The organism is Streptomyces sp. NPDC050416 (assembly GCF_044458845.1).
Taxonomy (GTDB): domain Bacteria; phylum Actinomycetota; class Actinomycetes; order Streptomycetales; family Streptomycetaceae; genus Streptomyces.
Window position 1 is genome coordinate 301,334 of sequence record NZ_JBITII010000008.1, and the last position, 55,956, is coordinate 357,289.

General features: G+C 69.1%; 51 protein-coding genes, 1 tRNA gene and 6 pseudogenes (2 of these 58 only partly in view). 38 read left to right on the forward strand and 20 right to left on the reverse strand.

The window, feature by feature from the left end; translation table 11 throughout:
* Window positions 1–536: the 5' end (the start) of an amidohydrolase gene (locus ACIBL4_RS25985; RefSeq protein ID WP_399414017.1), read on the reverse strand. 670 nt of this gene lie to the left of the window's left edge; the window shows 536 of its 1,206 coding nt (coding positions 1–536); the start codon lies at window positions 534–536; its stop codon lies beyond the left edge, outside the window.
* Between the two features lie 114 nt (window positions 537–650).
* On the opposite strand from ACIBL4_RS25985, the gene ACIBL4_RS25990 reads away from it, so the two are divergent.
* The 3 genes from ACIBL4_RS25990 (at window position 651) to gap (ending at window position 3,882) form a co-directional block, all read left to right on the forward strand.
* Window positions 651–1,781 carry a DUF5937 family protein gene (locus ACIBL4_RS25990; RefSeq protein WP_399414019.1) on the forward strand — a complete coding sequence of 377 codons (1,131 nt, stop codon included), beginning with the start codon at window positions 651–653 and terminating at the stop codon, window positions 1,779–1,781.
* Window positions 1,782–1,820: 39 nt separating this feature from the next.
* Window positions 1,821–2,777, forward strand: coding sequence for a GlxA family transcriptional regulator (locus tag ACIBL4_RS25995; protein WP_399414021.1), 957 nt, complete (start codon window positions 1,821–1,823; stop codon window positions 2,775–2,777).
* Window positions 2,778–2,883: 106 nt separating this feature from the next.
* Window positions 2,884–3,882, forward strand: a complete 999-nt coding sequence (gene gap / locus ACIBL4_RS26000; RefSeq protein ID WP_399414023.1) for a type I glyceraldehyde-3-phosphate dehydrogenase — start codon at window positions 2,884–2,886, stop codon at window positions 3,880–3,882.
* 43 nt (window positions 3,883–3,925) lie between these two features.
* Here the strand turns inward: gap and ACIBL4_RS26005 are convergent, their stop codons facing one another.
* From ACIBL4_RS26005 to ACIBL4_RS26020, 4 genes are read right to left on the reverse strand one after another with little or no spacing between them, the layout of a single operon-like run.
* Window positions 3,926–4,792: a sugar phosphate isomerase/epimerase family protein gene (locus ACIBL4_RS26005; RefSeq protein WP_399414025.1), complete on the reverse strand. Its 867-nt coding sequence runs from the start codon at window positions 4,790–4,792 to the stop codon at window positions 3,926–3,928.
* Window positions 4,789–5,625, reverse strand: coding sequence for an alpha/beta fold hydrolase (locus tag ACIBL4_RS26010; protein WP_399414027.1), 837 nt, complete (start codon window positions 5,623–5,625; stop codon window positions 4,789–4,791). The genes ACIBL4_RS26005 and ACIBL4_RS26010 overlap by 4 nt, the downstream gene beginning before the upstream one ends.
* Window positions 5,626–5,657: 32 nt before the next feature.
* Window positions 5,658–6,734, reverse strand: coding sequence for a class I mannose-6-phosphate isomerase (locus ACIBL4_RS26015; protein WP_399414029.1), 1,077 nt, complete (start codon window positions 6,732–6,734; stop codon window positions 5,658–5,660).
* A gap of 42 nt (window positions 6,735–6,776) precedes the next feature.
* Window positions 6,777–7,619: an SDR family oxidoreductase gene (locus tag ACIBL4_RS26020; RefSeq protein ID WP_399414031.1), complete on the reverse strand. Its 843-nt coding sequence runs from the start codon at window positions 7,617–7,619 to the stop codon at window positions 6,777–6,779.
* A gap of 198 nt (window positions 7,620–7,817) precedes the next feature.
* Between ACIBL4_RS26020 and ACIBL4_RS26025 the strand changes: the two genes are divergently transcribed.
* Window positions 7,818–9,548 (forward strand): NAD-dependent malic enzyme, encoded by a 1,731-nt coding sequence (locus tag ACIBL4_RS26025; protein WP_399414033.1) that lies wholly within the window; start codon window positions 7,818–7,820, stop codon window positions 9,546–9,548.
* Window positions 9,549–10,184: 636 nt separating this feature from the next.
* Here the strand turns inward: ACIBL4_RS26025 and ACIBL4_RS26030 are convergent.
* The 6 genes and pseudogenes from ACIBL4_RS26030 to ACIBL4_RS26055 all read right to left on the reverse strand — a co-directional run bounded on the left by ACIBL4_RS26030 (window position 10,185) and on the right by ACIBL4_RS26055 (window position 13,732).
* Window positions 10,185–10,670, reverse strand: coding sequence for a hypothetical protein (locus ACIBL4_RS26030; RefSeq protein WP_399414035.1), 486 nt, complete (start codon window positions 10,668–10,670; stop codon window positions 10,185–10,187).
* Window positions 10,671–10,747: 77 nt separating this feature from the next.
* Window positions 10,748–11,317: a TetR/AcrR family transcriptional regulator gene (locus tag ACIBL4_RS26035; RefSeq protein ID WP_399414037.1), complete on the reverse strand. Its 570-nt coding sequence runs from the start codon at window positions 11,315–11,317 to the stop codon at window positions 10,748–10,750.
* An 80-nt stretch (window positions 11,318–11,397) separates the two neighbouring features.
* Entirely contained in the window at window positions 11,398–12,033 is a 636-nt protein-coding gene (locus tag ACIBL4_RS26040; RefSeq protein WP_399414039.1) for a DUF3533 domain-containing protein, read from the reverse strand.
* Between the two features lie 74 nt (window positions 12,034–12,107).
* Window positions 12,108–12,398: pseudogene (locus tag ACIBL4_RS26045) on the reverse strand (ABC transporter); the annotation flags it as partial.
* Window positions 12,399–12,437: 39 nt separating this feature from the next.
* Window positions 12,438–12,611, reverse strand: coding sequence for a hypothetical protein (locus ACIBL4_RS26050; RefSeq protein WP_399414041.1), 174 nt, complete (start codon window positions 12,609–12,611; stop codon window positions 12,438–12,440).
* Complete coding sequence (locus tag ACIBL4_RS26055; RefSeq protein WP_399414043.1) at window positions 12,608–13,732, reverse strand: (4Fe-4S)-binding protein; 1,125 nt, start codon at window positions 13,730–13,732, stop codon at window positions 12,608–12,610. The genes ACIBL4_RS26050 and ACIBL4_RS26055 overlap by 4 nt, the downstream gene beginning before the upstream one ends.
* A gap of 273 nt (window positions 13,733–14,005) precedes the next feature.
* Here ACIBL4_RS26055 and ACIBL4_RS26060 point away from each other — a divergent pair.
* The 19 genes and pseudogenes from ACIBL4_RS26060 to ACIBL4_RS26150 all read left to right on the forward strand — a co-directional run.
* A pseudogene (locus tag ACIBL4_RS26060) lies at window positions 14,006–14,415 on the forward strand (alpha/beta fold hydrolase); the annotation flags it as partial.
* 41 nt (window positions 14,416–14,456) lie between these two features.
* Window positions 14,457–14,840, forward strand: a complete 384-nt coding sequence (locus tag ACIBL4_RS26065; RefSeq protein ID WP_399414176.1) for a hypothetical protein — start codon at window positions 14,457–14,459, stop codon at window positions 14,838–14,840.
* A 210-nt stretch (window positions 14,841–15,050) separates the two neighbouring features.
* The gene (locus ACIBL4_RS26070; RefSeq protein WP_399414045.1) at window positions 15,051–15,752 is read left to right on the forward strand and encodes an SDR family oxidoreductase; all 702 of its coding nucleotides are present in this window, start codon (window positions 15,051–15,053) and stop codon (window positions 15,750–15,752) included.
* Window positions 15,753–15,780: 28 nt separating this feature from the next.
* Window positions 15,781–16,659, forward strand: a complete 879-nt coding sequence (locus ACIBL4_RS26075; protein ID WP_399414047.1) for an alpha/beta fold hydrolase — start codon at window positions 15,781–15,783, stop codon at window positions 16,657–16,659.
* A gap of 353 nt (window positions 16,660–17,012) precedes the next feature.
* The gene (locus tag ACIBL4_RS26080) at window positions 17,013–17,609 is read left to right on the forward strand and encodes a TetR/AcrR family transcriptional regulator (RefSeq protein WP_399414052.1); all 597 of its coding nucleotides are present in this window, start codon (window positions 17,013–17,015) and stop codon (window positions 17,607–17,609) included.
* A gap of 86 nt (window positions 17,610–17,695) precedes the next feature.
* A complete protein-coding gene (locus ACIBL4_RS26085; protein ID WP_399414054.1) occupies window positions 17,696–18,430 on the forward strand; it encodes an NADPH-dependent F420 reductase in 735 nt (244 codons plus the stop codon).
* 332 nt (window positions 18,431–18,762) lie between these two features.
* Window positions 18,763–19,506, forward strand: coding sequence for a nitroreductase (locus ACIBL4_RS26090; RefSeq protein WP_399414056.1), 744 nt, complete (start codon window positions 18,763–18,765; stop codon window positions 19,504–19,506).
* A 354-nt stretch (window positions 19,507–19,860) separates the two neighbouring features.
* Window positions 19,861–20,595, forward strand: a complete 735-nt coding sequence (locus ACIBL4_RS26095) for a TetR/AcrR family transcriptional regulator (RefSeq protein WP_399414058.1) — start codon at window positions 19,861–19,863, stop codon at window positions 20,593–20,595.
* A gap of 345 nt (window positions 20,596–20,940) precedes the next feature.
* The gene (locus ACIBL4_RS26100; protein WP_399414060.1) at window positions 20,941–21,582 is read left to right on the forward strand and encodes a thermostable hemolysin; all 642 of its coding nucleotides are present in this window, start codon (window positions 20,941–20,943) and stop codon (window positions 21,580–21,582) included.
* A complete protein-coding gene (locus tag ACIBL4_RS26105) occupies window positions 21,579–23,120 on the forward strand; it encodes an AMP-binding protein (RefSeq protein ID WP_399414062.1) in 1,542 nt (513 codons plus the stop codon). Before ACIBL4_RS26100 ends, ACIBL4_RS26105 begins: the two co-directional genes overlap by 4 nt.
* A 67-nt stretch (window positions 23,121–23,187) precedes the next feature.
* Window positions 23,188–24,108: a TauD/TfdA family dioxygenase gene (locus ACIBL4_RS26110; protein ID WP_399414064.1), complete on the forward strand. Its 921-nt coding sequence runs from the start codon at window positions 23,188–23,190 to the stop codon at window positions 24,106–24,108.
* A 2-nt stretch (window positions 24,109–24,110) separates the two neighbouring features.
* Window positions 24,111–24,461, forward strand: a complete 351-nt coding sequence (locus ACIBL4_RS26115; RefSeq protein WP_399414066.1) for a darcynin family protein — start codon at window positions 24,111–24,113, stop codon at window positions 24,459–24,461.
* On the forward strand, window positions 24,445–25,380 hold the full coding sequence (locus ACIBL4_RS26120; protein WP_399414069.1) for a hypothetical protein: 936 nt from the start codon (window positions 24,445–24,447) through the stop codon (window positions 25,378–25,380). Before ACIBL4_RS26115 ends, ACIBL4_RS26120 begins: the two co-directional genes overlap by 17 nt.
* 33 nt (window positions 25,381–25,413) lie before the next feature.
* On the forward strand, window positions 25,414–26,625 hold the full coding sequence (locus tag ACIBL4_RS26125) for an aminotransferase class III-fold pyridoxal phosphate-dependent enzyme (RefSeq protein WP_399414072.1): 1,212 nt from the start codon (window positions 25,414–25,416) through the stop codon (window positions 26,623–26,625).
* Complete coding sequence (locus ACIBL4_RS26130; RefSeq protein ID WP_399414074.1) at window positions 26,622–28,007, forward strand: aspartate aminotransferase family protein; 1,386 nt, start codon at window positions 26,622–26,624, stop codon at window positions 28,005–28,007. Before ACIBL4_RS26125 ends, ACIBL4_RS26130 begins: the two co-directional genes overlap by 4 nt.
* A 289-nt stretch (window positions 28,008–28,296) precedes the next feature.
* Window positions 28,297–29,718, forward strand: coding sequence for an MFS transporter (locus ACIBL4_RS26135; RefSeq protein ID WP_399414076.1), 1,422 nt, complete (start codon window positions 28,297–28,299; stop codon window positions 29,716–29,718).
* Window positions 29,719–29,721: 3 nt separating this feature from the next.
* Window positions 29,722–31,011, forward strand: coding sequence for a metallophosphoesterase (locus ACIBL4_RS26140; RefSeq protein ID WP_399414078.1), 1,290 nt, complete (start codon window positions 29,722–29,724; stop codon window positions 31,009–31,011).
* Between the two features lie 191 nt (window positions 31,012–31,202).
* A complete protein-coding gene (locus ACIBL4_RS26145) occupies window positions 31,203–31,733 on the forward strand; it encodes a MarR family winged helix-turn-helix transcriptional regulator (protein WP_399414081.1) in 531 nt (176 codons plus the stop codon).
* A 46-nt stretch (window positions 31,734–31,779) separates the two neighbouring features.
* Window positions 31,780–32,239 (forward strand): annotated as a pseudogene (locus ACIBL4_RS26150) (hypothetical protein); the annotation flags it as partial.
* 144 nt (window positions 32,240–32,383) lie between these two features.
* Here the strand turns inward: ACIBL4_RS26150 and ACIBL4_RS26155 are convergent.
* Both ACIBL4_RS26155 and ACIBL4_RS26160 read right to left on the reverse strand, forming a co-directional pair.
* Window positions 32,384–32,878, reverse strand: a complete 495-nt coding sequence (locus tag ACIBL4_RS26155) for a hypothetical protein (protein ID WP_399414083.1) — start codon at window positions 32,876–32,878, stop codon at window positions 32,384–32,386.
* 214 nt (window positions 32,879–33,092) lie between these two features.
* Window positions 33,093–33,590: a lactococcin 972 family bacteriocin gene (locus tag ACIBL4_RS26160; protein WP_399414085.1), complete on the reverse strand. Its 498-nt coding sequence runs from the start codon at window positions 33,588–33,590 to the stop codon at window positions 33,093–33,095.
* 600 nt (window positions 33,591–34,190) lie between these two features.
* On the opposite strand from ACIBL4_RS26160, the pseudogene ACIBL4_RS26165 reads away from it, so the two are divergent.
* Window positions 34,191–34,349: pseudogene (locus ACIBL4_RS26165) on the forward strand (site-specific integrase); the annotation flags it as partial.
* Window positions 34,350–34,613: 264 nt separating this feature from the next.
* On the opposite strand, the gene ACIBL4_RS26170 reads toward ACIBL4_RS26165, so the two are convergent.
* Both ACIBL4_RS26170 and ACIBL4_RS26175 read right to left on the reverse strand, forming a co-directional pair.
* Window positions 34,614–34,865 (reverse strand): hypothetical protein, encoded by a 252-nt coding sequence (locus ACIBL4_RS26170; RefSeq protein WP_399414087.1) that lies wholly within the window; start codon window positions 34,863–34,865, stop codon window positions 34,614–34,616.
* 21 nt (window positions 34,866–34,886) lie between these two features.
* Window positions 34,887–35,918, reverse strand: a complete 1,032-nt coding sequence (locus ACIBL4_RS26175) for a LacI family DNA-binding transcriptional regulator (RefSeq protein WP_399414089.1) — start codon at window positions 35,916–35,918, stop codon at window positions 34,887–34,889.
* 594 nt (window positions 35,919–36,512) lie between these two features.
* Between ACIBL4_RS26175 and ACIBL4_RS26180 the strand changes: the two genes are divergently transcribed.
* From ACIBL4_RS26180 to ACIBL4_RS26235, 12 genes and pseudogenes are all read left to right on the forward strand, one after another.
* Window positions 36,513–37,865 carry an ABC transporter substrate-binding protein gene (locus ACIBL4_RS26180; RefSeq protein WP_399414091.1) on the forward strand — a complete coding sequence of 451 codons (1,353 nt, stop codon included), beginning with the start codon at window positions 36,513–36,515 and terminating at the stop codon, window positions 37,863–37,865.
* A gap of 96 nt (window positions 37,866–37,961) precedes the next feature.
* On the forward strand, window positions 37,962–38,945 hold the full coding sequence (locus ACIBL4_RS26185; RefSeq protein WP_399414093.1) for a carbohydrate ABC transporter permease: 984 nt from the start codon (window positions 37,962–37,964) through the stop codon (window positions 38,943–38,945).
* The gene (locus ACIBL4_RS26190) at window positions 38,942–39,844 is read left to right on the forward strand and encodes a carbohydrate ABC transporter permease (RefSeq protein WP_399414095.1); all 903 of its coding nucleotides are present in this window, start codon (window positions 38,942–38,944) and stop codon (window positions 39,842–39,844) included. The genes ACIBL4_RS26185 and ACIBL4_RS26190 overlap by 4 nt, the downstream gene beginning before the upstream one ends.
* 46 nt (window positions 39,845–39,890) lie before the next feature.
* Window positions 39,891–41,411 carry an alpha-N-arabinofuranosidase gene (locus ACIBL4_RS26195; RefSeq protein WP_399414097.1) on the forward strand — a complete coding sequence of 507 codons (1,521 nt, stop codon included), beginning with the start codon at window positions 39,891–39,893 and terminating at the stop codon, window positions 41,409–41,411.
* A gap of 105 nt (window positions 41,412–41,516) precedes the next feature.
* A complete protein-coding gene (locus tag ACIBL4_RS26200) occupies window positions 41,517–43,562 on the forward strand; it encodes an RICIN domain-containing protein (RefSeq protein ID WP_399414099.1) in 2,046 nt (681 codons plus the stop codon).
* 95 nt (window positions 43,563–43,657) lie between these two features.
* The gene (araB, locus tag ACIBL4_RS26205) at window positions 43,658–45,313 is read left to right on the forward strand and encodes a ribulokinase (protein ID WP_399414101.1); all 1,656 of its coding nucleotides are present in this window, start codon (window positions 43,658–43,660) and stop codon (window positions 45,311–45,313) included.
* A gap of 26 nt (window positions 45,314–45,339) precedes the next feature.
* Window positions 45,340–46,857, forward strand: a complete 1,518-nt coding sequence (gene araA, locus ACIBL4_RS26210; protein WP_399414103.1) for an L-arabinose isomerase — start codon at window positions 45,340–45,342, stop codon at window positions 46,855–46,857.
* Window positions 46,858–46,871: 14 nt separating this feature from the next.
* Window positions 46,872–47,597 carry an L-ribulose-5-phosphate 4-epimerase AraD gene (gene araD / locus ACIBL4_RS26215; RefSeq protein WP_399414105.1) on the forward strand — a complete coding sequence of 242 codons (726 nt, stop codon included), beginning with the start codon at window positions 46,872–46,874 and terminating at the stop codon, window positions 47,595–47,597.
* 2 nt (window positions 47,598–47,599) lie between these two features.
* Window positions 47,600–47,983 (forward strand): VOC family protein, encoded by a 384-nt coding sequence (locus ACIBL4_RS26220; protein WP_399414171.1) that lies wholly within the window; start codon window positions 47,600–47,602, stop codon window positions 47,981–47,983.
* 28 nt (window positions 47,984–48,011) lie between these two features.
* A pseudogene (locus ACIBL4_RS26225) lies at window positions 48,012–48,299 on the forward strand (site-specific integrase); the annotation flags it as partial.
* Between the two features lie 782 nt (window positions 48,300–49,081).
* On the forward strand, window positions 49,082–49,468 hold the full coding sequence (locus ACIBL4_RS26230; RefSeq protein ID WP_399414107.1) for a type II toxin-antitoxin system RelE/ParE family toxin: 387 nt from the start codon (window positions 49,082–49,084) through the stop codon (window positions 49,466–49,468).
* Window positions 49,469–49,477: 9 nt separating this feature from the next.
* Complete coding sequence (locus tag ACIBL4_RS26235; RefSeq protein WP_399414109.1) at window positions 49,478–49,828, forward strand: helix-turn-helix domain-containing protein; 351 nt, start codon at window positions 49,478–49,480, stop codon at window positions 49,826–49,828.
* Window positions 49,829–50,017: 189 nt separating this feature from the next.
* On the opposite strand, the gene ACIBL4_RS26240 is transcribed toward ACIBL4_RS26235, so the two are convergent.
* The 4 genes and pseudogenes from ACIBL4_RS26240 to ACIBL4_RS26255 form a co-directional block, all read right to left on the reverse strand.
* Window positions 50,018–50,611, reverse strand: coding sequence for a hypothetical protein (locus tag ACIBL4_RS26240; RefSeq protein WP_399414111.1), 594 nt, complete (start codon window positions 50,609–50,611; stop codon window positions 50,018–50,020).
* Window positions 50,612–50,840: 229 nt separating this feature from the next.
* A complete protein-coding gene (locus ACIBL4_RS26245) occupies window positions 50,841–51,701 on the reverse strand; it encodes a neprosin family prolyl endopeptidase (protein ID WP_399414114.1) in 861 nt (286 codons plus the stop codon).
* 511 nt (window positions 51,702–52,212) lie between these two features.
* A pseudogene (locus ACIBL4_RS26250) lies at window positions 52,213–53,130 on the reverse strand (DUF1152 domain-containing protein); the annotation flags it as partial.
* Between the two features lie 222 nt (window positions 53,131–53,352).
* A tRNA-Gly gene (locus tag ACIBL4_RS26255) sits at window positions 53,353–53,426 on the reverse strand.
* Between the two features lie 536 nt (window positions 53,427–53,962).
* On the opposite strand from ACIBL4_RS26255, the gene dcd reads away from it, so the two are divergent.
* Both dcd and ACIBL4_RS26265 read left to right on the forward strand, forming a co-directional pair.
* Window positions 53,963–54,538, forward strand: a complete 576-nt coding sequence (gene dcd / locus ACIBL4_RS26260; RefSeq protein ID WP_356922402.1) for a dCTP deaminase — start codon at window positions 53,963–53,965, stop codon at window positions 54,536–54,538.
* A 26-nt stretch (window positions 54,539–54,564) separates the two neighbouring features.
* Complete coding sequence (locus ACIBL4_RS26265) at window positions 54,565–55,062, forward strand: phosphoribosyltransferase (protein WP_399414173.1); 498 nt, start codon at window positions 54,565–54,567, stop codon at window positions 55,060–55,062.
* A gap of 88 nt (window positions 55,063–55,150) precedes the next feature.
* Here ACIBL4_RS26265 and ACIBL4_RS26270 read toward each other — a convergent pair whose 3' ends face one another.
* Window positions 55,151–55,956: the 3' portion of a Yip1 family protein gene (locus ACIBL4_RS26270; RefSeq protein WP_243379803.1), read on the reverse strand. The gene runs 208 nt beyond the window's last position; the window shows 806 of its 1,014 coding nt (coding positions 209–1,014); the start codon falls outside the window, past its right edge; the stop codon is at window positions 55,151–55,153.

Consider the following 55,956-nt stretch of genomic DNA (forward strand, 5'->3'; position numbering starts at 1 on the left):
GTCCCGTGGAAGGTCAGCCGCAGATGGCTGGCGGCGAGCGCGTGCCGGGCTCGCAGGCTGCGGTCGGCCGGGTGGAACATCACCGCCGCGTCCACGCCCCTGAACACGCCGCGCTCCAGCATGAGGATCTTGCCGCCGCCGCCCTCCTCCCCGGGTGTGCCGATCACCTTCAGCGTGCCGGGGTGGTCCGGCCGCGTGGCGGCCGCGGCGAGGGCGGCGGTCAGCCCGCCGGCCGCGATGAGGTTGTGGCCGCAGGCGTGACCGATGCCCGGCAGCGCGTCGTACTCCAGGAGCACCGCGACCGTCGGGCCGTCCGACGGTCCCCGGTGGGTGGCCGTGAAGGCGGTCGGCAGGCCGGCCACGCCCTTGTCCACCTCGAAGCCCGCGGCGGCGAGCCGGCCCGCGAGCTGCTCGGCGGCGTAGTGCTCCTCGAACCGGATCTCCGGCGTCTCGTGCAGGTCGAGACTGAGTTGCTCGAGCGCGGTCCGACGCTCGCGCACGGCGGCGTGGAGGTCTGCGGGGAGGCTGGTTTTCACGGCAACTCCGGGGGTCGCTTTCGGGTTGCCGGAACCGTAGGCCGTGCCGGACACTCCCCCCACGACGCTTGCCGCGCTCGCGGTAACCGACATTCCGACGGGCCGGAGGTGACCATGAGCGTCGTCCTCTCCCTCGCCGGCGCCGACCCGTCGTGTGTGTCCGCGGACGCCTCACCCCTCGCCGAGCTGACCGCCGCGCTCCACGCCTACACCGAGGCCGAACACCATCCCCACGCGATCCGCTGGGCGCGGGGTCTGGAAACCGAGGCGTCCGCGAGTGGAGCATCCGTGCCGGACAAGGCACCCGCCTCCGCCCTCACGCCCGCTCTGCGGCGGCGCGTCAGGGGCTGGGCACCGCTGTGGGCCTCGTACCGGGCCCGCTACCTGCTCCCGCTGAGCGCCGTCGGAGGCAGACCGCTCGACGCGGAACTCGCCGACATCGCGGACCTTCCGCGCCCGCTCTTCACCGAGCTCACCGGCTATGCGATCCGGGGAGGCAACTCCGGCACACCCCTCGACCGCGTGCTGTCCGACCGCACACAGCGCGAGGGCCTGCTCGCAGCGGCGGAGCGGCGCTCGACCGCCCGTGCCGAACTCGCCCACCGGCTCCTCGACTCGCAGGATTCCCTGCGCGCGGATCTGCTCGATCTCCTGGCCCGGGCGGCCCGGGCCCTGGAGCCGGACCTGGCGCGGGCGGCCCGGGCGATCGGCAACCGGCTGCCGCCGCTGCGGGCCTCCCTCGATCGCGACGGCCCCGGCAGGACCCTGGCCGGACTGGATCCCACGGCGTCGTACCGCTCCGAGCCGCCGCGCGTGGTCTTCGACAAGTTCCACCACGGGATCGTGAACGTCGCCACCACCCCGGTGCTCGTCGTACCGTCGGCGTTCGGCCGCCCCCACCTGCTGGTGAAGCACGAGCCCGGCTTCGTGGCGGTCGTCCAGTTCCCCCTGCTCCTGGAAGGCGACGAGCAACCCGGCCATGCGGTGGTGCGGCGCCGGCTCGAAGTGCTGTGCGACCCGGGCCGGCAGCGCATCGCGCGCGCCATCGCCCGGGAACCGCTCACCCCCTCCGAACTGGCCGCCCGCATCGGCATGTCCCTGCCCCAGGTCTCCCGCCACCTCGCCCGGCTGCGCGACGCCGGCCTCGTCACCGTCGAACGCGACGGCCGGCGCGCCTACTACCAGCTGAACCTGGAACGCGTACGCCGCATCGGCGACGACCTGCTCACGGCGCTGTTCCACTGACGGAAGCACGGCCGGTCACGCCCCGCGTAACCTCTTCCTGTGCCCGCCCCCCGCCTGCATCGCGTCGCCGTCCTCGTGCTCGAGGGTGCGAAGCCGCTCGACGTCGGCATCCCCGCGCAGGTGTTCACGACCCGCGCGAGCATGCCGTACGAGGTGCGGGTGTGCGGGGCGACACCCGGTCTCGTGACCGGCGGCGACGGCCTCGCGTACTACGTCGCCCACGGCCTCGACGCGCTCGCCTGGGCCGACATCGTCTTCGTCCCCGGCTACCGGTTCCCGGACCGCGAGGACCCGCCGCAGGCCGTCGTCGAGGCACTGATCGCCGCCCACGACCGGGGCGCGCGGCTCGCCGCCATCTCGACGGGCGCCTTCGCGCTCGCCGCCACGAACCTGCTCGACGGCAGGCGCGCCACGACGCACTGGCACTACACGCGGGCCCTCATGGCCAGGCATCCGCTCGTCCGGGTCGACGAGAACGTGCTGTTCGTCGACGAGGGCAGCGTCCTCACCTCGGCCGGCGCCGCCTCCGGCATCGACCTGTGCCTGCACATCCTGCGCGGCGACCTGGGAGTGGCCGCGTCCAACCACGCGGCCCGGCGTCTGGTCGCGGCCCCCTACCGCAGCGGCGGCCAGGCCCAGTACGTGCCGCGCAGCGTCCCCGAACCGCTCGGCGAGCGGTTCGCCGCCACCCGCGAGTGGGCGCTGCACAAGCTGGGCGAGCCCCTCACCCTCGACCTGCTGGCGCGGCAGGCGGGGGTGTCGCCGCGCACGTTCTCCCGGCGCTTCGTCGAGGAGACCGGCTACACGCCGATGCAGTGGGTGATGCGCGCCCGCATCGACCTGGCCCGCGAGCTGCTGGAGCGCTCCGAGCGCAGCGTCGAGCAGATCGCCGCCGACGTCGGGCTCGGCACCGGCGCCAACCTGCGCCTGCACTTCCAGCGCATCCTCGGCACCACACCGAGCGAGTACCGGCGCACCTTCACCCGGGGCGAGTAGCCCCGGCCCAGCGGGTGGCGGGATCCTTTTGAACCGTGGCGATCCCGCCACTGTCAGCGGCGCGAGCCGCGGGCGAGCCTGGTGGGGAAGGGAAGGGACACCACTCATGACTCGCATCGCCATCAACGGATTCGGCCGCATCGGACGCAATGTGCTGCGCGCCCTGCTGGAGCGCGACAGCGCCCTCGAGGTCGTCGCCGTCAACGACCTGACGGAGCCCGCCACGCTCGCCCGGCTGCTCGCCTACGACAGCACGGCCGGCCGGCTCGGACGGCCGGTGACCGCCGACGGGAACACCTTGGTCGTCGACGGCCGCCGCATCACGGTTCTGGCCGAGCGCGAACCGGCGCAGCTGCCGTGGGCCGAGCTCGGCGTCGACATCGTCCTGGAGGCCACCGGCCGCTTCACCTCGGCCAAGGCCGCCCGCGCCCACCTCGACGCGGGCGCGAAGAAGGTCCTGGTCAGCGCCCCGTCGGACGGCGCCGACGTCACACTCGCGTTCGGGGTCAACACCGACGCCTACGACCCGGACGTGCACACGATCGTCTCGAACGCCTCCTGCACCACCAACGCGCTCGCGCCGCTGGCCGCGGTCCTCGACGAACTCGCCGGTATCGAGCACGGGTTCATGACGACGGTGCACGCCTACACGCAGGAGCAGAACCTGCAGGACGGTCCGCACCGCGACGCCCGCCGCGCCCGCGCCGCCGGCGTCAACATCGTGCCGACCACGACCGGCGCCGCCAAGGCGATCGGCCTGGTGCTGCCGAACCTCGACGGCAAGCTGTCGGGCGACTCGATCCGCGTACCGGTGCCGGTCGGCTCGATCGTCGAACTCAACACGACCGTCGCCCGCGACGTGACGCGCGACGACGTGCTGGCGGCGTACCGCACCGCGGCCCAGGGGCCGCTCGCCGGCATCCTCGAGTACTCGGAGGACCCGCTCGTGTCGTCCGACATCACGGGCAATCCGGCCTCGTCGATCTTCGACTCGGCCCTCACCCGCGTCGAGGGCCGCCACGTCAAGGTGGTCGCCTGGTACGACAACGAGTGGGGCTTCTCGAACCGCGTGATCGACACACTGGAGCTCCTCGCCGCCCGCTGACCGCGTAGTTCCCCCTGTTCGTCCGGACCGCTCCCGCCCGCGCTCAGCCGGCCCGCCAAGCCGACTCGAGGGCCGTCCGGTTGGCGCGCAGGAGCTCGTCCAGGTCCGTCTCGTAGAGCGAGTCCGGCACGTTGTCGGAGAAGATCTCCAGGACGCAGGGGCCGCGGTAGCCGACGCGGTGGGCGGCGTGCAGCAGCCGGCCGACCGGGATGTCACCGGTGCCGACACCGCGCCGGTCCATCCGCGAGCGCGGGGTGCGCCAGTCGCTGACCTGGAGCAGGAACAGGCGGTCGGGAGCGTCGGCGAGGTGGGGGACGAGGTCCGGGTCCTGCCACAGGTTCCACAGGTCGAGGCAGACGCCCAGGTTCTCCCGGTCGGCCTCCTGGACGATGTCGAGCGCCTGCCGGTAGGTCCAGATGGCGGTCTCCGCGTTGAGCAGGACGGGGTTGAGGGGTTCCAGCGCGATGCGTACGCCGTGGCCGGCGGCGATGTCCGCCAGTTCGCGGTGATGGCGGACGACCTGGCGGATCGCCTCGTGCAGGTTCCCGTCGGGCGCCGGCCCGGTGTTCGTGACGAAGACCGCGCCCGGGGCGAACGGCGCGATCAGCTCCACGCTGCGGCGGAAGCGGTCCAGCCGGTCGCGCCGGGCGGCGGGACCCGGCTGGGTCTCGCTGGGGAACACGGTCCGTACGAGGGGCTGGACCGAGCTGATCGGCAGTCCCGCCCCGGCGACGGAGGCGAGTTGCGCCTTGGCGCGGTCAGCGTCGTCGTCGAGCTTGGTCTCGCACAGCTCGATCGCCTCGACACCGAGGTCGGCGTAGTGCGTCAGGTCCTCCTCGAAGGACCAGGGCATGGTGGTGAACTGGTTGACGCCGTAGGGGAAGGCGAACGGAGGCGCGGGGCTGTTCATACGAGCACCTCCGTCTCGATCTCGCTGTCGGTCAGGAACCCCGTGACCGTCCGGTGGAACTTCCCCGGCTCGTCGAAGAACAGCCCGTGGCCGCTGTGCTCGAAGAAGACGGTCCGGGCGTCCGGGAGCGCCTCGCCGACCCAGGCGGGGCCCTGCCACGGGAACACCTCGTCCTGCCGTGCCACCAGGACCAGGCTGGGCAGCCGGAGCGTGGGCAGCAGGTCGCGCCAGTCGTGGCGGGTGTGGTCGGCCATCAGTGCGTTGCGTGCGGGCGCGGGTGACTTGGCCATCTCGGCCAGGAGCAACTCCCTTTCCGGCGGGGTGGGTTCGGTGGCGAAGACGGTCCGGATCTGGTCCTCGTCGAAGGCCGGGGGATCGCAGGTGAGCTGCGTCTGCAGGGCGGCCAGGGAGGGTTCGTCGTAGCAGGTGGCGTGTGCGTGCGGCCAGTCCGGTGCGTAGTACTGGCGGGGTGCCTGCTCGACGTACACGGCCCGGGCCAGGCGGTGGCTGCCGAAGAGTTCGAGATAGCTCCAGATGACCGGGCAGCCCAGCGACCAGCCCAGGACGGTGACCTCACGCAGGTCGAGTTCTTCGAGGAGGTCGAACAGGTCCTTGGCCAGCCGCGACACGCGGTAGCCGTGGCGGGGTTTGCCGGAGTCGCCGTGGCCGCGCAGATCGACGGTGATGACACGGGCGTGTTCGGCGAGGGCGTCCACGTTGCGGGTGAAGAAGCGGCTGCTGAAGCCCCAGCCGTGGATCAGCACGAGAGGGGGGCCGGTGCCCCGCTCCTCGTAGTGGAGGGTGACGTCGTCGCTGGTGGTGATGGTGCCCATGGAGCTCCTTCTACGTGCCTGCTACGTGCCTTCTACGTGAGTGGGTCGGTGAGGCCCTCACCGAGCGCGGCCACGGCGGCGGCCCCGTGCCCGGCCGCGAGCAGCGGCCTGCGGATGTCGTGTTCCAGGTCGGGCAGGTAGCCGAGGAGGACATCGGCGGGCCCCTCGATCCGCACGCGGCCCAGCGCGGCGGGCAGCAGCAGGCTCCGGGCCCGCCCGAGCCGCTCGGACCGGCCACCGGACTCCACGGTGACCGGGGCACCGGCGTTGCTGACGACCAGCGCGGTGGAGAAGTCGTGCACCAGTGGGGCGGTGGTGCCCGCTCGCCACCGCTCCAGGGCGAAGTACGGGCCGGCGCACAGCACCGTGCGCTCCACTCCGTCGTCGACCTGGACGCTCAGGCCGGAGTGGAACTCGGGGCGCGGCCCGGGACGCCACTCGTCGAGCAGCCGCCCGAGGTTGCTGTGCCACTCCTCGTCGTCCAGTTCCGAGCCGTCCTCCATGTGCCGGCGCATGGCGTGCTGCTGGATGTCGGAGGTCTGCTCGATCTCGTAGACGAGGGTGCCGGGGCCGAAACTGTGCAGGGTGCCGCCGGGTACGTAGACGGTCTGCCCGGCCCGCACCGGAAGCCGGCGCATGACCGCGTCGAAGTCCTGCGCGAGAAGGGCCCGGTGCAGCGTGTCCCGGTCCACGCCGGCTTTCGTCCCCACCAGGGCGGTGGCTCCCGGGGCCGCGTCGAGGACGTGCCACGCCTCGGTCTTGCCATGGGGCTCGCCCTCCAGCCGGCGTGCGGTGTCGTCGTCGGCGTGCAGATGGACCGGGAGGGCGCCGGTGCCGTCGATGAACTTGGTCAGCACCGGGAAGCGCGGGCCGCGCCAGCCGCGCCCCACGAGTTCGTCGGGGTGTTCCTCGACGAGCCGGCGCAGCGGGCGGCCGGCCAGCGAGCCGTCCGCGACGCGTGCTCCCTCGCCGTCCACATCGCTGACCTCCCAGGTCTCGGCGACCGGGCCGTCGGGCAGGCCGGTACGGCCCAGCCGTTCCGCGAGGGCCCGGCCGCCGAAGACGTGCTGCTTGACCGGGGTGGTCAGCCGCAAGGGGTACCAGTCCACGTCACTCCCGATGTCTGATGGCGAAGCGTCCCTGACGAGGTGTCAGAGAATGGGCTGGCCGCCCGTGACGGCGATGCGCGCGCCCGAGACGTACGCGGACTCGTCCGAGGCGAGCATGACGTACACGGGGGCGAGTTCGGCCGGCTGCCCGGCGCGCCCCAGCGGTGTCTGGTCGCCGAAGTCCTCGACCTGTTCGGGCGGCATCGTGGCGGGGATCAGCGGCGTCCAGATGGGCCCCGGGGCGACGCTGTTGACCCGGATACCCCGTTCGGCGAGCGACTGGGACAGGGAGCCGACCATGTTGGCGATGCCCGCCTTCGTCGCGTTGTACGCCAGCAGGCCCGGCGGCGGCGAGTCGGAGTTCACCGAGGTGGACGCGATGATCGACGCACCCGACTTCATGTGCGGCACCGCCGCCTTGCAGAGGTGGAACATGGCGCTGAGGTTGGTCGCCAGGGTGTGGTCCCACTCCTCGTCCGGGATCTCCTCGATCGAGTCCCGGAACATCTGGAACGCCGCGTTGCTGACCAGGACGTCGATGCGGCCGAACGCCTCGACGGCCCGGGCCACCACCTCCCGGCAGTGGGCGGGACCGCTCAGGTCGCCGGGCACCAGAACCGCCGTGCGGCCGGCCTCCTCCACCCAGCGCGCCGTGTCGCGGGCGTCGTCCTCCTCCTCGTCCAGGTGCGAGAGGAGCACATCGGCACCCTCGCGGGCGTAGGCGATCGCGACGGCCTTGCCGATACCGCTGTCACCCCCCGTGATCAGCGCTGCCTTCCCGGCCAGGCGGCCCGATCCGCGGTAGCTGTGCTCACCGTGGTCGGCCTGGGGCCGCAGGTCCGCTTCGGAGCCCGGGGGCTGTTGCTGCTGGGCGGGCTTGGACATGGGGAAATCCCCCTCTTCTCTCATCGCGGGGATCGCTGCACCGGCTGGAGGCGGTCGCGCCGCCGTACCCGAACGAAGGGCTGCGTCAATGTGCGGCAAAGGGATGGGCGCCGGTGCGCCTGTCACGGCGACCGGGGTACCCGGGGCGCCTGGCCGGAAACCAGCCCCTACGGCAGTGGTACGACGCAAGGAGATCCGATGGCCCCGTCCAGCAACCGCGCACAGAACGACCACCAGGAGAGGGGGAAGGGCAATCCCGGGAAGGGCAACCCCGGGAAGAGCCACACCAGCCGCGGGCAACCGGACGGGCACGCACACGCACTGCTCACGGACCCGCTGAGCAACAAGGGCGTCGCCTTCACCCACGAGGAGCGGGAGCGCCACGGTCTGATCGGGATGCTGCCGCCCGCGGTGCTGTCGCTGGAGCTCCAGGCCCGCCGCGCCTGGGAGCAACTGCGGGCACAGCCGGACGACTTGGCGAAGAACGTGTACCTGGAGCAGCTCCACGACCGCAACGAGGTCCTCTATTTCCGGCTGCTCTGCGACCACCTCACCGAGCTGCTGCCGATCGTCTACGACCCGACCGTGGGCGAGGCGGTCAAGCGCTACAGCCACGAGTACCGGCGCCCGCGCGGCGTCTACCTCTCCATCGACCGCCCCCAGGACATCCGCCCGGCGTTCCAGGCGTTGAACCTCGGCCCCGACGACGTCGACCTGCTGGTGGCCACCGACGCGGAGCAACTCCTCGGCATCGGCGACTGGGGCGTCGGCGGCATGCAGCTCGCGGTCGGCAAGCTGGCGGTCTACACCGCCGCCGCGGGCATCCACCCGGGGCGGGCCATCCCGGTGATGCTCGACGTCGGCACCGGAAACCAGGCGCTGCTCAACGACCCGCTGTACGTCGGCAACCGGCACAACAGGGTGCGCGGCGAGGCGTACGACGCGTTCGTCGCCGCCTTCGTGGAGGCGGTGGGCGAGCTGTTCCCGCAGGCGCTGCTGCACTGGGAGGACTTCGGCCCCGGCAACGGCCGCCGCATCCTCCAGCAGTACGGCGAGAAGATCTGCACGTTCAACGACGACATGCAGGGCACAGGCGCGATCACGCTGGCCTGCATCATGAACGCGACACAGATCACCGGCACGCCCATGCGGGACCAGCGGATCGTGGTCTTCGGCGCCGGGACGGCGGGCGTGGGCATCGCCGACCAGCTGCGCGACGCCATGGTCCGCGACGGCCTGGACCGCGAGGAGGCCACCCGCCGCATCTGGTGCCTGGACCGCCAGGGCCTGCTGCGGCAGTCCACCGAGGGACTCCGCGACTACCAGCGGCCCTACGCGCGACCCGACGACGAGTGGCCCGACGACAGGCCGGCCGACCTGCCGAGCGTGGTGGACCAGGCCCAGCCGACCGTGCTGGTGGGAACCTCCACCCGGCACGGGGCCTTCACCCGGGACGTGGTGCGCTCCATGGCCCGCCACGTGGACCGGCCGGTCGTCCTTCCGCTGTCCAACCCCACGGAGAAGATCGAGGCCATGCCGGAGGACGTGCTGCGCTGGACCGGCGGCAAGGCCCTGGTCGCCACCGGCATCCCGGTGCCTCCGGTGGAGCTGGACGGCACCACGTACGTCATCGGCCAGGCCAACAACGCCCTCCTCTACCCCGGGCTGGGGTTGGGCGCCGTGGTGGCCCGCGCCGAGCGGATCACCGACGGCATGCTCCAGGCCGCGGCGGAAGCCGTCGCCGGCCTCGCTGACCTGTCGGAACCCGGCGCCGCCCTGCTGCCGGAGGTGCGGAACCTGCGCACCTCCTCGGCCGTGGTCGCCGCGGCCGTCGCCCGCCGCGCCGCCGAGGAGGGCGTCGCCCGGGCCCGCCTCGACGACGTGATCCAGCAGATCCAGGACGCCATGTGGCAGCCCGAGTACGGCTGACGGGGCGGGGCGGCGGGTGCGCGTGAAACCGCCCGGAGGCGACGTGGCTGTCCTCCTGCCTCGCCGCCGCCCGCCACCTACGGCAAGGACGCCCCTGACGAGGCGTAGCAGGGCGGTGAGCGCGTAGGACTTGGAGATGTGCGGCGCCGGGTCGGCCAGGATCTTCGCGCGCAGTTGCGCGACGTCGTAACCGGCGATGGGTGCGAGCCGGTGGTCACCGAAGGGCAGGCGCAGTTCACCGTCGGCCAGTGAGCTCAAAGCCAGCCAGGTCATGATGGGGTTCTCGACGAAGAAAGCCGCCTGGATGTTGACGGTCGGGACGCCGGACCACTCCAGCACCCGCTCGGCGACCCAGTGGGCCCGCTGCTGCGGCGACCAGTTGGCGACGAGTCCGCCGAGGCGCGCACGCCGTTCTTCCTCCGGCGCGGTCATCCTGTCGAACGTCATGAACGACTGCTCGTACTCGGAGATGTTGACGAACACCTCGATGCCGCCCTGTGCCCGCGCCGCCGCGGCCATCAGGCTCACGGCCGGCGGCACCGGTGATCAGGATGGGATTGCGCTCTGGCATCAGGGTTCCTCTGTCTGGGGAAGGTGGAGCGGCTGTTCAGAAGGGCACGGGGCAGCGCCTGCGCGTCAGCCGGCCAGCTGGTTCATCTTGCGGATCTGCTTGTCGAAGACCCCGGTGGGAGCGAGGCGGCGCAGTACGCGTGCGCGTCCGGCCAGGGGCCCGGCGGTGTAGCGCGGCTTCGGCTTCGTGTCGGTCGCCGCCGCGACGATCGCCTGGGCGACGGCGGGGGCGTCACCGTCCCTGACCGCCTGCGCCATCACCCGGTCGACGGTCTGCCGCTTCTTCGCGTACGCGTGCAGGGGAGTGTCGGGCTTCGCGCTGTTGGCCTCGAACCCGGTCCTGGTGTAGGCGGGTTGGACGATGAGCGCCCGGACGCCATGGTCACGGATCTCGTGGGCCCGCCTGGCTTTCGAGAGGGCGGCCGCCGAGGCGCAGGGCGATGGCCTGATCAGCGAGGTCGTCCGGGTCGGCTGGATGAGGATCTGGGAGACCGTGCACCTGTCGCGGGGTGCTGATACGGGCGAGACGGCAAACTTCTTCGCTTGCGGCATGCTCGGCCACACTCTTACGGCCGTGGGGCTTTCCGCGAGTGCAGGGAGGTGGGGGAGTGTTCTGGACGAGTGATGCGTCAGCGCACGCCTGCCGCGTCGAGCAGGATGGTCACCGTGGGGGCGATGAGCCCGGTCATGTTGTCGGCCTGGATTCCCGCGCGGGCGCTCGCGCCGTCGAAGACCAGGCTGAGCTGCCGGGCCAGCAGATCGGGATCGCCCGCCCCGCCCCGCTCGGCCTCGGCACGGAAGAAGGCGGTCAGGTTCGCCTTGACCTGATGGGCGACCCGGCTCGCGGGGTGGCTCTGATCCTTGAGCTCGATCTGCACGGCCAGGTATCGGCAGCCCCGGAACTCGGGCGCACCCGCCTGCGACTCCATCTGCTGAAAGACGTGCAGGATCCGCTCGCGGGGTGACCGGCCGTCGTCCGCGGCGGGCAGGAGGGTCGCCACGTAGGCGGAGGCGCGCTCTTTCAGGCTTGCTGCCAGGAGTTCGTCCTTGCTCTCGAACAGCTGGTACATGGATCGCTTCGACACCCCCGCCGCCTTGCACAGCGCCTCGACGCCGATGCTGACGCCGTCTCGGTAGGTGAGCGTGGCCGCCGCCTCCAGCAGCCGCTCCCTGGGGCTTCTTTTCACTTCGGTGGTCATACCGCGAGGTTAACCCGAAGCGGACGAAATGAAAACCGATCGGTTTCCAGGGGGTTTCGGGCAGAGGCTCGGCAACGGGGTTACGCCGGGACGGTGGTCTTCTCCGCCGTCGTCTCCACCGGGATGCGGTGCAGTCCCTTGCGGTCGTACCACCCCAGTACGCCGAAGCCGAACAGCGCGGCCGCCACGAGAGCGGCGGTCATCATGACCCAGCCCCGGGTCAGACCCGCGTCGCCCTGGGCGTCGTAGTAGAGGATCGAGCGGATACCACCGGTGATCTGCCGCAGCGGCTCGAACTCCGCGAGGAAGCGGTAGAAGGCGGGGAGTGCCTCGATGGGGGTGGTGGCCCCGGCCGTGGGTACCGCCATCCCGATGAAGACCAGCGTGACCACCAGCATGCCGGGCGTGCCGAAGACCGCGAGGAGGGTGAGCGCGCCGATACCGGAGACGGCGACGGCGCACACCGAGTACAGCCACAGCAGTGGCAGGTGGGAGGCGTCCATGCCCATGATGCCGACCGCGCCCGTCAGGACCAGGGTGCCCATCAGCAGGGACAGGCCTGCCATGAGGGTGCCGCTGATGGCGAGCGTCTGCACCCGGGTCGCCCTGATCGGCGGGCGGTGCAGGCGCAGCGGTCCCATGTCGTTGTGGGTGTAGCCGAGGGCGTGGTCCACCTGGCCGCTGATGACGTTGGCGGAGAGCATGCCGACGACCACGAGGGTGAGTGCAGGACGCGTGCCGCTACGGGCAGCTTCGCCCGCGCGGTCCCGATCCGGGCGGTCAGCTCCTTGCCCACCTGGAGCGAGGCGCTCTCGGCCGCCTGGGTCGTCGCTGCCCGGGCGAGGCTGGAGCCCAGGCTGCCGGCGGACTGGTTGGTCAGCACCCTCAGCGTCGGGCGGGCTGGGGTCCCGTCGGGCGCTGTGCCGGTCAGCGCGGTGGCGGAGGCGGTGAAGTCGGCGGGCACCACGAGCGCGCCGAACAGCTTGCCCTCGCCGAGTTCCTCCCGCATCTCCTTCTCGCCCATCACGTTCCAGTCGATCTTGTCCCCGCCCGCGGTGGACTTCTTGATCGATGCGGTGATCTGCGCCCCGAGGTCGACCTGCTTGCCGCCGGCAGCGGCTCACTTGTCGGCGTTGACCAGGCCGACGGGCAGCTTCGACAGGTGATCGACCGGGTCGATGTTGGCGCCGACGTAGAACACGGCGAACAGCAGCGCGAGTACGCCCGTGATGACGCCGTTCGCGATCCACAAGGGCTTGGCGCGCAGGACGCGGAAGGGGGGAATGCCACTCATGACGTACGTGTCTCTCGGTCGGGGGACGCGGAGCGTTTCGCCGGGGGCTGCCAGCCGCCGGTGACTTCCTTGACGGGCTTGTGGGGGAAGCGGCGCCGGGCGTACTCCTGCGCGTGGGAGCCCGGCAGGACGTACAGGGTTTCCTTCTTGTCCCGGAGCGGTCGCAGCACGGTGTCCATGAACGTCTTGCGGTCGTCCAGGTAGGGGCCCAGGACGTCCTCTCCGGCGGGGCAGACGGCCAGGCAGTAGCCGGACTTGTAGCCGGGCGGTGAGCTCAGGCTCTGCCACATGGAGGCGCTCTCGGAGTCGGTGACGCGGGAGCGGTAGTCGGCGGCGTCCTCGCTGTCGGCCACGGTCTGCGCCCAGTCGGTGAACCCGCTCATGAACTCGCGGTAGTTGTGCGTGGTGCAGGCCAGCGCGTCGAAGGCACCGTCCTTGGCGATGGCGCCGACCGGGCAGGCCGCGACGCACAACTTGCAGTCGAGGCAGGGGTTGTAGTCCAGCGCCTGCCCGTACTCGCTCACCTCCGCGTCCACCAGGACGGTCACGAGCAGGACGAAGCTGCCGAACTTCGGGTGGATGACGTTGCGGTGCAGGCCCATCACGCCGAGCCCCGCGGCCACCGCGACCGTCTTGTGCGCCACCACCCAGATCCGCTCGCTGGGGAAGCGGTCCATCTCCTGGGGAAATCCGACGGAGGGATTGAGCGCGCGGTAGCCGGCGTCCTGGAGCACCTGGGTGACGCTGCGGGCGGCGTGGTTGGCCTGTTCGTCGGTCTGGTGGAACTCCTGGTTGGCCACACTGCGGGCCGGGGAGCGGCAGTTGTCGCGGTTCATCCGGACCGCCATCGCGATCAGGGTGCGGGTGCCGGGCAGCGCGGACTGTACGTGCTCCCGCTCGCCGGCCAGGTCGGGGTGGTCCAGGCTGACCGCGGCCGCGTCGTCCGCGCCGGCCGCCAGGCACAGCTCGCGCAGCCAGGCCGCGTCGATCACCGCCGGCGGGCTCGTGACGTCACCCGCCGCACGCCGGGCGAGCACGGCCCGCACCGACGGGTGCGCAGCCAGCTTCGCTGGAAGCCTGGGATCCGCCGACTGGCCCTCGACGTCGCGCGCGGTAGTCATCCAATGCTCCTCGTGAGTCGGGTGGCGAGACTCGCCCAGGGCGAGAAACCGATCAGTTTCGACAGCGTAAACCGATCGGTTTCCACGCGCAAGGAGCAGCCTCCTCGCTTGATGGGCCGGCCGGGTCAAGCAGGAAACCGATCGACGTACACAGGAAACCGATCGGTGTACGCTGCATCGCATGGACTTCGAACGAACACCTGACGAGCGCTTCGACGGCCTGCCCGATTGGCCGTACGGGCCCCTGTGCGTCACGTCGGTGAGGGCCTGCGCATGCACTACATCGACGAGGGGCCACCCGGCGGCCGGGTCGTGGTCCTCGCGCACGGCGAGCCGACCCGGGGCTACCTCTACCGCAAGATAATTCCCGGCCGGGTGGCAGCCGGCCGACGTGTGCTGGTCCCCGACCTGATGGGATTCGGCCGCTCGACAAGCCGGTCGACCGGGCCGCGTACACCTACGAGTCCCACGTCGCCTGGACCGGTGACTGGCTGGACCAGCTCGGTCTCGCGGACATCACCCTGTTCGGTCAGGACTGGGGCGGGTTCGTCTTCCTCGTGCACGTCGGGCTCACGCCCGACCGGTTCGCGGTCGTGGTCACCGCCAACACCGGCCTGGCCGCCCCGGACGTCATGGCCGCCTTCACCCCGGAGCAGTTCGCGCCCGCGGCCGGCGCGTTCCTGCACTGGCTGGAGCAGTCCGAGTCAACCGACCTGACCGCCTCTTGGGCCGTCGGCAGCCCCGACTTGCCCTCAACCAGACCGCCCACGTCCTCACCGAGGGGGAAGCGGCCGCCTGCGACGCTCCCTTCCCGTCCGAGCGGCACTTCGCCGGAGCGCGGCAGTTCCCCCGGCTCGTACCGCTCGATGCCGCAGACCCGCCTGCCTCGATGCTGAACCGTGCCTGGGCCGGACTGACAGCCTTCGACAAGCCGTTCCTCACCGCCTTCGCCGAACACGAAGACGTCACGCGCGCCTTCGAGCGGATCTTCCAGGCCCGTGTCCCCGGTGCGCGGGGGCGGAAGCATGTGACGGTCCCCGACGCCGGTCACTTCCTGCAGGAGCAGCAGCCGGACTTGCTGGTCGAGGCCATCCTCGGTCTCGGCTGAAGTCTCGGCTGACAGCCGGTTTTCACGAAGCGGGCGCGCAGTCGCGTCGGCCGTCTGCCGACGCAGCCAGGCCCTCGCTCTGCTGCACTTGCCCCTCGTGGTTGGTGACAGCGTCATCAACGAGCCGGTGGCTCTGCCGGGCTTGCGTCTGGAAACCGATCGGTTTACCTTGGTGGAAACCGATCGGTTCCTCATGCTGTGGAGAGAGTCATGACCGCTTTGAAGGGCGCCAACGTCTTCGTCACCGGCGGCAGCCGCGGCATAGGCAAGGCGCTGGTGGAGGAGCTGTACGCGCGCGGTGCCGGCAAGGTCTACGCCACGGCCCGCGACCCGCGCAGCGTGACGCACCCGGACGCGGTCCCGGTGGCACTGGAGGTCACAGACCCGGAGTCCGTGGCGGCGGCCGCCGCACAGGCGGAAGACGTCACCGTACTGATCAACAACGCCGGTGCCTCGGTCGGCGCGTCCTTCCTGGACTCCCCGCTCGACGACGTCCGCCGCGAGTTCGAGACGAACTTCTACGGCCCGCTCCTGGTCGCCCGGGCCTTCGTGCCGGTCATCGAGCGCAACGGCGGCGGCCACCTCCTCAACGTGCACTCGGTGCTCTCCTGGCTGGCCCTCGGCGGCTCCTACAGCGCCTCCAAGGCCGCCCTGTGGTCGCAGACCAACTCCCTGCGCCTGGAGCTCCAGCCGCGCGGCATCGCCGTGACCGGACTTCATGTCGGCTACGTCGACACGGACCTGACGGCAGGCGTCGACGCGCCCAAGTCCGACCCTCGCGAGGTCGCCGCACTCGCCCTCGACGGCATCGAGACGGGCGCGTACGAGGTCCTCGCCGACGACATCTCACGGCAGGTCAAGGCGGGCCTGGCCGGCGACCTGGCCGACCTGTACGCCCAGCTGGCGAAGTAACCCCCTTCACACACAAGGAGTCGGCGAGATGCCCGACCGCGAGTCACGTCCCACGATCCACATTCCGGGGACCACCAGCCACACCCTCGCCCCGCGCGCGGAACTCGGCGGCCGCGAGGGAACGCTGCGTTACCTCAAGGCCGGCACCGGCGCTCCCCTGGTCCTGCTGCACACCGTGCGCACCCAGGCCGAACACTTCCGCCACCTCATCCCGCTGATCGCGAACCACTACACCGTGTACGCCCTGGATCTGCCGGGGATGGGCTACTCCGAGATCGTGCCCGGTGCGTCGTACGACGAGCCGGCCATGCGCGCGGGCGTCGAGCGGCTCCTGACCGAACTCGACCTCCACGACGTGACGTTGGTGGGGGAGTCCATGGGTGCGGTGCTCGCCCTGACCACCGCGGCCGATCTGCCGGAGCGGGTCCGGCGGGTCGTCGCGGTCAACACCTACGACTTCCGCGGCGGCATCGCCCGGTCCAGCCTCCTCGCCCGTGTGGTGGTCAGCGGTGTCCTCGCCCCGGGAGTGGGCCCGGTGATCGCCGGGGTGGAGCCCAAGCCCGCCCTCCGCAAGATCCTGCAGGGCGGCCTCGGCGACAAGCGCGCACTGCGTGAGGACTACGTGGACGAACTCCTCCAGTCGGGCGCCCGTCCCGGCTACCCGACCGTCGCCCGGGCCGTGTACCAGGCCCTGCCCAGTCTCATCGCCGCCCGCTCGCGCTACCCCGAGGTCAAGGCCCCCATCCACCTCGTCTACGGCGAGAAGGACTGGTCCCGCCCCTCGGACCGGCAAGCCAACAAGGAACTGCTGCCGGCCGCCGACTTCACACAGGTCCCCGAGGCAGGCCACTTCATCGCTCTGGAACGGCCCGACGTGCTGGCCGACTTGTTGAACGCGGTGGCCTGACCCCCGGGACCCCTGACCCGAGGAGCAGTGCATGGCGGAGATCGAGATGTGCTGAGCCGGCTGCCGTACGGCAAGCAGACCCCCATGTCTTCACCACCGAACCGCTCACCGAGGACGTCGAGGTGACCGGCGAGGCAGGCGAGCGCCTGGTGGACCTGTGGTCGACCAGCATCGTCTTCCGCGCCGGGCACCGCATACGGGTACAGGTCACACGACCCCGCCCGGCCGTCCCGGATCGTCCTGTCCGTGCTACCTCCGGCTTGACCGGATGCTGCCTCCGTTTTACTCTGGGTCCAGTGCGGAGGTAGCCTCCGTTTTGTCGGAGCCGCAGGATCGCGTGACCAGGAGGGCGTATGAGCGCCAGTGGGCAGCAGGGGCGCAAGCCTCGTGCGGATGTCCGGCGCAACCGTGCCGCCCTCCTGGAAGCGGCACAGCGTCACTTCCTGAAGTACGGGGTCGGTACGTCCCTGGAGGCGGTGGCCAAGGAGGCGGGCGTCGGGCCCGGCACCTTGTACCGGCATTTCCCCACCCGGGAAGCGCTGTTGGCGGCCGTGCTGCAGACCCGCTCCGAAGAACTGGTGGCGCGGCAGGGAGAGATCGCGCGGCTCGGCGACGCCGACGAGGCGCTGGCGCAGTGGCTGCGCGCGCTGGAGGAGTACTTCAGCGCGTTCAGCGGACTACCGGAGCCGCTCATGGCCGCCGCCAGGGCACAGGATCCGGACAACCCGCTCACACTCCCCTGCGACACCGTCATCACCGCCACCGAGGAGTACGTGCGCGCCGCCCAGCGGGCGGGGCGCGTCTGCGAGTCGGTCAAGGGATACGACCTGTTCCTCGCGGCCATCTCCGTCGCCTGGCTCAAGGGCGCCGGCGCCGCCGAGGAGGAGTCGCTGGACTGTCTTCGCGCGCTCATCGCCACCGGCTACCGCAAGCGGGACACACAGGCGTAAGCCCCCGCCTGACGATCGCCGGAACCCCAGGGCAGTGATCACATCGCACCACCCTGAGGGCGGTGCAACGTTTCGAAGGACAAATCATGAAAATTTCTGTTATCGGCGCCGGTGCCATAGGCGGCAATCTTGCCCGCAAGCTCAGTGGGGCCGGTCACGACGTCGAGGTGGCGAACGCCCGTGGCCCCGAGACTGTCGCGCCCGACGTGCTGGCCACCGGCGCCCGCGCCGTGGCACTTGAGGGCGCCGTCAAGGACAGGGACGCCGTGATCCTCGCCATTCCCTTCGGGGTGGCGGGACAGCTGGCCGGCTTGTTCGCTTCCGTCCCCGCCGAGACGGTGGTCATCGACACCTCCAACTACTACCCGCACCTCAACGGGCGGATCGAGGCAGTGGAGGACGGTGTGGTGGAGAGCGTGTACACCTCCGAGCTCCTCGGGCGCCCCGTGGTCAAGGCGTGGAACGCCGCCCTGGCCGAAACCCAGCGAACGAAGGGTGTTCCTGCGGGCACTCCGGGCCGCATCGCCATTCCGGTGGCCGGTGATTCCGAGGACGCGAAGCGTGTGGCCATGCGTCTGGTGGACGACACCGGGTTCCACCCCTACGACGCGGGTGCGCTGGCCAACTCCTGGCGTCAGCAGCCGATGGGCCCCGCCTACTGCACGGAGCTGACTCTTGACGAGCTGCCGGCGGCCCTGGCCGCGGCCGATCGCGTCAAGGACGCGGCCGTCCGGGACAGCATGGCAGAGCGCTTCGCCGCCCTCGGCGCCGATCCCACCCTGGAGGACATCGTCGAGATGAACCGCGCCGCCCACAGGTGACGACGCCCGCCGCCCGCCGCCCGCCGTCGGCCGCGGCGCACACCCCGTACGAGAGGTCTCCTGCAACTCCTCGCACGCGGAGCGCCGCGGCCGGGTTCTACGGCAAGCCCATGCTCCCCTTACGCGCCTCGGCCCCTCCTTTTGACACGGCAGGCGCCCGCACGGCACCACGGTCAGCGCCTTCGCCTCTCTGCCCCTGACGCCCCGATGATCAGCGCCGGCTGCTGCCCCTCACCGTCGATCGCCTGATGGAAAGCGGACAGCGCCGGCCGGCGATGCGTGCGCGGCGATGCCGCGACAACAGGACTGAACACTCTCGAAAGGGACCTGCTTTGCCCCCCACCGCCTCGTTCTTCACCGATCTCGTGCGGACCCGGCACTCCCCCCGGCAGTTCCTGCCCACTCCGCTGCCCGCCGCGGACATCCGCGGCGTTCTGCAAGACGCGCAGACGGCCCCCTCCAACAGCAACACCCAGCCGTGGAAGGTCCACGTCGTCTCCGGCGCGGCACGGGACGCCCTGAGCAGTGAACTCCTGAAGGCGTACGAGGAAGACCGGACCTCCCCCGACTTCACCTCCGGCTACGGCGAAGGCATCTACCAGGAGCGGTCGCACCAGCACGCGGCCGTCGTCTACGGGGCCCGTGGCGTAAAGCGCTCGGACCGGGAGGGCAGGAAGGAGGTCATCCGCGAGAACCTGAGGTTCTACGGGGCGCCCCACGTCGCCCTCCTCTTCATGCCGGTGCTCGGCGACGGGGTGCGAACAGCCGGTGACATCGGCATGTACGCCCAGAACTTCCTGCTCTCGCTGACCGCACGCGGATACCGCGGCATCCCGCAAGCCGTCCTCGGCGTCTACGCCGACACGGTCCGCAGGTCCCTCGGCGTCCCCGAGGAACTCAAGCTGCTGTTCGGTATCGCCTTCGGCGTCGGCGATGAGACATCACCCATGCATGACATCGGCATGGGACGCATCCCGCTGCAGCAGAGCGTGGTCCTGCACGACACCCCCGGCGTCCTCGACAAGCACCGGGCATCTTTCCGACAGATCGAGAGGCAGCCCTCAGTCGCTGACTGAGGGGAGCAACCCCGCCGGGCATGGCTTATCCGGCCTCTTTCCAAAAGAACGGCTGAAAGCTTTTGCTCCCCGACGACAGGCGGCGCTCCTGGCCGCCACAACTCTGTTCGAAATATCGGCTCGTGAGCTTCAGTGTGCGCTGCGGCCGACTGAGGAGAGTGTGCAGTCCGATCGACCTGCGGTGACGCCGCTGTATCAGTCGAAGGTTCAGGGTCGCGCTGAAGCCCGGCGCTCCGCGGGTGAAAGCCGATCGCTGGCCGTCAAGCTACTTGAGCCTTACTTAAGCTCAACTTCAGGACAGAATCTATTGACCAGGGGTCGAACTTTGACCAATGGTCGGGCATGCTGGGAGGCATGAGAACTGCGCAGCGGAAGGCTCGGGAAGTTGCGGAGCGTGAGCAACGGCTCCTTCGGACAGCGCTGGAGGTTGTGGCGCGGGACGGCTTGCACAACCTCACCCTGGCACGGCTGGCGACGGAGGCCGGCTACTCGAAGGGAACCATCTACAACCACTTCACGTGCCGTGAAGATCTGCTCGTCGCGATCTCGACGGACAGCGCGAAGCGGCAGATCCAGTACTACCAGGCCATCGCCGATCTGCCCTGGGACGGGGCGCGGGCGCTCTACGGCCTCATGCTCGCCTACATGCGGCACGCGGAGACTGCTCCTGCCCTGTTCGAGTCGAGCATCGCGGCCCTCGCCAACGCGGTAGGTGCCTTGGCGTCGCCCGAGCGTCTGGAGCGGAGGGACGTGATCGACCGCCAGATGGGCCAGGTGATCGGTGCCGTCGTGGAAAGGACCGAGCGCGAGGGGGTCTTCAAGCATCCGGAGCTGGCGCCTGAGGCGGCCCTCGATGCCCTGCGGTCGGCGGTCCTCGGATACACCGTCACCCACTTGCTGTCCCGTCGCTTCCAGTGGGGCAGCGTCGCGCCCGACGGGAATCGCCTGGTTGTGGCCGCTTCGATGATGCACGGCCTGGGCTGGCCGCGGCTCGAGGCGAACGCCGCGTCTTCGGTGCAGCGGGTCGTGGACGACCTCATTCCCGCCGCGGAAGAGAAGGCCGGGGGAGAGCGGTTGGCTCACGGCTGATCACGTGGACCGGTTGTCGACGAAGGCGGACGCCCCGGAGGGGCGCTTCCGCCTTCTTTGCTGTCCGTTCGCTGCGACAGACTGGGCTGTTACGCAACGTAATGACGTGGCGGGGCCGCGCGCTCCGTGAGCGCTCCTCTCCACCCCCGCACGCCTAACTGTTTGAACTAGTTGTCAAAAATCGACGACTGGTCATACTGTCTGTCGCGTCGCCGGCTCGGCCCGGCGACGGCACCAATCCCTGGCAGCACGGACCCCCTCGGGGTCCGGTTGCCGCTTGCTCGACCGGCTGGACACCGCTAGGTGGTCGGGCAGTTGAGAACGGCGATTGGAAGTGGGGGAGAAATGCAGATCAATATCGCCCGAAGAGACACCGCGCTGTGGTCCGCGTGCTCGGATCTCGCGCGGGAGCGGTACAGGCGCGACTACCAGGCGGACATCACCGCGGCTCCGGACAGTTTCATCGCGCTGTGCGCCATGGAGGACGGCGTTGAAGTTCCGATGGCCTGCGCGGGAATGACGTTCGGCAGTGCGCGCGGCCTGCTCGTCGACAGCTACCTGGGCCGGCCGGCCGCCGAGGCGATCGCCGCGCACACGGCGACACCCTGTGAGCCGAGCAGCCTGATCGAGATCGGGCCGCTGGCCTCGCGTGAGGCCGGGGCCGGTCTGTCGCTCATCCGGATGGTGCCGGCTCTGACCTGGTGCAACGGAGCCGAGTTCCTGATGTGCACCGTGACGCGCTCCCTGGCGCGCACCCTGGCCCGCGTCGGTATCGAGTTCACCGCTCTCGCCCCGGCGCGAGAGGAGTCCTTGCCGGCCGAGCAGCAGGGGCGCTGGGGGTCGTACTACGCGACGGAACCGCTCGCCGGCTACGTGGACCTTCGTCACTTCGCGGCTCAGCTGAGCGTGCGCGGTGACTCCGGCCCGCACCTTGCCGTGACGTGGGGGCAGACGACCACGGAGAGCACGCTGGCGGGTGCGCGATGAAGGACGTGCTCGCCGCCCTGCGGGCGCCGCGGCACCAGGAGTCGGTCCTCGTGGAGTGCCTGGGGGACGACGGCATGCCCGAGCGGACCTACACCTACGGGCAGATGACGGACTGGGCCGACGAGGTGCGTGCGGCACTGCGTTCCCGTGGTCTCATGCCGGGTGCGCGGGTCGGCCTCGTGGCGGACAACAGCCCGGAGTGGGTGGCCGCCGACCTGGCGCTGCTGACCGACGGGTACACCGAGGTGCCGGTTCCGCTGGCCTTCTCCGCCGAGCAGGCGGCATCGCTGCTGCGCGATGTGCACGTGTGCGTGGTGGACACCGCGGGAGCGGCCAAGTTGAAGGCGTGGGGCCTGTCGGGCCCGGCCGAGCCGGTCGTGGTGGAGCGGTCCCGGGACGTCAGCAGCCGCGTCGTGGCGGAGAAGGGCGACTCGGGCGTCACCGATCCCGACCGGATCATCAAGATCATTCATACGTCGGGGACCACCGGCGCTCCCAAGGGCGTCAAGATCCGGGCGGCCGGCCTCGGCGCTCTGCTCTCCTCGCTGGACGAGGTCTCCCCGGCCGGGGTCTACGACCGTTACCTCTCGCTGGTCCCCTTCAGCTTGCTGGTCGAGCAGGTCACCGCGGTATACATGCCGATTCTCCGTGGCGGCCGCATGGTTCTGCTGCCGAGCGCCGTGCCGCTGCTGGGCACCGCAGGATCGCGGGCCGACGAGGCGCTCGACTGGTTGCGGAAGGTGGCCCCTTCGGCGGCCGTGCTGCCGCCGGCGCTGGTCAGCGCCCTGGACAAGGCGGTACGCGATGGCGACGGCGCCGAGTTGTTCCCGGCCGGGCGGTCTCCGTTCCTCATGGCCGGAGGCGCTCCCGTAGACGCTGAGGCACTGAAGCGCCTGGACGCCGTCGGCTTGCGCGTCCACGAAGGGTACGGACTGTCGGAGAACGGCTCCGTGGTGGCGTGGAACACCGCGAGCCACTGGCGCCCTGGCACGGTCGGACGGCCGCTTCCGCACTGCTCGGTCAAACTGTCCGATCAGGGCGAGCTGTTGGTGAAATCCACGTCCCTGTTCGCGGGGTACACCGTGGAGGACCCGACCAGTCGGCCGGTGGACGACGAAGGCTGGCTCCACACGGGAGACCGGGCGCTCATCGACGAGGACGGCTTCATCCGCATCCTGGGCCGCCTGAAGAACGTCATCATCACCGGGCATGGACGCAATGTCTCGCCCGAGTGGGTGGAAGGGCGGCTGCGTTCGTGCGGTGACGTGGCCGACGCGGTCCTCTTCGGCGAAGGGATGGAGCACCTGGTCGCCGTCCTGGTCTCCTCGTCGCGGGACAGTGACAAGGCCCGCGCGGTGGAGCGCGAGGCACGCACCTACGCCGACCGCGCCCTGGCGGAGACCGACCGCCCCGAGCGGTACATCGTCCTGCCGGACAGTGAGGGCCTGCGGGAACGTTACTTCACTGTCACCGGCCGCCCCCGCCGCCGACTCATCTTCGAGGAGATAGTGCGCCCCGCGCTCGCGCCGGCCGCCTGATCCGGTGGATGTCACCTCCACCACACCACTTCATCGCATTCAACGCATTCATCACCTGGGGGAAACGATGACGCACGCCCAGAACACCCGGAACACGGTCCAACTGACCGCGCTCGGAGACGGCGACGGCCTGCTGGTCACCCCGCGCGACGGCGGCACCGAATTCACCGCTTTGTACGAGGCCGGACTGGACGAGCTCCTGGCCGACGCGGGACACCTGCTGATACGGGGCTTCAATCCCTCGGTCGACGACTTCAACGCGCTTGTCGGGAAGTACAGTTCGCGCACCACGCTGGACCCGGCCCGCGTCTTCCACGGCGACGCCGCGCAGAAGGTCGACTCCGGTACGGACGCGATCGGCCTGCACGTGGAGAACGGAGCGACCCCGTACGCACCGGAACTGCTGTGGTTCCACTGCGTGAAGGCCGCCTCGTCCGGCTCGCAGACCACGGTATGCGACGGCTTCCGTGTCTGGGACGCCCTGTCCGAGCGGGCCAGGGACGTCTTCGCGGCCCAGCCCATCAGCTACAAGCGCACCGTGCCGGCCGAGCTGTGGCGCAAGCTCGCCGCCTTCCTCGCCGGCGACGGGCGCGGCCCGGACGAGGTCACCGTCGCCGATCTGTACGCGCAGGCCAATCCGGGCGCCAAGGTCGAGTTCACCGAGCGCCCGGACGGCAGCCTCTTCTACCACTACCAGGTGTTCGCCGCGCACCCCACCAAGTGGTCCACGCGCACCGCCTGGGCCAACAGCCTGCTGGGCCCCTCGTACAACTACGAGGCCCCGGACATCAGGTTCGCGGACGGCAGCCCGATCCCCGATGACGTCACCGCCGAGTACATCGAGGTCACCGAGCAGGTGACCGAGGAGATCGCCTGGCAGGACGGCGACATCGTTCTCATCGACAACTCGCGCGTCATGCACGGCCGCCGCGCCATCACCGACACCAACCGCACCATCCTCAACTCCCAGAGCTACGCGAGGAACTGACCATGAAGTACGGCATCTTCATCGGCTACACCTTCACCCCGGCCTGGCTGCGGAAGTCCGGCAAGGAGCGTGAGCAGTTCCAGCAGGAGCACATCGCGCCGCTGATCGCCAAGTACGCCGACCGGCTCACCGTCCAGCACTACGACGCCGAGGCGTTCTCCGCGCGGCCCACGGACTTCGCCTTCGTCACGACCGAAGACCTGCGCGCCTACTACTTCTTCGTGGAGGAGCTGCGGGACTCGCCGCTGTTCGCCGAGGGCTACGCGCAGATCGACGTGATCCACGTCGGGATGGCCGACGGTTACCGGCAGTTCGAGGAGGAGGTCCACGGTGACGGTGACGACGCACACTGACGCGCCGGCCGACCACACCGGCACCCGCGCCCGGCTGCGCGACATCTACGCGGCGGCGCACGAGCAGACCCTGCACCCCAACGCCCTGGGCTGGCCCGGCCGTCCCGATGAGCGGGAGCTGGACTTCATCTCCCATGTGGTCTACGGCCGTCCCGGCATGGCTCGCGAGGGCTGCGCCTACCTGGTCAAGGAGTTGGCGCAGCTCGCCGAGATCGAGCGGCACCTGTCTGCCGTCTTCGGGATCATCACCGCGCAGCTCGGCGCGGACACCTCGCCCATCAGCGACGGGTACGACCTGCACCACGCGCTGAGTTGCTTCGCCGCCGAGGAGTATCTGCACTCCGACTTCTTCTACCGCTACGTGAGGGAGCTGGCCGGTGAGGACATCAAGCTCGCCGATTCCCTCTTCTCCGAGCGGCTGGCGCTCTACCAGGGCGACGACTCCCCGTACGTGAAGCTCGCGGCGATGTGCATGGCGGCGTACATCGGCGAGTCCGTCATCACGGTGTTCGAAAAGCGCACGGCCCATCTCGACCCCGGGCGCGAGCACTTCCTCACCAAGCTGCTGTGGGCCCACGGCATGGACGAGGCCAGGCACGTGCAGGTCGACCACGTGGTGCTCGAGTGCATCATGCCGTCCTTCAGCGAGGCCGAACGGCAGCGCGCCTTCGAGATCTTCTCCGGAACGGAAGAGCTCAACGCCGAACTGGCGGGCCGCTTCAAGCAGCTCATCGTGGACGTCCTTGGCGTCGACCACACCGTCGACAACCCCGCATGGGACGTGCAGCAGCGTCTGACCTCGGCCTTCCGTCAGGCCATGACCGCGACCTGGCCCCCGTCCCCCGTGGACGAGCGGATCGACGACGAGACCCGCGAGCTGCTGCACGAGTTCGCCGGCACCGACCGCGTCCACCCCTGATGCAGGCCCCACCGAAGCCATTGGAGCAAGCACATGAGTTCGCGTGACCCCGGGGCCGTCGTCCGGCGGCACTCCATAGGCACCATCGATCCGCACGCTCCCGTCGTCACCGGCATGGTCGGGGCCCGGATGGAGACGGCCGACGGTAACCACTGGTTCGACGCGTCGACCGGAGGCTTCGGCGCCGGGCACCCCGACGTCACCGCCGCCATCGCCGAACAGGCCGGCCGAGTGGCCCTGTCCAGCCGCATCCTGCTCAGCCGGCCGCTGGCCGAGGCGGTCAAGGCACTGGACGCCTTCTGCCCGGACCCGCTCACCGTGTCCTACCTGTGCAACAGCGGGGGCGAGGCCCTCGACTCGGCACTGAAACTGGCCAAGGGCACCCACCCCGGCCGTGCGCGCGTGCTGGGCATCGCCGGGGAGAACTTCGGCACCCTCACCCACGGCCAGGGTCTCAGCACCGGCGCCACGCCCGTACCCGTCCTGCCTCTGATGCCCCTGACGGTTCCGAGCGCCCGCCCCGAGTCCCTGCTCGAACAGGTCGACGCCACCCTGGCGGCCGTGGTCGTCGCACCCGCGTCCCCCGGCCGCCCGCTGGACCGGCTCTCCCCGCAGTGGTGGCGGGCCCTGCGCGACCGCTGCACCCAGCACGACGTCCTGCTGATCCTGGACGAGCGACTCACCGCTCCGGCCCGCCTTGGCTGGGACCTCGGCACGCAAGCGCTCGGCATCCTCCCCGACGTGCTGATCCTCGGGGAGGCCCTGGGCGCGGACGCCGTGCCCGTCGGGGTGATGGTGACCAGCAGGGCGGCGTACGACCGCGTGTACGCCGGGAAGAACCCGAGCCTGCACGGCTCCACGTTCGGCGCCAACCCGCTGTCGGCGGCCGTCGTGTGCGCGGTCCTCGCGGCCGTGGCGGCCGACGGGCTGGCCGACCGGCAGCGTCGGGCGGAGGACAGCGCCCGGCGGATCCTGGGCGACCTCGCCTCGTTCAGCGCGGTGACCGAGTTCTGCGCGGACGGAGGCCTGGTGTGGCTGCGCCTCGCCACCGCCGAGCAGGCCCGAGCCCTGACCGCGGCTCTGGCTGAGGCCAGGATCCTGGTCCGGCCGCCCTTCGGCCCGGACGGCGACGTGGTGGCGGTCCTGCCGCCGCTCACCGCCGGCCTCGCCGACCTGGAGCAGATCCACGGCACCATGCGCGCGGTCGCCGAGGAAGTCCTCACCGTGCGGGAGGTCGCCGCATGAGCGCCGTACCCCAAGCCGTCCTCCAGCAGCGGCAGGAAGTGCTCGACTCACTCGGGCGGCACTGGAACCCGACCGCGGCCCTGATGCTCGCCGCCGCCTCACGGCCCGTCGAGCAGAGCGCGAGCGGCACCGAAGTCGTCTCCGAGGAGGGCGACCGCTTCCTGGACCTCGCCGGCAGCTACGGCGTGTTCCTGGTCGGCCACGGAAACCCGCGGGTGCGCGACGCGGTGCTCGACACCCTGCGCACCGCGCCGACCGTGCCGCCCGGTGCCGTGCATCCGGCGACCGCCGAGCTGTTCGAACTGCTCACCACGATCCTCCCGGCCGGCCTGGACCGCTTCGTCCTCGGCTGTTCGGGCGCGGAGATCAGTGAGACAGCGCTGCGCGCCGTCCACCTCGCCCGGCCCGAGCGGCGCAGGGTCCTCATCGCGGAGGGCGGCTACCACGGCAAGACCCTCGGAGCCCTGACCGTGCTGGGCCAGCCCAACCACCGCGAGCCGTTCGAGCCGCTCGGCAGCGAACTGATCACAGTGCCCTACGGTGATGCCGCGGCCGTACGCGAGGCACTCGCCGACCGGAGCGTGGCGGCGGTCTTCCTGGAGCCCGTCCTCGGCGGCGCTCACCTCACCGTCCCACCCGAGGGGTACATCGAGGAGGTCGCCACCGCCTGCCGTGCCACCGGCACCCTGTTCGTCGCGGACGAGATCCAGACCTGCCTCGGGCGCACGGGCAAGATGTTCGCCGTCGAGCACGACGACGTGATACCGGACATCCTGCTCTTCTCCAAGGCGCTCACCGGCGGCTTCGTCCCGGTCGGCGTATGCGCGCTCAGTTCCGAGGTGGTGGCGCGGGCCGAGCGGCACCCGCTGTGGCATCCGTCGCTGCTGGCCGGCTCCAGCAGCATCTCGGCCCTGTCCGTGAGCGCCGCGACGGCCGCCATCCGCGAGGTCATCGCCAAGGACCTGCCCCAGCGCGCGGCCACCCTGGGCCCGCGCTTGACCGAGGGGCTGGCCGAGGTGGCGCGGCGGCACCCGAAGCATGTGCTGGGTGCCCCCGGGATCGGCTTCATGGCCGGGTTGCGGACCCGCAACCCCTCGGTGGAACTGCTGATCTCCATGGTGATGGCCCGTCACGGCATCCACACAGGCCACTCGCTCAATGAGCAGATCGACCATCCGGTGCTGCGCTTCTATCCGCCGCTGACCATCACCGCGGAGGAGATCGACCGGGTCCTCGCGGCGCTGGAGGCCACCATGACCTGGCTGGACCGGCGGCCCCGGCGGCTCACGGACGGCATCACGAAACTGATCCGGCGCCAGTACCAGCTGCCGCCCTGGCTCGTGCTGAAGCTGAGCCACTCGAAGATGCGCGTCGACTGGTGACCGGCGGGCGGGCGCGGCCATGCGCCACGCCCGCCCGGCGATCACAACGGCCACGCAGTACTCCCGTCCTGCCCGCGCAGACCGTCACCGCCGTGCGGACCGACCAGTACCGCACGACGTTGGGGCCCACCCATTACCTGGCCGGCCCGATGGTCTTCGTCTCCCACCGGCGGCGGCCCCGGGCTGCCGGTGGGCCCGGAGGCCGGCGGAGGCACCACCCCTCGCCCCGCCGGCCCCTCCACCACACGGGCTTCCACCACCGGACCTCACGATCGGAAGACGACCGCTCATGTCCGAGACCTCGCTGTCCAGCGGCATCGGGACCACCGACACAACGGCCCAGAGCCAGTCGGCCGATGCCCGAAGCAACCGGACCTCCCTGCTCGCCGGCGTCCTGCTCGCCCTGTTCCTGGCCGCCGCCGACTCCACCGTGGTGGGCTCGCTGCTGCCCACCATGGCGAATCAGCTGGGCCAGGCCGACCTGTACCCCTGGCTGATCTCCGCGTTCCTGCTCACCAGCGTGCTGGTCACACCGCTGGCAGGGTTCGCCGCCGACCGCTACGGCGGCCGCACCACGATGCTCGCCGCTCTCCTCGCCTTCGCCGCCACCTCCGCGGCGGTCGCCGCGGCCACCACGATGCCGCTGCTCATCGCCGCCCGTGCGGCGCAGGGCATCGGGGCCGGCGCGGTAGCCGCGCTGACCTACGTCGTCATCGGCCAGGCGTTCGGCCCCGACGAGCGCGCCCGCATGCAGGCGATGCTCTCCGCCGTATGGGGCCTGGCCGCGGTCGCCGGACCCGCCCTCGGCACGGCCGCCGAGGCCACCGTCGGCTGGCGTTGGGTCTTCCTGATCAACCTGCCCCTCGCCGCGCTCGCCGCGTTCCTGGTACGGCGCGTGCCCCCGGCGCAGGCCCAGAGCTCCCGCACCATCAGTCCCGGGGCGCTGCTGTCGTTCGCCCTCGCCCTGGCCGGAGCGCTGCTGCTCCTCGAAGCGCCCGCCCTGGACTTCCCGGTCCTCGTCGTCATCGCCCTGGCGGTGGTCACCACGGTCGGCATCGTCGGCCACGTCGTCCAGGTGCGGCGCAAGCCGCAGGCGGCCGTGGTGCCGGTCGCCTTCGCGACCAGTGGCGAACCGCGCACAGCTGCCCTGCTCACCATCGGCGCGGCCGCCGTCCTGTATGCCTCCGTCACCCTCCTCCCGCTCGCCCTGGCCTCCCACGGCACGGTCGGCGACACAGCAAGCGGGCTCTTCGTCATGGCCGGTGCACTGGGCTGGGTGGTGGGATCGGCGGTCTGCGCCGGCCTGCTCAAGCGCTTCGGAGCCCGCGGCACGGCACTGATCGGCGGTCTGCTGCTGACGGCCGGTCCCTGCGTCCTCGTACTCGGCGGCAGCGAATCGCTCGTCCTCGCCGTCATCGGCGAGGCACTGGCGGGTCTCGGCACCGGTTTCGTCGCCACCACCGGCCTGGTGCACATCCAGAACACGTCCCCGGTCCAGTGGATCGGCGCCTACACGGCCGGCGTCACCCTGTGCCGCAACATCGGCGCGGCCCTCGGCATCAACCTCATAGCCACCGTGCAGCTGATCGCCGCGGACCAGCGCACGGGAACAGACACGGCCGGCGGCTCCTACCAGGCCGCGTTCGTCGCTCTGGCGGTCGTCGGTCTGCTCACGCTCACAGGCGCGTTCCGGCTGCCGAAGCGCGGCTGAGCCATGGTCACGGCGCTCCTGACCTTCGTCCTGTACACGGGTGCCAGTGCCCTCGTGCACTGGTACCTGTGGCGGCGGCTGATCCACGACACCAGCCTCGGCGCGCGCACCGCCCGGCACGGTGCCCGAGTCCTGGCCGTCCTTGCCGTGCTGCCGCCGCTCGCCATGGCCACCACGAGAGACCTGCCGCAGCACATCGGCCGCTGGATCGCCTGGCCGGGTTACGTGTGGCTCGCATTGATGATGTACGTGACGATCACGCTTCTCCTCGCCGAACCACTTCGGCTCCTGGCCGCGCGTGGCGGCAAGCCTCGTCGTGCCAGTGGTGTTGCCCGTGCTGAAGCACTTCCGCAGAAGGTCTCCGCGGGCGTCACGGAGTCAGGGCGCCGGACACCACAACGTGACATGCCGGGTGACGAGGGGGAACGCCTGGCGGAAGGCCGTGCGCCGAGCGATGGGCCGGCGCGGCCGACACGGCGCGTGGTGCTCGCCCGGGCCACCGCCATCGCTGCGGGAGCAGCGGCTGCCTCACTGGTCGGCCACGGCATGCGCACCGCTCTCGGCCCACCCCGCCTCGCACACGTACGCGTACCTCTCGCGCGACTTGGCCGCCAGGCCGACGGATTCCGCATCGCCGTCGTCAGCGACATACACCTCGGTCCGATCCTCGGCGAGCGGCACACGGAACGGATAGTGGAGATCGTCAATCGCGCCGCCCCGGATGCCGTGGCGATCGTGGGCGACCTCGTGGACGGCGGTGTCGACCACCTCGGCCGAGCAGCGGCCCCGCTGCGACACCTGACCAGCCGCTACGGCAGCTACTTCGTCACAGGCAACCACGAGTACAAGTCCGGCGCCGAACCGTGGCTCGAGGAGATCGGCGACCTGGGCATCCGCGTCCTGCGTAACGAACGCCTGGAACTGCCCGCCTTCGACCTCGCGGGCGTCAACGACGTCACGGGTGGCGATCACGGCGACGGGCCGGACTACGAGGCCGCGCTGTCGGACCGCGACCCCGGGCGAGCGGTCGTCCTCCTCGCCCACCAGCCTGTGATGGTCCACGAAGCAACTCGCCGCGGAGTCGACCTGCAACTCTCCGGACACACCCACGGAGGTCAGCTGGCCCCGCTCGGCCTCCTCGCCTCACTTCAGCAGCCCGCGATCGCCGGCCTGCACGAAATCGACGGCACCCAGCTCTACGTCAGCCGCGGCACAGGCTTTTGGGGACCGCCGGTACGGGTCGGCGCGCCCCCCGACATCACCGTCGTCGAACTGCGGAGCAGAAACAGGTAGCTCTCGCTTCCGCACCCATCAGGGGGATTCCGCAATGCGGGTGAGCCACAGCCCCAGCCACGACAAGGAGTCCGACTCTCCACAGAGCCCCACTCAGGAGAAGCAGACGCCGCAGAGCCCTCCGCGCAGGACGTGGCAACGGACCCTGCACCGAGCGACCCCGTCGATATCGCCCGGAAAGGACGACAACCGTGCACGATCCGGCTCAGGATGGCGACCAACCGTACGCACCCACGGGCAAGCGACCGACCGTGCGGACAGCATCGGTTGAAGCGCCGGAAGCCACCTGGGACTCTCAAGCCAGCCAGGTATTCAGGAGCCTGCAGCTGATCAACTCGGCGGTGGATGCCCGAACGAACCCCATCTACAAACGCCACGGCATCCACCGCGCCGACTACCCCATCCTCGACGCCCTCACCCGCCACCACCCCACACACGTCTTGGCGCCCACGCAACTGGCCCAGCAGCTGGCGATCACCACCGGCGCCCTCACCTCCCGGCTCGACCGACTCGAAGCATCGGGGCTGATACAGCGCCTCTCCGTACCCCGCGACCGCCGCAGACTCCGCATCCAGCTCACCCCCGCCGGGCAGCGATGCGCCGGGGCCGTCAGACTCGACCTGAGCAGCCACCTGCAAGGCGCCGTCCTGAGCATGGGAAACACCCAGCTCCACGAACTCACCACGCTTCTGAGAGCACTTGAGAAGTGCCTTCAGGCATGAACGACCTGAGCTCCCACTGACATCCGTTGCTGGTGGCACAGCAGGGGCCGAACTCAGCCCCGGGGACTGGCGCGCCCCCGACGCCGGAGCCGTCAACTTCCGCGTGAACGTGGAGAAGTGGGTCGAAGAACGGGAGCCGTCCGTGCTCGTACCGCCTCCTCACGGCCATCTTGGAGACGGCCGTGGACGACGACCTGATCAGCCGCAATGCATGCCGGATCAAGGGCGCGGGCAAGGAGTCAGCTGCCGAACACCGGATCGCCACCGTCGCCCAGGTCGACGGACCTGGGGGCGTACGGTCCGATGCGCCCGGAGGAGCTGGCCGGCCATCGTCGCCGGGACGTCGACCTGGACAACCTCGTCATCGCGCCCGGGTCGCCGAGCCCGAGCGGACGAACGGTCGGCGTGCCCCCGGCGAGACCGGGCACACCCTCTCGATCCGCTCCGGCGCCACCCTCAAGGACACGATGGTGCGTGCCGGGCACTCCTCCGAGAAGGCCGCGCTGACGCGACTTCGGTATGGGTGCCTTGGAGCGCGTGCCCTTACCTGCGCTGATGGTCCGCAGACGTCCGAACTCGTCCGCCGTTGTTCGTCGGCGTTGTCACGCAGACAAGTCCACTCGAACTGACATGAACAGGATCGCGAGACACTAGCCAACGCCCACCCCGGCGGAGCGAATACGGCGAGACCTCCACCAACCCCAGACCGTGTGGCCCACCAGAGCGATCGCAACGGCAACAGCCGTGAACCGAACGGTGGTCCAGGTGCCCAGAACAACCTGACTCGGCCCGCGTGACTCCGTCTCCAGACGCATGGAAGTCTCATAAAAAGCCACCAGGGGAACAAGCAGCCGGAAGAACAGGCCGCCGATGCCCGGCACCTGTGCGAGGTTCCCCAGGAGCCCAAGGGGTGCTCCGAAGAAGAATGCCAGCACACCCCAGAGGGCAATTCCGGATGAACTCGCACCTGAGGAATCCAGTCCACCCAGGGAGGACAGGTTTCCCTTGATCAGGTAGTAGGTCACGACACCGATAGCCAGCCCCAGAGGCGCTAGGACGACCGATTCGATTTTGGACCGGCGGAAATAACCCACCAGAAACGCGTAACAGGCCCACGGCCATCCACCGGTGAAAACGGCGCCCACGGCCGCACCTGGACGACCACCCCAATGCTCAGCGGTAGGCCCTATCAGACCAAGCAACAAGCCAAGCCCGAGTGGCACCGCAAACGACGCGACCCGAGCACCCCAAAAGTTCACTCTCTCCCTTTCCGGTCCTATGTGGCATGACTCAGGGCCCGTGTGCGCCCGGAGTCATGCCACACCCGAGGGAGATCAGCCCTCATCACGGCGGACATGCTTATTCATTACTGTAATAGGCATAGCAGGTCCATGCCGCACCTTGTGTTGAGTTGGCGTAGGAAGTCTTCCCCTTCTCCACCCAGCCACTTGAATGATCGACGTTCCGGACCCTGACCGTCGACTTGTGCTTCACGTCCGCGATGTAGTTCGAGTAGCACTTCTTGCCGGCCGACACCAGATCGTACCCATAGCACCATTTGCCATGAGTCACATTCTGGCAGGTGTTCTCTTTCACCTGAACGGCCGAGTCGTTTATTTCTAGCTTTACCACGCCCCACTCGGAGGGGTTACCCAGCCCTGCTGGCGGCTTGACGCCGTCACCTCTCTTGTGGATGGCGGGCTCCCCAGGTATGAGGCCGTTGCTGGCCTGAACCGCGGAATTGCCGGTACCGGTTCCGCTCTGAGGGCCGTAGGCCCCCGCCGGGGTGGCCAAGCTGGAAACCGCAAGTGCGACGCCCGAAATAACGAACAGTGTTGACTTTCCAAGCCTTTTCACGTTACTCCTCCTCCGCTCCCCGTTATCGGGGCTTCGGAAGGATCTTCTACGAGGGCGCTGTGGCGGTCAAGGCTTGGCCGATTTACGGCCCCGGCACGGCCTGAAACCGTTGCCCGGTCGTGGTATTCACGGGCGGGACCATGAACGCGCGGCCACTCAGCACGCGTCTTGTTCAGGACCCATAACACCCCGTCGTCCTGGCCACCGTCCGCGACCTGATCCGGACTCACCGCTGCCGTCCTCGGTCGCCTCCACCTTGCGGCACCACACAGTGAGCGCGCCCGCCGGGCCCTGGACGGTGTCTTTGGCATGGCCCAAGAGCCCTGACGGCCCAGCGCGGACGGCCCAGGGACGCCCAGGGGAAATCGCGATTATGGAGGCTCTGTGGAGCATGCCCCGGCTTTATGTAGTTACGATTCAAAAATCGCATTCTTTCAATGGGTGGGTTCACCCCCTTCAAGGAATTGAGTCATTCCGGTTTCGTATCCACCCATAGCGGAGAGCGCGAAGTCTCAGATGACGCCAGGAGCCTAGACTTCTTTGGGGCGAGTGATCACGGCCCCGTAAGCTTCCGGCGAGTCGGGCAGTCCGCCGTGAGGTGAAACGACGGTGCGCGCCGGACAGTCGTCCGAGAAGGCCGCGCTGATCTACCAGCACTCCGACGAGGAGCGCCAGGAGGAGCTTGCCGCCGGCCTCGACGTCACGGTCCGGAAGGCCATCGCGGAGCGTTCTGGCACGGATCTGGCACGCGGCGAGTGATCACACCGGACAGCAAAACGGCCCAGGTCTGTGACCTGGGCCTTCTTCGTGGAGCGGGTGACGAGAATCGAACTCGCGCTCTCAGCTTGGGAAGCCACGGCGCTTGCGCGCGGTCCGTTGCTCTGACCAGCGCGGATACCGGGTCCTTGGGGTTGGTCGGGGTGGATCGGGTCGCACCGCTGTTGACCGTGGTTTTCCGCTGTTACGGGCACGCTGTGGGCACGAACGGCGAAGACCGTTGGGCAGAGTGCATGGGCGGACTGGCTATGCGTCGGCCAGGTTCAGTCGGGCGTGCGGACGGGGGACACCTTCGCATGTGTACAGGCCGTCGGTGGAGTTCGTTTCCGGCGACAGGATCGAATGCAGGCGGGCCAGTCCCTGCAACTCGGCCCTGGCGGCCACCCCGGCGTCGACGGCTCCGGCGCTGCGGTGCCGGCCCCAGCAGGTGAGCATCTCCTGGGCCTGCCATGCGCGGTCGTCGACGGGGGCCAGCGCGCCAAGTACCGACCTCCGCACCCGCCCCATGCTCACGATCCGTCAGGTGCCGCCGCCTGACCCGACGGTGCTGGCTCGTGGAATCAGGCGGTGCGGCGCCCGGATCTCCATGCCCGGGACGGGCGTCGGGCTGCCGATCCGCTTGAGCAGTCGTTCCACCGCCGTCTCCGCGATCATCTTCTTGTCCGGGGAGACCGTGGTGACGGACGGATTGGAGTAGCGGCCGTCCTCGATGTCGTCATAGCCGACGACGGCGACATCCTCGGGGACGCGCAGTCCGCGGGAGGCCAGGGTGTGCAGGGCGCCCAGGGCGACCAGGTCGCTGTAGCAGAAGACAGCGTCGGGCGGTTCCGCCAGGTCGAGCAGGTGGGCCATGGCCGTCGCGCCGTCGGAGCGGTTGAAGCGCGGGGTGGAGACGACGAGTTCCTCGCGGACGGGCAGGCCGGCCCGCTCGTGAGCCAACCGGTAGCCCCGGGTGCGCAGTTGGGCGGCCTCGCCGGTGCGGTAGGGCTGGTCGCCGATCGCGGCGACGCGGCGCCGGCCGAGGCCGAGCAGATGCTCGGTCGCCTCCAGGGAGGCGGCGACGTCGTCGATGCCGACATGGTCGAAACCGCCGTCGCTCACCCGCTCGCCGAGTACGACGAGCGGCAGGCTCGGGTCACGCTCGGACAGATCGGACTGGGCCAGGCCCAGCGGGCTGAAGATGACGCCGTCGAAGAGCAGGCTCGTCGAGCCCCGGCTGAGGAACAGCTTCTCGTGCTCGGCGTCGCCGTCCGTCTGGTCGATCAGGACGTTGTAGCCCTGCACCCGGGCCGCGCGGATGATGCCCTGCAGCAGTTCGGCGAAGTACGGCGTGTCCAGGTACGGCACCACCACGGCGATCTGGCCCGAGCGCCCGGCGGCCAGGTTGCGGGCCAGCACGTTGGGCCGGTAGCCGAGCTTGTCGACGGCCTGCTGAACCCGGAGGCGGGTGGCCTCGGCGACGGGCGCGTAGCCGTTGACCACGTTGGACACGGTCCGGCTGGAGACGCCGGCGAGCTCCGCGACGTCGCGGAGTGTGACGCCCTTTGCCATATGTCACCTTCCTCCCTGATGTCGGTTTCAGCGCTGAAATTTTCCCCAAGAGGTCTCATGTACCTCTTGCAGCGCGGCAACTTCTGGGTTAACACTTTTGCAGCGCTGCAGAGCGTAGCAGAAGGGCTTGATCCAAAGCGGATCGAGTACCCAGGGATCGTGGCGTCATCGCGCCGCGGACCGGATCCCCGAGAGCGATCACGGGGATGACCAGTAGGAGCCGCAGTGGGACCAGCAACCTCTCACGGGCCGGGAGCCGCACCCGTCCTGAAGGGGCATCACTCTTTACTCACCGCGGTCTGAGCCGGCGTCCGGCGCGCCCGCCGCGCTGATCACCGACCCGGCTCTTCCCCTCACCGACGTCACGCACGCCCACCCTCCCGCGTCGGCCGACGTCCGTCCGCCAGGATCCCTCGGCGGACAGCACACCTGAGCGCCTCGCGCCTGAAGCGCCCGCCCTGCACTCGAGCCGGCGTGCCCGCATGCCCTCGCCCCGTTCACTCCCTTCACGCCGGTCCTCCGTGTGCCCGGCGCACCTCCCCTCACCTCCCGTACTCCCTCCTGCCCTCGGGCACCACACCCAGGAGATCGCTCATGTCGTCCAGCAGAAAGCCCACGTCCCGTTCCCTCCGGCGGACCACGGTCGCGGCGGCCTCCGCCGCTCTCGCCGGCGTGCTCCTCGCGGCCTGCGGCGGCGGGGGCGGCAGCGCCGGCGGCGCGCAGAGCGGCCCCGTGCACATCAAGGTGTGGGCCTGGTACCCGCAGTTCAAGCAGGTCGTGGCGGAGTTCAACAAGACCCACAAGGACGTCCAGGTCGACTGGGTCCAGGCCGGCGTCGGCCAGGACGAGTACACCAAGCTGAAGACGGCGCTGAAGGCCGGCCAGGGCGCCCCGGACGTCGTCATGCTGGAGTTCCAGGAGCTGCCCACCATCCAGCTCACCAAGGGCCTGCTCGACATGGGCAAGTACGGTGCGAACGCGGACAAGGACAAGTACGTGGACTGGGCCTGGAAGCAGGCCTCCGACGGCGACCACGTCTACGCCATCCCGGTCGACGGCGGCCCGATGGCGATGATGTACCGGACCGACCTCTTCAAGAAGTACCACCTGAAGGTCCCGACGACCTGGGCGGAGTACAAGGAGGAGGCGGTCAAGCTGCACAAGGCCGACCCGAAGGCGTATATGACCGACTTCGGCAGCGACGAGACGGCCGCCGGCTGGCGCCAGGGCCTGATGTGGCAGGCGGGTTCCCGCCCCTACACGTACTCGGCGAGCAAGCTGCCGGACATAGGCGTGAAGCTGAACGACGCAGGCGCCAAGAAGGTGTACGACTACTGGGGCGACCTGGTCAAGAACAAGCTGGTCGACACCCAGTCGTACGCCACCACGGACTTCTACAACGGCCTCGGCACCGGCAAGTACGCCACCTACATCGCGGCCGGCTGGGGGCCGGGCTATCTCTCCAGCGTCGCCGCGAAGACCTCCGGCAAGTGGGCCGTCGCCCCGCTGCCGCAGTGGAACGCGGGAGACAACGCCCAGGGCGACTGGGGCGGTTCGAGCTTCGCGGTGACCTCGCAGACCAAGCACCCCAAGGAGGCCACCGAGGTCGCCCGGGAGCTCTTCGGCACGTCCCAGGCGGCCTGGAAGATCGGCATCGACCAGGCGTACCTCTTCCCGCTGTCCAAGCCGATCCTCAACGGGTCGTACTTCCAGGACAAGAAGTACGACTTCTTCGGCGGCCAGCAGATCAACAAGGTGTTCGTGCCCGCCGCGAACGGCATCGGGACCTTCGACTGGAGCCCGTTCCAGGACTACGCCTACAACACCGACACCGCCGAGGTCGGCAAGGCCCTCCAGGGCAAGGCCGCCTGGTCGTCCGTCAACGACAACGTCCAGCAGCAGGTGACCTCCTACGCGGGCAAGCAGGGCTTCAAGGTCAGCCGGTAACCGGCCCGAGCCTCCGCTCACCATGCCCCCGCCGGCGCGCCCGCGCCCGACAGCTCCGCCGCCGGCGGGGGCCCGCACGACGCGCAAGGAGAAGTGATGAGCCTGCTCCGACAGCAGGGATCCACCGCGACGGCACCGCCGAGTGCCGTCCCCGCGACGGGACTTCGGACTCCCCTGGCGGGCCGGCGCCCCGGCGGGCTGTCCGCCCGCACCCGGCACAAGGGCATGGGCCTGCTGCTGGTCAGCCCGTTCCTCCTGCTCTTCCTGGCCTTCCTGGTGGCCCCGCTGGCTTACGCCTTCTGGCTGAGCCTGAGGACCTCCACCCTGGTCGGCGGCGACCACTTCAGCTGGTTCGCCAACTACAAGCAGACCTTCACCGACCCGCAGTTCCTGTCCGGCGTGCGCAGGGTGGCCGTCTTCGGTGTGGTGCAGATCCCGCTGATGCTCGGCCTCGCCCTGCTGGGCGCGCTGATCATCGACGAGGTGACGAGCAGGCTCGCCAAGGTCTTCCGGATGACCCTGTTCATGCCGTACGCCGTGCCCGCGGTGATCGGCGCCCTGATGTGGGGCTTCCTGTACAGCCCGACCTTCGGCCCGGTGAACTCGATCAGCGACTGGCTCGGTCTTGGCAAGGTCGACCTGCTGTCGCACGGTCTGATGCTGACCTCGCTGGGCAACATCGTGACCTGGCAGTGGACCGGCTACAACATGATCGTCCTGTACGCCGCCCTCCAGGGCCTGCCCCGCGAGGTCTACGAGGCGGCGAAACTCGACGGCGCCGGCCAGCTCCAGACGGCCCTGCGCATCAAGGTCCCGATGATCTCCTCGGCGCTGGTGCTCACCCTGATGTTCACCCTCATCGGCACCCTGCAGTTCTTCACCGAGCCGCGGGTCCTGGAGAAGACCGCCTCCTCGGTGATCACCCCGGACTACACGCCGAACCTGTACGCCTACAACCTGGCGTTCCAGTACTCGCAGTTCAACTACTCCGCCGCCATCTCCTTCTCCCTCGGAGCGGTGGTCTTCATCGGCTCCTACTTCTTCCTGTTCGCCACACGCAAGAGGAGCGGACTGAAGTGACCACCGTCGCCGCACCCGCCGTAACCACCGCCCTGGCCACCGGCCACCGCCCGTCCGCCGCACGCGGACGCGTCACCGTCAACGTGGTGATGGTGGCGATGATCCTGTACTTCCTGCTGCCGTTCTGGTGGCTGGTCGTCGCCGCCACCAAGGACAACGACGCGCTGTTCTCCACCGCAGCCCTCTGGTTCCACTCGCCGGGCGCCTTCTTCACCAACCTCCGGCAGCTGTTCACCTACAACGACGGCGAGTACCTGCGCTGGATGGGCAACACCGCCGTCTACGCGGGCGTGAGCGGGGTGGGTGCCACCGCCGTGGCGACCCTCGCGGGCTACGCCTTCGCCAAGTACCGCTTCCCCGGCCGGAACCTGCTCTTCTCCAGCCTCCTCAGCGCCATCATGGTGCCCGCCACCGCACTGGCCATCCCCACCTACCTGCTGCTGAGCAAGGTGGCGCTGACCAACACCATGTGGGCGGTCATCCTGCCCCAGCTGCTCAACCCCTTCGGTGTCTACCTGGTGAGGGTCTACGTGCAGGAGTCCCTGCCGGACGAGCTGCTGGAGGCGGCCCGTATGGACGGGGCCGGCGAGCTGCGTGTGCTGTGGTCGGTGGCGCTGCCGACCCTGAAGCCGGCGCTCGTCACCGTGCTGCTGTTCTCCATGGTCGGCACCTGGAACAACTTCTTCCTGCCGCTGGTGATGCTCAACAACGACAAGCTGTTCCCGCTCACCGTCGGCCTGCAGTCCTGGTACGAGGGAGCGATGATCCAGTCCGGCGCCAACGCGCTGTTCACCCTCGTCATCGCGGGTTCCCTGGTGGCGATCCTGCCGCTGATCGTCACCTTCCTCCTCCTCCAGCGGTACTGGCGCGGCGGTCTGACCGTCGGAAGCCTCAAGTGAGCCCAGCCCTCCCTCTCTTTCTCGCGCACCTTCCGGAGCGACCTTCATGCTGCACGCCTCCCTGACCGTCGACCCCGCGTTCCGCGTCGCCGACGTGAACCCCCGTACCTTCGGCTCGTTCGTCGAGCACATGGGCCGCTGTGTCTACACCGGCATCTACGAGCCGGGCCATCCGTACGCCGACGAGGACGGCCTGCGCCGTGACGTCCTGGACCTGGTGCGTGAGCTGGGCGTGACCGCCGTGCGCTATCCCGGCGGCAACTTCGTCTCCGGTTTCCGCTGGGAGGACAGCGTCGGCCCGGTCGCCGACCGCCCCACCCGCCTCGACCTCGCCTGGCACAGCGCCGAGACCAACGCCTTCGGCCTGCACGAGTTCCACCGCTGGGCCGAGAAGGCCGGCGTCGAGCCCATGATGGCCGTCAACCTCGGCACCCGGGGCGTGGCGGAGGCCCTGGACCTGCTGGAGTACTGCAACCACCCGGGCGGGACCGCCTGGTCCGACCAGAGGATCAAGAACGGCGCCCCCGACCCCTTCGGCATCCGCATGTGGTGCCTGGGCAACGAGATGGACGGCCCCTGGCAGACCGGCCACAAGACCGCCCAGGAGTACGGCCGTATCGCCGCGGAGACCGCCCGGGCCATGCGCATGATCGACCCCGAGCTCGAACTGGTCGCCTGCGGCAGCTCCAGCTCCGCGATGCCGACCTTCGGCGCCTGGGAGGCCACCGTCCTGGAGGAGGCGTACGACCAGGTCGACTACATCTCCTGCCACGCCTACTACGAGGAACTCGACGGCGACCTCGGCAGCTTCCTGGCCTCCGGGGTCGACATGGACCACTTCGTCGAGTCGGTGGTCGCCACCGCCGACCACATCCGGGCCAAGCTGCGCAGGAAGAAGCGGATCAACCTCTCCTTCGACGAGTGGAACGTCTGGTACAACACCCGCTTCGAGGCGCAGGAGAAGCCCACCGAGTGGGCCGTCGCCCCGCGTGTCATCGAGGACGAGTACAACGTCGCCGACGCGGTCGTGGTCGGCGGGCTGCTGATCAGCCTGCTGCGGCACAGCGACCGGGTCACCGCCGCCTGCCTCGCCCAGCTCGTCAACGTCATCGCCCCCATCCGCAGCGAGGCGGGCGGCCCGAGCTGGCGGCAGACCACCTTCCACCCCTTCGCCCAGGCGGCCCGGCACGCCCGCGGCACGGTCCTGCGGGTGGAGCCGGTCGCGCCCACGTACGAGACGAAACGTTTCGGCGAGGTGTCCGTCGTCGACGCAGTGGCCACGCACATCGCGGAGGCGGACGGCGCCGACGAGCTCACCGTCTTCGCCGTCAACCGGCACCAGAGCGAGAACGTGGAACTCGCCCTCGACCTGCGGGCGTTCCCCGGCTACACGCCGGTGGAGCACTCGGTGCTGAGCGACCCCGACATCCGCGCCGCCAACACCCAGGACGACCCCGACCGGGTCCGCCCGTACACCGCCGACACCGGTTCCGTCACCGACGGCCGCCTCACCGCGAGCCTGCCGCCCGTCTCCTGGAACGTCATCCGGCTGCGCCGCGCCGGCTGACCCACCCCCTCGGACACCCGCCGTTCCACCCCTCTTCCTCCTCCTCGGGGGGAGCGGCGGGCCCCGCACCACCCCCTCTTCCCGGACATTCCTTGGGAGCCGCCCATGTCCACCACCAGGGAAGGCGCCAGACTCCGCGCCGTACCCCGCACCCAGGCGATCACCCTGCTGCTGGCCCTGCTCGCAGCCGCCGTCGCCCTCGTCCTCCCCACCGCCGGCCAGGCGCACGCGATCTCCCGCGCCTCGCAGACGATGTACACCCCGCCGTCGAACGCCCCGTCCCCCGGCTCGCTCTACCCACGCGCCCTGCGCCTGCAGAACAGCGGATCCTCCAACGGCACCCTGCTCGCCACCTTCGAGCAGTACAGCGCGGGCACCCCCGTCTTCCCGATCTACCGCAGCACGGACAACGGCAACAGCTGGACGCAGATCTCCAGCATCAGCGACACCCACAACGGCTTCGGCAACCGCTACCAGCCGTTCCTGTACGAACTACCCACGCAGATCGGCAACTTCCCGGCGGGCACGATCCTCGCCGCCGGCAACTCCATCCCGAACGACCTGTCGTCCACCGAGCTGGACCTGTACGCGAGCACCGACCACGGCGTCAGCTGGTCGTACGTCAGCTCCATCGCCAAGGGTGGCGAGGCCGACCCCACCAACGGCAAGACCCCGGTGTGGGAGCCGTTCCTGATGGTCTCCGGCTCCAAGCTGATCGTGTACTACTCCGACCAGCGTGACCCCAACTACGGCCAGAAGATCGTCCACCAGGTCTCCACGGACGGCGTGAACTGGGGCTCCGTGGTCGACGACGTGGCGACCTCGACGTACGGCGACCGGCCGGGCATGCCCGTGATCGCCAAGCTCCCCAACGGCAACTACGTGATGACGTACGAGTTCTGGGGCGCCCCCGAGGGCGGTTTCGCCGTCTACTACAAGATCTCCTCCAACCCGGAGGCGTTCGGCTCCGCCACCGGCATCCCGCTCAAGGCGACCGACGGCACCCAGCCCAAGAGCTCCCCGTACATCACCTGGCTGCCCACCGGCGGCGCCAATGGCACCCTGGTGGTCAGCGCCAACAGCAGCGACGACCTGTTTCTCAACACGCAGAACGGCGCGGCCGGTCAGTGGACGCGCATCGCCTCCACCGTCCCCGGCGGCTACAGCCGCGGCATGCTCCCGCTGGCCGACGGTCACAGCCTGCTGGTCCTCAGCGGCGGCCACCTGACCAGCACCGGCCTCAACCCGGTCACCTACGGCACGATCGACCTGGGCGGCGGCATCTCCGACGGCGCCACCTACACCATGTCCAACGCCAACAGCCACCTGATGCTGGCCATCGCGGGCGGCTCGACCACCAACGGCGTCAACGCCACCCAGCAGAACGCCGACAACGCGAGCGACCAGAAGTGGAGGTTCGTCCAGCAGACGTCCGGCTACTTCAAGATCTTCAACGTGGCGAGCGGCAAGGTGCTGGGCGTGCAGAACCAGTCCACCGCCAACGGCGCCAAGGTCGTGCAGTGGGATGACAACGGCACCCTCGACCACGAGTGGGCGATCGCCCCGAACCCGGCGGGCGGCTTCACCGCCACCAACCGGATCAGCGGCAAGTTCCTGGAGATCCCCAGCGCCTCCACCACCGTCGGCACCGCCGCCGGTCAGTGGTCCGACACCGGCTGCGCCTGCCAGCGCTGGAACCTCACCCAGACCGCCCTGCCCACTCTGTCCACCGGCCAGTACCGCCTGGTCAACAAGAACAGCGGCAAGCTCCTGGAGATCCCCGGCGCCTCCACCGCCGTGGGCAAGCAGGCCGGCCAGTGGGTGAACACCGCCAACAACTGCCAGCTGTGGACCTTCCAGTCGGTCAGCGGCGGGGCGTGGACCGTGAAGAACGTCAACAGCGGTCTGTTCCTCGACAGCAACGGCTCGACCTCGTCGGGGGCGGCCGTCGTGCAGAACTCGTCCTCGGCCGCGAACTCCCAGAAGTGGACGCTCACGGACGCGGGCAACGGCTACTTCAAGCTCGTCAACGTCGGTAGCGGCCTGGTGGCGGACGTCGCCTCCGCCTCCACCGCCAACGGCGCGCTGATCGTCCAGTCGGCGGACAACGGCGCCGATGACGAACTGTGGCAGGTCGTGCGGGTCAACTGACCCGCCAGGGGGCCCGGTCGCGGCCGGGCCCCCGAACGTACGTTCAGTATCCCGAACCATGACTGTCATACCGAACAAGAAAGGTGGGGTCGTCCGTGTCTGAAGAACCCTGTGTCGTGGGCGTCGACTTCGGAACCCTGTCCGGCCGTGCCGTGGTGGTCCGGGTCCGCGACGGCGCGGAACTGGCCTCGGCGGAGCACGTCTACGCCCACGCCGTCCTCGACCGGCACCTGCCCGACGGCACCCGGCTGCCCCCCGACTGGGCCCTGCAGGTGCCCTCGGACTACATCGACGTGCTCCGCAACGCCGTACCCGAGGCTCTCGCCCGCGCCGGAGTGCGGCCGGAGCAGGTCATCGGCATCGGCACCGACTTCACCGCCTGCACGGTCCTGCCGGTCCTCGCCGACGGCACACCGCTGTGCGAAGTCCCCGGCCTGGCGAACCGCCCGCACGCCTACGTCAAACTGTGGCGCCACCATGCCGCCCAGGGGCAGGCCGACCGGATCAACGCACTGGCCGCCGAGATGAAGGAGCCGTGGCTGGAGCGGTACGGCGGGAAGATCTCCTCGGAGTGGGAGTTCGCCAAGGCGCTCCAGGTGCTGGAGGAGGACCCCGAGATCTACCGGCGCACCGAGCGGTGGCTGGAGGCGGCCGACTGGATCGTGTGGCGGCTGTGCGGGACGTACGTCCGCAACGCCTGCACGGCCGGCTACAAGGGCCAGTACCAGCAGGGGCGTTACCCGTCCCCCGAGTATCTGGCAGCCCTGAACCCGGACTTCGCCGGCTTCGTGACCGACAAGCTGGACCATCCCATCGGTCAACTCGGCGATCCGGCCGGGGCGTTGACGGCCGAGGCCGCCGCCTGGACCGGGCTGCAGGAGGGCATCACGGTCTGCGTCGGCAACGTCGATGCCCACGTGACGGCCCCGGCGGCCGTGGCGGTGGAACCCGGCCGGATGGTCGCCATCATGGGCACCTCCACCTGCCATGTGATGAGCTCAGACCAGCTCGGAGTCGTGCCCGGCATGTGCGGGGTCGTGGACGGCGGCATCATGCCCGGGCTCTGGGGCTACGAGGCCGGGCAGAGCGGCGTCGGAGACATCTTCGGCTGGTTCGTCCGCACGGGCCTGCCCGCCGAGTACGCGGAGCGGGCCGCCGCGGCCGGCCAGACCCCGCACGAGTACCTGACCGACCTCGCGGCCGGGCAGAAGGTGGGCGAACACGGCCTTCTCGCCCTCGACTGGCACAGCGGCAACCGGTCCGTCCTGGTCGACCACGATCTCAGCGGCCTGCTGATCGGCCAGACGCTCTCCACGCGCCCGGAGGACGTCTACCGCGCCCTGCTGGAGGCCACCGCCTTCGGCACCCGCACCATCATCGACGCCTTCGAGGCCGCCGCCGTACCGGTGAAGGAACTGATCATCGCGGGCGGCCTGACGAAGAACGCCCTCCTCATGCAGATCTACGCCGACGTCACTCGCCGCCCTCTGAGCGTCATCGGGTCGACCCAGGGTCCCGCCCTCGGCGCCGCGATGCACGCCGCCGTAGCCGCCGGGGCGTACCCCGACATCCGCACCGCGGCCCACGCCATGGGCAAGGTGCACCGCCGGGTCTACCTGCCGGACCCTCAGCGCGCGGAGGCCTATGAGCGCCTCTACTCCGAATACCGCGTGCTGCACGACTACTTCGGCCGCGGCACCAACGACGTCATGCACCGCCTGCGCCGCCTGCGCGCCGAGGCGACAGCGTGAACCAGATCCGTGTGAAAGGAACCACCATGACGACATCCGCCCAGCCGTACGACAGCCGCGAGGTCTGGTTTCTCACCGGCAGCCAGGGCCTGTACGGCGACGAGACGCTGAAGCAGGTCGCCCACCAGTCCCGGCAGATCGCCGAGCGCCTCGACGCGGCGGGCGAGATCCCCCTGCGCATCGCCTGGAAGCCGGTCCTCACGGACGCCGAGTCGATCCGCAGGATGTGCCAGGAGGCGAGCACCTCCGACACCTGCGTCGGCGTAATCGTGTGGATGCACACCTTCTCCCCGGCCAAGATGTGGATCGCCGGGCTCAGCGCCCTGGACCGGCCGCTGCTGCACCTGCACACCCAGTACAACCTGTCGCTGCCGTGGTCGAGCATCGACATGGACTTCATGAACCTCAACCAGGCCGCCCACGGCGACCGCGAGTTCGGGCACATCGAGTCCCGCGTCGGTGTCGACCGCAAGATCGTCGCCGGTCACGCCACCGACCCCAGGGTGATCCGGCGCGTCGCCGCCTGGACCCGGGCCGCCGCCGGCCGCCACACCTCGCGCACCCTGCGACTGGCCCGCTTCGGCGACAACATGCGCGACGTCGCCGTGACCGAGGGCGACAAGGTGGAGGCACAGCTGCGGTTCGGCTTCTCCGTGAACACCTACGGCGTCAACGACCTGGTCACCGTGGTCGACGCCATCGAGGACAAGGCGGCGACCGAACTCGCCGACGAGTACGTGGAGTCGTACGACGTCGTCCCGGCCCTGCGCCCCGGCGGCATCCGCCACGACTCGCTGCTGTACGCCGCCCGCCTTGAACTCGGCCTGCGCGCCTTCCTCACCGAGGGCGGCTTCACCGCCTTCACCACCAACTTCGAGGACCTGGGCGGGCTGCGCCAGCTGCCCGGCCTCGCGGTCCAGCGGCTGATGGCCGACGGCTACGGCTTCGGCGGCGAGGGCGACTGGAAGACCTCCGCGCTGCTGCGGATCATGAAGGTCATGGGCGCCGGACGCCCCGGCGGCACCACCTTCATGGAGGACTACACCTACCACCTCGGCCCCGGTACCCCGCGTGTCCTGGGCGCCCACATGCTGGAGGTCTGCCCCTCGGTGGCGGCGGGCCGGCCCAGCTGCGAGATCCACCCCCTGTCCATCGGCGGCCGCGAGGACCCCGTCCGCCTGGTCTTCAACGCCGCCGAGGGCCCCGCCGTCGTCGTCGGTCTCTCCGACCTCGGCGACCGCTTCCGCCTCACGGCCAACACCGTCGACGTCGTCGCCCCCAGCGAGCCCCTGCGCCGCCTGCCGGTCGCCAGAGCCGTGTGGAAGCCGCGCCCCTCCCTCGCGGAGTCGGCGGAGAGCTGGCTGCTGGCCGGCGCCCCGCACCACACCGTGCTCAGCTCCGCCGTCGACGTCGAGACCCTCACCGACTACGCCGACATGACCGGCGTCGAACTGCTCACCATCGACGAGCACACCACCACCGAGCAGTTCGCCAAGGAAGTCCGCTGGAACGCCGCCTACCACCGCCTCGCCCAGGCCCTGTGACGAAGGAGACCACGATGACCACAGCTGTCCGGGACGGCCTGCGCCAAGAGGTACTGGACGCGAACCTCACCATCCCCCAGGTCGGCCTGGCGACCCTGACCTGGGGCAACGTCAGCGGCGTCGACCGCGAGGCGGGCGTGTTCGTCATCAAGCCCTCCGGGGTCCCCTACGAGGCCCTGACCATCGACGACCTGGTGACGGTCCGCCTGTCCGACGGCGCGGTGGTCGAGGGCGACCTGCGCCCCTCCACCGACACCGAGACCCATCGCTGCCTGTACCTGGCGTTCCCGTCCGTCGGCGGCGTGACCCACACCCACTCCACCCACGCGGTCGCCTTCGCCCAGGCCCGCCTGGACATACCCGTCCTCGGCACCACCCACGCCGACACCTTCAACGGCCCCGTGCCGGTCACCCGCGACCTCACCGAGGAGGAGTGCGCGAAGGACTACGAGTACAACACCGGTCACGTCATCGTGGACCTCCTCGACGGCGACGACCAGCGGGCCGTCGAGGTCCCCGCCGCCCTCGTCGCCGGCCACGGCCCCTTCACCTGGGGCGCCACCGCCCGCAAGTCCCTGGAACACGCGATCATCTGCGAGGCCGTCGCCGACATCGCCCTCCACACCCTGTCCCTCTCCCCGGCCGCCCCGCCCCCTCGTCACCTCCTGGCGCGCCACTACACCCGCAAGCACGGCCCCGACGCCTACTACGGCAATCCGGCCGCCCCGGTGACGCGGTGACGATGATGCACAGAAGCCGCGTATACGCCGTACTGATCGACACACCCGAAGCCGAGGCTGCCCGGGCAGCGGACTTCTGGTCGGCAGCTCTCGGTGTGACCGCCCAACCGTTTCCCCCGGCACCGCAGTTCACCACGCTCCACCAGGCTCTGCCCGGGCTGATCACCGCAGTCCAGGCGGTCGACGACGCACCTCGTATCCACCTCGACATCGAGACGGACGACGTCGAATCGGAAACCGCGCGCTTGATCGCCCTGGGCGCCGAGCAGGTTTCGAAGTGGCAGGAGTGCCGTGTGCTACGCGTACCCGGTGGTCATTTGCTGTGCGTACTACCTGTGGAGAGCGACCCCGACCATTTCCGGGCACAGGCCAACGTTTGGCCATGACGAGTACTCGGGCGACCATCCCGGCTCCTGCCGCATCAACGGCGCCGGTGAGGACAGGGCTGCCGAGCGGCGTATCCCCACCGTCGCCCAGGTGGACGCCCTCGCCGACGCGGTCGGCATGCGGTGGCGGCTCATGGTCTACCTCGGCGCCTACGGTCCGCTGCGGCCTGAAGAGCCGGCCGGCCTCCGGCGCCGGGATGTCGACCTGGACAACCTACGCCCCCGCGTCCGCCTCGCCGAGCCCGAGCGGATGAACGGGCGGCGCGTCCAGGGCGACACCGAGTCCGAGGCAGGCACCCGGACGGTGATTCTTCCCCGCGGCGAGTGATCACAGCGGACAACAAAATGGCCCGGTCTCTGACCTGGGCCTAAGCACTGGAGCGGGTGACGAGAATCGAACTCGCGCTCTCAGCTTGGGAAGCGACGGCGCTTGGGTACCCACATGGCTGCTGACCTGCACAGATTCGTTGTGTCCCCGCAGGCGTGAGTGCTTGGTGGCACCGCTGTTGACCGTAGTTCTCCGCTCTGAAGGGCACGCTATGGGCACGACGCCGTGAGGTGGACGAGTGCCGTGCCTGCGCCGCCTTCTCCGTGCTCGGGGCTCGTCGGCGCGTAGGTCGGCTGACGGGGGCGTCGCGACTGCACATGGATGCCGCCCCCCCGACCTAGTTTTCAAGATCACAAAATGCCTGTTCTACGCCGCAGACTTTGATCTCCATGACGGGCAGCCTGGTGCCCAAGGCGGTGGGTGCGGCGCGATACCTCGACTCAAGATCGAGAGATTTACCTCTCCAGGTAAAGACCTCATTCCTCATGGTGAGGACCCTGCTGCCGAGCTGAGGAGGCAGCCCGATGGGGTGGATCACCGTGGGATGGGCCGCTGCCGTTGGACTGTTCGTGATGCGCGTGCTGCTCCGCCAGGTGCGAGAACTCCTGCTGGACGTGGGTGCCGTTATTCACGCGTGGCGTGAGCTTCTGCGTGTGGTGAGAGATTCGGGACCTCCCACCAGGGGCGGTGGCCCATGAGGGAGTCCTGCCGGCGGCGTCAGTGCCGGAACAGTTAGCTTGCCGCCGTTTAAGGAAAACCTTAAACTCCTCATGCTGGTGTCGAGGGGAGTCGTCTTGAGCTGGACGATCAAGGTCACCGATGAGTACGCGGAGTGGTTCCGGCAGCTGATCAAGGAGGATCTCGGTTCTGCCTCCCAGGTCGCCCAGGCCGTTGCCGCGCTGCGTGACGCTGGTCCAACTCTGGGCCGTCCTCTTGTAGACCGGCTGAAGGGATCGGACCTGCATCACCTCAAGGAGCTGAGGCCGGGATCGGGTGGCCGGTCCGAGATTCGGATCATCTTCGCCTTTGATCCGACTCGTTCGGCCCTGCTACTCCTCGGCGGCGACAAGGCGGGAAACTGGGATCGTTGGTACCGCGACAACATTCCTCTGGCTGAACAGCTCTACGACGACTACACCGGTGACACGGACGACTGAGGAGTAAGCATGCCCAAGAAGGCCCCGCAGGACTGGGAGACCCTGGAGCAGGAGCTGTACTCGGCCGGTGTGGATCCCGCTGAGGTGGAAGCTGGTTCACGTCGTCTGCTGGCGGAAGCCCGTGGGCATCAACTCGCCGAGGCGCGCAAGCAGTACGGGTTGGCCCAGAGGGACGTGGCTGCCCGCATGGGTGTGAGCATCGCTCGCGTATCCCAGATCGAACACGGTGAGGTCGCTACTCTCGATGTCATTGCACGTTACGTCGAGGCGCTCGGCGGCAGGTTGGACCTGGTCGCCGACTTCGGTGATCACACGCTGCGGATGCCGGCAAGTGATGATCAGGGCAGCGCGGCGGCGTAGCCTACAAAGGCGTTGGAGTCGTCCCATGTAGTGCCCCGCTCTGGGCGATCCGCTGGTTCCCCGGTGTTCCCCGTGGTTCCCCGCAGGATCTGGCACGGGTCTGGCACGAACTCCCTACCATGCGGTCGGATGGCCCCCTACGGGACTGGGGCACGTTCTAACACTGCAGCGTTAGCCCGATTTTCTCTATCATGGGCTGCCGGGCGCCTCCCGGGCAGGTCCATCGTATCGTTCCCAATATGGGTTCTGATATTCGGAATACCCCGGATAGCCAAATTCGTCCTGTAGTTCCAGCGACACGACATTGCCGATCGACGGAACCTCGTCGAACCACGCCCCCAGTTCGAGGGTCTCTCCCGGCGAAAGCGTTGTGCTCCATTGACCGCCAGCGTCACTGCAGACAGTCTGCGCGGCATAGAAAGGCTCGCCTAGGTCATTTTCTGTCGGCGCAATCAATTGTTTGGCGGTATCTGGCTGCGCGTACCCCTCGCAGTCCAGCTCCTCAGGGGTGCCGCTATAGTTTTCGTACCGAATGACGTAATAGATCCACGAAGGGTCACCGTCTGCGTTAGGAACCTCCACGTAGACGGGCCCCCAACTTATGCGAACACTTCCGCTGTCGAATATCTGGTTCTGCTCCTCCGGCCCGGTGTTATACCATCCGCTTTCAGGAGGGCGGGTTGGCGTATACGCCTGGGCTGACGCCGAGGTAGACCACGGAGATATCGCCGAAGTCGCCACTATGGCAGCAGCTGCCAGTGAGCAAATTTTGGCGTTCAACATGTTCGTTCACCTGTCCTTCGCCCCTTTGTCGACCACCTGATAAGTTGGCGTAGAATCAAAAACGATGCGTGCAGAACGCCGTTTCTCGCGTGAGGGAGCCCCCCTGGGGTCGTAGGACCACCCTTGGCCCACTTCGCTTGTGTATATGGGGGGGCAATTTCCTAGGACTGCGCCTGTGCGGCAGATCACCAAGAAGCGGCGCATTGCCACGATCGGCATGAACGATGTGTCAGCATTTTCCGGGCCCACCGTACCGAAATTCACGGAACGTGTCTCCGTGTTCTACGTTGGTATTCCAGAAGCGGCGATCTGTCAGCTGCGAGAGTTCTGCTTTGGCTGGAGCAAGCTTAGAGTTACCATTTTCCATATACTCGTAACCCATTTCGGTCACTTTTGCCGAATTAGCGTCGACCCCAAGGCGCCCATTGCCCATAGGGATGCACGGATTCCCTTGATCGGCCGAAACTTCACCGCCCCATTGCAGCAAGTTCCCATTCTTGAATTTTCCACCCCAATAGTTATCGGAAATCGAAGCTATCCAATGACTGTCGTACTGGATCCACCATCTACGACTGTCTGAATGGTAGCCGATGTGGTAAAACGCGGACTTGCCGCCCACGCTATCACCCAGCTTAATCCCACCGGGATTTGACTCATCTCGTGCCGTGCCTTTGGGGCAGGTATTCTCGTCTCCCGGAACACCCAGTATGCACCCTCCATGGGGGTAATTCCGCACGGCGGCGAATAGGTGCGGCTTGTTGTCATGCCATATTCCAGGGGCTACGACCCAGCCGAACTCGACGGCCTTCAGGTAGGTCCTTTCGTCTGTATTGTTGAGCCACAACTGACCGATTGAGTACTCACCCCTGGGGACCTTAAGTGTTCGTGGTTCGGTAAAGGATCCGCTTACTCCATGCATTGGATGCCCACTGTCCTTTTCGGTTACTTGTGCCTGCACGTAACAGTGGGATCCTTTTTCGTCGGATGTCTGGCACAGGGAGAGGCGCTGGGATAGCCCTGGGTTTTGTGACCCGGAAATACTTGCTGCGGTAAGCAGAGCCGCGATCGCGGCACTGAGCATTGTGAACATATGGAGCACCGCCAATTCAGCTAGGCCCGCCCGTGTGTCAGCTCGCGGCGATGACTGCGATTACCCTCGGGAATTGGTCGAGGAGGAAGCTTCGGTGGCCATTCCTGCGGATTGCGGTAGGCGGAACGGTGATGGACTCCATTAGACCTTTCCATCATGATGTCTCTGGCGCGCGCAACGTGCATCTCGGGGAGGCCACCCTCGGGCCATTTCATATTCAAGGAATGACGGGAGCAGATCCCTTGCCCGACCTCCGTGGGCATGCCCGGTAAAGCACGACGTTGGGGCCATGATCTTCGAGGCTCGCGCCAAAGTGGCTCCGTAAAGCCGTGGAGCCGACCGGCCCAGCCACGACGTACCCCTTCTCTGGCATCAGGTGGCTGATTGCCATGAGCGCGGCACGGGCGCCGGCCGGGCTGGAGCGGGGCGGAGACAGGAGCGCAGGCCCGGCCGGGGGCCGGGCCGCGCGCGGGGAGCGGAGCGAGCCGCCTTGAACCCGTGAAGAAGGTTGTTACTCAGTAGTGGCTGTGATGCGCCACAAGGGAGCGTCGTACTGCTTCGGACGGCTGCTGATGAGTAGCTGGCGCAGGTCCTCGCGCAAGGAGCCGTTGAGGTTCAGGGCCTCGGTGATACGGCGGAACGTCGTGTGGGTAACTCCGCGGCTGCGGGCTTCGGCTTCGAACTGGTCGAGCTGAGACAGTGCGGCGTCTGGGTCGAGCTGCGCTGGTGGCTGGTCCTTGAGCCATGTGGCCTTGTTGCGCTCGTAGTCGATCTCCGAGTAGCCGCAGATTTCGCGGCTGTATGCCTCGACCTCGTCCAGGGTGGCGGTCGTCAGGATGGCGCGGGCCAACTGGTTGCGAGTCAGCGCTTGGTCCAGGTCCACCTCATGCACCGTCGGTCCCTCATCGGTAAGGGGAACCGGGAGGCCGGCGTCTCGCATCTCGCAGGTGCCTCGTACGCCTCGGGCTGTCGCCGCGAGCATCCCGGTTGCCTCGGAGGGGTGCCACTCCAGGACCGAGCTGATCGGCTTGACGTCCTTCGCAGTGAGGGTGTGGATGACCGGGCCGAGCATGCTGCGCAGTTCGTCGAGGGGGAGTTCGCCGTCGAGACCAGGGCCCGTCACCAGGAGGCGGATGGGAGCGTTCACCTGGCAGCACGCGGCGAGTGTGACGGCGTCGGCGAGGGGGCTCTTCAGCGTCGGTTCATCGCCGCGGGCGAGGATGTCGCCGCCTACGTCCAGGAGGTCGATCGACTCTGGTGACAAGTGGTCCACCAGCTCTTCGAGTTGGCGGGTGACGCCTTCGACCCCATGGCGCGGATTGATCAGCGCGAACGTGTGCCGGAGCTCTGCTGCGAGTCGGGGGAGCGTCGAACCCGCCGGAGCGATCGGGCGAGCTTCGGCCGGCACTGCCCAGACTGCTGGGGTGAGATCAAAGCGGCGCTGCCTCGACTGCGACGGTAGCGGCAGGAAGTGAGCACCTGATGGCCTACATGATCGACCGCTACCCGCGCGTGCGAAGCACCACAAGGACGCGTCCGCGCACCACAGCGAGGAGGTTGCCGAAAGGCTAATGGTGCGGTTGTGGTGCATGACCGGCCCACCGGTCTAGACAACAAAGAACCCCCGGGTCGATGACCTGGGGGTTTCACATGGAGCGGGTGACGAGAATCGAACTCGCGCTCTCAGCTTGGGAAGCTGATGTTCTACCATTAAACTACACCCGCGTAAGACACCGACCGGAGTCGGTGTCCGAACGGTCGCCACTTTACCTCATGTCAGGCTCCTGGTGTTCATGCCGCGGAGCCTGAGGGCGTTTCAGGGGCGGGATGCGGCTGCGGCTGGCCGGAGTTGGGGCGTACGGTGGGGGCGCTGGCGAGGGTCCGGGCGGGACCGGAGTGCCGCCTCGAGGGCCGTCCCTTTGATCCCGTACTGTGGCTTTTGTCGTCAGGCAAGCAGCAGCCCGACGCGGCTCTTGGGGAAGGGACTCTTGGACTTGATGGAGCGCACCGTCGTCCGTTGTGCGGATGGGCACGTGTTCACCACCGCTTCGTTCCCGATGCAGCAGGCCGACCGGCTCGGCCCCGGCCGGCTGCTTCGCTGTCCGCGATGTGCGCGGCTGCGGAGTGTGGTGCCCGTGAGCTACGAGAAGCGGTAGGAGCGGCTCGGAGGCGGTAGCGGCACGGCCCGCCAGAAGTACGCAGGCAGGCGCGCGGAGACGTCCGGTTGTGGTCGCTCCGCGCGCCTTGCGTATCCTCGGGGCGTGCTTCTCTCAGACAAGGACATCCGGGCCGAGATCGATGCCGGGCGGGTACGCATCGATCCCTATGACGAGTCGATGGTGCAGCCGTCGAGCATCGACGTGCGGCTCGACCGCTATTTCCGGGTGTTCGAGAATCACCGGTACCCGCACATCGACCCCTCGATCGAGCAGGCCGATCTGACCCGGCTCGTCGAGCCGGAGGGGGACGAGCCGTTCATCCTGCATCCCGGGGAGTTCGTGCTCGCCAGTACGTACGAGGTCATCTCGCTGCCCGACGATCTCGCCTCCCGGCTGGAGGGGAAGAGCTCGCTCGGGCGGCTCGGGCTGGTCACGCATTCGACGGCCGGGTTCATCGATCCCGGGTTCAGCGGGCACGTCACCCTTGAGCTGTCCAACCTCGCCACCCTGCCCATCAAGCTGTGGCCGGGGATGAAGATCGGGCAGCTGTGCATGTTCAAGCTGAGCTCGCCCGCCGACTTCCCGTACGGCAGCGAGCGGTACGGGTCGCGGTACCAGGGGCAGCGGGGGCCGACCGCCTCCCGGTCCTTCCTCAACTTCCATCGGACCCAGGTGTGAGTGACCCGAGCATGAGCGAGACGAGCATGAGTGACGTCCGCGAGAACCTTTCCTACGAGCAGTTCGGCGTCGCCGTGCGCGAGCTCGCGCAGACCATCGCCGACGACGGGTACGAGCCCGACATAGTGCTCAGCATCGCCCGCGGCGGTGTCTTCGTGGCCGGCGGGCTCGCCTACGCCCTCGACTGCAAGAACATCCATCTCGTGAACGTCGAGTTCTATACGGGCGTGGGGACGACCCTCGAGATGCCCGTCATGCTCGCGCCCGTCCCCAACGTGATCGACTTCTCCGAGAAGAAGGTACTGATCACCGACGACGTCGCCGACACCGGCAAGACGCTCAAGCTGGTCCGCGACTTCTGCCTGGACACCGTCGCCGAGGTGCGCAGCGCCGTCGTCTACGAGAAGTCCCAGTCGCTCGTGAAGTGCGAGTACGTGTGGAAGCGGACCGATGACTGGATCAACTTCCCGTGGTCCGTGGAGCCGCCCGTGGTGCGGCGGTCCGACCAGGTGCTCGACGCCTGAGACCAGAGGCTGCGAGAGCCATCAAGAGCCATCAGAAAAAGGGGCTCCCCTTCCGGGGAGCCCCTTTTCTCATGCCGTGCGGCAGACCTCAGACCGTGCCCAGCTTCACGATCGACAGCAGTGCGATCAGCTGGATCGCCGACGCGCCCAGCGCCTTCGGCCAGGGCAGGTCGTGGGAGCGGCCGACCATGAGGGTCAGCAGCGCGCCGCCCGCGACCCAGGTGGCCCAGCCCAGCAGCTGAACGAACGTCGCGTCGCCGCCGAAGAACATGGCGAAGACCAGGCGGGGCGCGTCCGTGAGGGACATGATCAGCATGGACAGGCCGACCGTGGGCTGCCAGGCGCCGTCGCCGCCGAGCTGGCGGGCCAGGGTGTGGGTGACCACGCCCAGGATGAACGCGCTGATCACCATCGCGACCGCCGTCGTCAGGACGATGGGGATGGCGTTCGAGAGTGTGGCGTTTATCGCATCCTTGCGGGCGCCGTCGAAGCCGAAGACGGCGAGCAGGCCGTAGAGGAAGGTGACGATGAGGGCCGGGCCCCACATCGTGTAGTCCCGCATCTGGAGGAACGTCTGGTTGGGGGCGAGGACGATGCCCCTCAGCAGGGCCTTCCAGTGCAGGCGCGGGCCGACCGGGCCGGGCGGCGGGGCGGCCGAGCCGGCGCGGTAGGTGTCGCCCTGGCTGTAGGGGTCCTCGCCGACCGAGAAGGCCTGGGTGTGGCCCGGGTTGTTCGCCGCGTACGGGTCGTGCGGGCCCTGCGGGCCGGGCGGGTACGCGCCGTCGCCGAAGTACTCCGGCTCGCCCTGGTCGCCGTAGCCGCCGCCCGGCCGCCCGGCGTTCGGCTGCGGCCAGGTGGGGCCGCCGCCGTTGCCGTAGGGCGGCTGCTGCGGGT

Excerpts from the sequence above, each read along its gene's own strand:
- ACIBL4_RS25990 (WP_399414019.1), top strand. The coding sequence starts at position 651 with ATGAGCGTCGTCCTCTCCCTCGCCGGCGCCGACCCGTCGTGTGTGTCC.
- gap (WP_399414023.1), top strand. The coding sequence starts at position 2,884 with ATGACTCGCATCGCCATCAACGGATTCGGCCGCATCGGACGCAATGTG.
- ACIBL4_RS26005 (WP_399414025.1), bottom strand. The coding sequence starts at position 4,792 with ATGAACAGCCCCGCGCCTCCGTTCGCCTTCCCCTACGGCGTCAACCAG.
- ACIBL4_RS26010 (WP_399414027.1), bottom strand. The coding sequence starts at position 5,625 with ATGGGCACCATCACCACCAGCGACGACGTCACCCTCCACTACGAGGAG.
- ACIBL4_RS26020 (WP_399414031.1), bottom strand. The coding sequence starts at position 7,619 with ATGTCCAAGCCCGCCCAGCAGCAACAGCCCCCGGGCTCCGAAGCGGAC.
- ACIBL4_RS26025 (WP_399414033.1), top strand. The coding sequence starts at position 7,818 with ATGGCCCCGTCCAGCAACCGCGCACAGAACGACCACCAGGAGAGGGGG.
- ACIBL4_RS26030 (WP_399414035.1), bottom strand. The coding sequence starts at position 10,670 with ATGCCGCAAGCGAAGAAGTTTGCCGTCTCGCCCGTATCAGCACCCCGC.
- ACIBL4_RS26035 (WP_399414037.1), bottom strand. The coding sequence starts at position 11,317 with ATGACCACCGAAGTGAAAAGAAGCCCCAGGGAGCGGCTGCTGGAGGCG.
- ACIBL4_RS26050 (WP_399414041.1), bottom strand. The coding sequence starts at position 12,611 with ATGAGTGGCATTCCCCCCTTCCGCGTCCTGCGCGCCAAGCCCTTGTGG.
- ACIBL4_RS26055 (WP_399414043.1), bottom strand. The coding sequence starts at position 13,732 with ATGACTACCGCGCGCGACGTCGAGGGCCAGTCGGCGGATCCCAGGCTT.
- ACIBL4_RS26070 (WP_399414045.1), top strand. The coding sequence starts at position 15,051 with ATGACCGCTTTGAAGGGCGCCAACGTCTTCGTCACCGGCGGCAGCCGC.
- ACIBL4_RS26075 (WP_399414047.1), top strand. The coding sequence starts at position 15,781 with ATGCCCGACCGCGAGTCACGTCCCACGATCCACATTCCGGGGACCACC.
- ACIBL4_RS26080 (WP_399414052.1), top strand. The coding sequence starts at position 17,013 with ATGAGCGCCAGTGGGCAGCAGGGGCGCAAGCCTCGTGCGGATGTCCGG.
- ACIBL4_RS26085 (WP_399414054.1), top strand. The coding sequence starts at position 17,696 with ATGAAAATTTCTGTTATCGGCGCCGGTGCCATAGGCGGCAATCTTGCC.
- ACIBL4_RS26095 (WP_399414058.1), top strand. The coding sequence starts at position 19,861 with ATGAGAACTGCGCAGCGGAAGGCTCGGGAAGTTGCGGAGCGTGAGCAA.
- ACIBL4_RS26100 (WP_399414060.1), top strand. The coding sequence starts at position 20,941 with ATGCAGATCAATATCGCCCGAAGAGACACCGCGCTGTGGTCCGCGTGC.
- ACIBL4_RS26105 (WP_399414062.1), top strand. The coding sequence starts at position 21,579 with ATGAAGGACGTGCTCGCCGCCCTGCGGGCGCCGCGGCACCAGGAGTCG.
- ACIBL4_RS26110 (WP_399414064.1), top strand. The coding sequence starts at position 23,188 with ATGACGCACGCCCAGAACACCCGGAACACGGTCCAACTGACCGCGCTC.
- ACIBL4_RS26115 (WP_399414066.1), top strand. The coding sequence starts at position 24,111 with ATGAAGTACGGCATCTTCATCGGCTACACCTTCACCCCGGCCTGGCTG.
- ACIBL4_RS26125 (WP_399414072.1), top strand. The coding sequence starts at position 25,414 with ATGAGTTCGCGTGACCCCGGGGCCGTCGTCCGGCGGCACTCCATAGGC.
- ACIBL4_RS26130 (WP_399414074.1), top strand. The coding sequence starts at position 26,622 with ATGAGCGCCGTACCCCAAGCCGTCCTCCAGCAGCGGCAGGAAGTGCTC.
- ACIBL4_RS26135 (WP_399414076.1), top strand. The coding sequence starts at position 28,297 with ATGTCCGAGACCTCGCTGTCCAGCGGCATCGGGACCACCGACACAACG.
- ACIBL4_RS26140 (WP_399414078.1), top strand. The coding sequence starts at position 29,722 with ATGGTCACGGCGCTCCTGACCTTCGTCCTGTACACGGGTGCCAGTGCC.
- ACIBL4_RS26175 (WP_399414089.1), bottom strand. The coding sequence starts at position 35,918 with ATGGCAAAGGGCGTCACACTCCGCGACGTCGCGGAGCTCGCCGGCGTC.
- ACIBL4_RS26180 (WP_399414091.1), top strand. The coding sequence starts at position 36,513 with ATGTCGTCCAGCAGAAAGCCCACGTCCCGTTCCCTCCGGCGGACCACG.
- ACIBL4_RS26185 (WP_399414093.1), top strand. The coding sequence starts at position 37,962 with ATGAGCCTGCTCCGACAGCAGGGATCCACCGCGACGGCACCGCCGAGT.
- ACIBL4_RS26195 (WP_399414097.1), top strand. The coding sequence starts at position 39,891 with ATGCTGCACGCCTCCCTGACCGTCGACCCCGCGTTCCGCGTCGCCGAC.
- ACIBL4_RS26200 (WP_399414099.1), top strand. The coding sequence starts at position 41,517 with ATGTCCACCACCAGGGAAGGCGCCAGACTCCGCGCCGTACCCCGCACC.
- araA (WP_399414103.1), top strand. The coding sequence starts at position 45,340 with ATGACGACATCCGCCCAGCCGTACGACAGCCGCGAGGTCTGGTTTCTC.
- araD (WP_399414105.1), top strand. The coding sequence starts at position 46,872 with ATGACCACAGCTGTCCGGGACGGCCTGCGCCAAGAGGTACTGGACGCG.
- ACIBL4_RS26220 (WP_399414171.1), top strand. The coding sequence starts at position 47,600 with ATGATGCACAGAAGCCGCGTATACGCCGTACTGATCGACACACCCGAA.
- ACIBL4_RS26230 (WP_399414107.1), top strand. The coding sequence starts at position 49,082 with ATGCTGGTGTCGAGGGGAGTCGTCTTGAGCTGGACGATCAAGGTCACC.
- ACIBL4_RS26235 (WP_399414109.1), top strand. The coding sequence starts at position 49,478 with ATGCCCAAGAAGGCCCCGCAGGACTGGGAGACCCTGGAGCAGGAGCTG.
- ACIBL4_RS26240 (WP_399414111.1), bottom strand. The coding sequence starts at position 50,611 with ATGTTGAACGCCAAAATTTGCTCACTGGCAGCTGCTGCCATAGTGGCG.
- ACIBL4_RS26245 (WP_399414114.1), bottom strand. The coding sequence starts at position 51,701 with ATGTTCACAATGCTCAGTGCCGCGATCGCGGCTCTGCTTACCGCAGCA.
- ACIBL4_RS26265 (WP_399414173.1), top strand. The coding sequence starts at position 54,565 with ATGAGTGACGTCCGCGAGAACCTTTCCTACGAGCAGTTCGGCGTCGCC.